This window comes from Novosphingobium terrae, from assembly GCF_017163935.1.
GTDB classification, from domain to species: domain Bacteria; phylum Pseudomonadota; class Alphaproteobacteria; order Sphingomonadales; family Sphingomonadaceae; genus Novosphingobium; species Novosphingobium terrae.
Map to the genome: position 1 here is coordinate 1,354,996 of NZ_JABVZR010000001.1, position 57,671 is coordinate 1,412,666.

Annotated in this window: 39 protein-coding genes (2 of these 39 only partly in view); 22 read left to right on the forward strand and 17 right to left on the reverse strand. The window is 65.7% G+C overall.

Annotation, left to right across the window (positions count from 1 at the left end; all coding sequences use genetic code 11):
• Window positions 1-282, forward strand: the 3' end of a protein-coding gene (locus HGK27_RS06335; RefSeq protein ID WP_206239669.1) for a MauE/DoxX family redox-associated membrane protein. Its footprint begins 459 nt before the window's first position; 282 of the gene's 741 nt are visible here — the last part of the coding sequence; its start codon lies off the left edge, out of view; it ends in the stop codon at window positions 280-282.
• A gap of 13 nt (window positions 283-295) precedes the next feature.
• A complete protein-coding gene (locus HGK27_RS06340) occupies window positions 296-676 on the forward strand; it encodes a glyoxalase superfamily protein (RefSeq protein WP_206239670.1) in 381 nt (126 codons plus the stop codon).
• Here HGK27_RS06340 and HGK27_RS06345 read toward each other — a convergent pair.
• The 5 genes from HGK27_RS06345 to HGK27_RS06365 form a co-directional block, all read right to left on the reverse strand.
• The gene (locus tag HGK27_RS06345; protein ID WP_206239672.1) at window positions 665-1,219 is read right to left on the reverse strand and encodes a DNA-3-methyladenine glycosylase; all 555 of its coding nucleotides are present in this window, start codon (window positions 1,217-1,219) and stop codon (window positions 665-667) included. The genes HGK27_RS06340 and HGK27_RS06345 overlap by 12 nt on opposite strands.
• A 34-nt stretch (window positions 1,220-1,253) precedes the next feature.
• Complete coding sequence (locus HGK27_RS06350) at window positions 1,254-1,685, reverse strand: MerR family transcriptional regulator (protein ID WP_206239674.1); 432 nt, start codon at window positions 1,683-1,685, stop codon at window positions 1,254-1,256.
• 73 nt (window positions 1,686-1,758) lie between these two features.
• Window positions 1,759-3,435 carry a long-chain-fatty-acid--CoA ligase gene (locus HGK27_RS06355; RefSeq protein ID WP_206239676.1) on the reverse strand — a complete coding sequence of 559 codons (1,677 nt, stop codon included), beginning with the start codon at window positions 3,433-3,435 and terminating at the stop codon, window positions 1,759-1,761.
• Between the two features lie 41 nt (window positions 3,436-3,476).
• Window positions 3,477-4,808, reverse strand: a complete 1,332-nt coding sequence (locus tag HGK27_RS06360; RefSeq protein ID WP_241126882.1) for an OmpP1/FadL family transporter — start codon at window positions 4,806-4,808, stop codon at window positions 3,477-3,479.
• 54 nt (window positions 4,809-4,862) lie between these two features.
• Window positions 4,863-5,297: a DUF2147 domain-containing protein gene (locus HGK27_RS06365; protein ID WP_241126884.1), complete on the reverse strand. Its 435-nt coding sequence runs from the start codon at window positions 5,295-5,297 to the stop codon at window positions 4,863-4,865.
• Between the two features lie 184 nt (window positions 5,298-5,481).
• Here HGK27_RS06365 and HGK27_RS06370 point away from each other — a divergent pair, with 184 nt between their 5' ends.
• The 5 genes from HGK27_RS06370 to HGK27_RS06390 are packed head-to-tail and all read left to right on the forward strand — an operon-like array spanning window position 5,482 to window position 12,199.
• Window positions 5,482-6,627, forward strand: coding sequence for a thiolase family protein (locus HGK27_RS06370; RefSeq protein WP_206239679.1), 1,146 nt, complete (start codon window positions 5,482-5,484; stop codon window positions 6,625-6,627).
• Complete coding sequence (locus tag HGK27_RS06375; RefSeq protein WP_206239681.1) at window positions 6,627-8,942, forward strand: 3-hydroxyacyl-CoA dehydrogenase/enoyl-CoA hydratase family protein; 2,316 nt, start codon at window positions 6,627-6,629, stop codon at window positions 8,940-8,942. Before HGK27_RS06370 ends, HGK27_RS06375 begins: the two co-directional genes overlap by 1 nt.
• Window positions 8,943-8,984: 42 nt before the next feature.
• Window positions 8,985-10,775 carry an acyl-CoA dehydrogenase C-terminal domain-containing protein gene (locus tag HGK27_RS06380; RefSeq protein ID WP_206239683.1) on the forward strand — a complete coding sequence of 597 codons (1,791 nt, stop codon included), beginning with the start codon at window positions 8,985-8,987 and terminating at the stop codon, window positions 10,773-10,775.
• Entirely contained in the window at window positions 10,775-11,206 is a 432-nt protein-coding gene (locus HGK27_RS06385; RefSeq protein WP_206239685.1) for a PaaI family thioesterase, read from the forward strand. The genes HGK27_RS06380 and HGK27_RS06385 overlap by 1 nt, the downstream gene beginning before the upstream one ends.
• Window positions 11,207-11,221: 15 nt before the next feature.
• Window positions 11,222-12,199, forward strand: coding sequence for an NAD(P)H-dependent flavin oxidoreductase (locus HGK27_RS06390; RefSeq protein ID WP_206239687.1), 978 nt, complete (start codon window positions 11,222-11,224; stop codon window positions 12,197-12,199).
• Between the two features lie 6 nt (window positions 12,200-12,205).
• On the opposite strand, the gene HGK27_RS06395 is transcribed toward HGK27_RS06390, so the two are convergent.
• The 8 genes from HGK27_RS06395 to HGK27_RS06430 form a co-directional block, all read right to left on the reverse strand.
• Window positions 12,206-15,688 carry a hybrid sensor histidine kinase/response regulator gene (locus HGK27_RS06395; RefSeq protein WP_206239689.1) on the reverse strand — a complete coding sequence of 1,161 codons (3,483 nt, stop codon included), beginning with the start codon at window positions 15,686-15,688 and terminating at the stop codon, window positions 12,206-12,208.
• 47 nt (window positions 15,689-15,735) lie between these two features.
• Window positions 15,736-16,758, reverse strand: coding sequence for a response regulator (locus tag HGK27_RS06400; RefSeq protein ID WP_206239690.1), 1,023 nt, complete (start codon window positions 16,756-16,758; stop codon window positions 15,736-15,738).
• Window positions 16,759-16,765: 7 nt separating this feature from the next.
• Window positions 16,766-18,094 carry an HlyD family type I secretion periplasmic adaptor subunit gene (locus HGK27_RS06405; RefSeq protein ID WP_206239692.1) on the reverse strand — a complete coding sequence of 443 codons (1,329 nt, stop codon included), beginning with the start codon at window positions 18,092-18,094 and terminating at the stop codon, window positions 16,766-16,768.
• Window positions 18,094-20,244, reverse strand: coding sequence for an ATP-binding cassette domain-containing protein (locus tag HGK27_RS06410; protein ID WP_206239694.1), 2,151 nt, complete (start codon window positions 20,242-20,244; stop codon window positions 18,094-18,096). The genes HGK27_RS06405 and HGK27_RS06410 overlap by 1 nt, the downstream gene beginning before the upstream one ends.
• The gene (locus HGK27_RS06415) at window positions 20,244-21,929 is read right to left on the reverse strand and encodes an ABC transporter transmembrane domain-containing protein (RefSeq protein ID WP_206239696.1); all 1,686 of its coding nucleotides are present in this window, start codon (window positions 21,927-21,929) and stop codon (window positions 20,244-20,246) included. Before HGK27_RS06415 ends, HGK27_RS06410 begins: the two co-directional genes overlap by 1 nt.
• 11 nt (window positions 21,930-21,940) lie before the next feature.
• Window positions 21,941-31,111 carry a hypothetical protein gene (locus tag HGK27_RS06420; RefSeq protein ID WP_206239697.1) on the reverse strand — a complete coding sequence of 3,057 codons (9,171 nt, stop codon included), beginning with the start codon at window positions 31,109-31,111 and terminating at the stop codon, window positions 21,941-21,943.
• Between the two features lie 120 nt (window positions 31,112-31,231).
• On the reverse strand, window positions 31,232-32,893 hold the full coding sequence (locus HGK27_RS06425) for a TolC family protein (protein ID WP_206239700.1): 1,662 nt from the start codon (window positions 32,891-32,893) through the stop codon (window positions 31,232-31,234).
• 147 nt (window positions 32,894-33,040) lie between these two features.
• Window positions 33,041-35,830, reverse strand: a complete 2,790-nt coding sequence (locus HGK27_RS06430) for a bifunctional diguanylate cyclase/phosphodiesterase (RefSeq protein WP_206239702.1) — start codon at window positions 35,828-35,830, stop codon at window positions 33,041-33,043.
• Window positions 35,831-36,333: 503 nt separating this feature from the next.
• Between HGK27_RS06430 and HGK27_RS06435 the strand changes: the two genes are divergently transcribed.
• A complete protein-coding gene (locus HGK27_RS06435) occupies window positions 36,334-37,305 on the forward strand; it encodes a LysR family transcriptional regulator (protein WP_206239703.1) in 972 nt (323 codons plus the stop codon).
• Between the two features lie 227 nt (window positions 37,306-37,532).
• Here HGK27_RS06435 and HGK27_RS06440 read toward each other — a convergent pair whose 3' ends face one another.
• Window positions 37,533-38,756, reverse strand: coding sequence for a nitrate/nitrite transporter (locus tag HGK27_RS06440; RefSeq protein WP_206239705.1), 1,224 nt, complete (start codon window positions 38,754-38,756; stop codon window positions 37,533-37,535).
• A gap of 107 nt (window positions 38,757-38,863) precedes the next feature.
• On the opposite strand from HGK27_RS06440, the gene HGK27_RS06445 reads away from it, so the two are divergent.
• The 7 genes from HGK27_RS06445 to cobA all read left to right on the forward strand — a co-directional run bounded on the left by HGK27_RS06445 (window position 38,864) and on the right by cobA (window position 48,148).
• Entirely contained in the window at window positions 38,864-40,552 is a 1,689-nt protein-coding gene (locus tag HGK27_RS06445) for a bifunctional protein-serine/threonine kinase/phosphatase (protein WP_206239706.1), read from the forward strand.
• A 246-nt stretch (window positions 40,553-40,798) separates the two neighbouring features.
• Window positions 40,799-41,380 (forward strand): ANTAR domain-containing response regulator, encoded by a 582-nt coding sequence (locus HGK27_RS06450; protein WP_206239708.1) that lies wholly within the window; start codon window positions 40,799-40,801, stop codon window positions 41,378-41,380.
• Window positions 41,377-42,585 carry an ABC transporter substrate-binding protein gene (locus HGK27_RS06455; RefSeq protein ID WP_206239710.1) on the forward strand — a complete coding sequence of 403 codons (1,209 nt, stop codon included), beginning with the start codon at window positions 41,377-41,379 and terminating at the stop codon, window positions 42,583-42,585. Before HGK27_RS06450 ends, HGK27_RS06455 begins: the two co-directional genes overlap by 4 nt.
• A 325-nt stretch (window positions 42,586-42,910) precedes the next feature.
• Window positions 42,911-44,224 carry an alginate export family protein gene (locus HGK27_RS06460; protein WP_206239711.1) on the forward strand — a complete coding sequence of 438 codons (1,314 nt, stop codon included), beginning with the start codon at window positions 42,911-42,913 and terminating at the stop codon, window positions 44,222-44,224.
• Window positions 44,225-44,458: 234 nt separating this feature from the next.
• Window positions 44,459-46,954: a nitrite reductase large subunit NirB gene (nirB, locus tag HGK27_RS06465; protein WP_206239713.1), complete on the forward strand. Its 2,496-nt coding sequence runs from the start codon at window positions 44,459-44,461 to the stop codon at window positions 46,952-46,954.
• Window positions 46,951-47,304, forward strand: coding sequence for a nitrite reductase small subunit NirD (gene nirD, locus HGK27_RS06470; protein WP_206239715.1), 354 nt, complete (start codon window positions 46,951-46,953; stop codon window positions 47,302-47,304). The genes nirB and nirD overlap by 4 nt, the downstream gene beginning before the upstream one ends.
• Before the next feature lie 61 nt (window positions 47,305-47,365).
• Complete coding sequence (gene cobA, locus HGK27_RS06475; protein ID WP_206239717.1) at window positions 47,366-48,148, forward strand: uroporphyrinogen-III C-methyltransferase; 783 nt, start codon at window positions 47,366-47,368, stop codon at window positions 48,146-48,148.
• On the opposite strand, the gene mobA is transcribed toward cobA, so the two are convergent.
• Together mobA and HGK27_RS06485 are read right to left on the reverse strand one after the other, a co-directional pair.
• Entirely contained in the window at window positions 48,114-48,668 is a 555-nt protein-coding gene (gene mobA / locus HGK27_RS06480) for a molybdenum cofactor guanylyltransferase (protein ID WP_206239719.1), read from the reverse strand. The genes cobA and mobA overlap by 35 nt on opposite strands.
• Window positions 48,669-48,670: 2 nt before the next feature.
• The gene (locus HGK27_RS06485) at window positions 48,671-50,932 is read right to left on the reverse strand and encodes a lytic transglycosylase domain-containing protein (RefSeq protein WP_206239720.1); all 2,262 of its coding nucleotides are present in this window, start codon (window positions 50,930-50,932) and stop codon (window positions 48,671-48,673) included.
• Between the two features lie 110 nt (window positions 50,933-51,042).
• Here HGK27_RS06485 and dapA point away from each other — a divergent pair, with 110 nt between their 5' ends.
• Together dapA and HGK27_RS06495 are read left to right on the forward strand one after the other, a co-directional pair.
• The gene (gene dapA / locus HGK27_RS06490; protein ID WP_206239722.1) at window positions 51,043-51,924 is read left to right on the forward strand and encodes a 4-hydroxy-tetrahydrodipicolinate synthase; all 882 of its coding nucleotides are present in this window, start codon (window positions 51,043-51,045) and stop codon (window positions 51,922-51,924) included.
• A 266-nt stretch (window positions 51,925-52,190) separates the two neighbouring features.
• Window positions 52,191-52,970: an outer membrane protein assembly factor BamD gene (locus tag HGK27_RS06495; protein WP_206242882.1), complete on the forward strand. Its 780-nt coding sequence runs from the start codon at window positions 52,191-52,193 to the stop codon at window positions 52,968-52,970.
• 78 nt (window positions 52,971-53,048) lie between these two features.
• On the opposite strand, the gene HGK27_RS06500 is transcribed toward HGK27_RS06495, so the two are convergent.
• Window positions 53,049-53,516: a hypothetical protein gene (locus HGK27_RS06500; protein WP_206239724.1), complete on the reverse strand. Its 468-nt coding sequence runs from the start codon at window positions 53,514-53,516 to the stop codon at window positions 53,049-53,051.
• A gap of 239 nt (window positions 53,517-53,755) precedes the next feature.
• Here HGK27_RS06500 and HGK27_RS06505 point away from each other — a divergent pair, with 239 nt between their 5' ends.
• From HGK27_RS06505 to ligA, 5 genes are all read left to right on the forward strand, one after another.
• Window positions 53,756-54,232, forward strand: a complete 477-nt coding sequence (locus HGK27_RS06505) for an RrF2 family transcriptional regulator (RefSeq protein WP_068081320.1) — start codon at window positions 53,756-53,758, stop codon at window positions 54,230-54,232.
• Window positions 54,233-54,367: 135 nt separating this feature from the next.
• Window positions 54,368-54,598, forward strand: a complete 231-nt coding sequence (locus HGK27_RS06510) for a hypothetical protein (RefSeq protein ID WP_206239726.1) — start codon at window positions 54,368-54,370, stop codon at window positions 54,596-54,598.
• 83 nt (window positions 54,599-54,681) lie between these two features.
• Complete coding sequence (gene recN / locus HGK27_RS06515; protein WP_206239727.1) at window positions 54,682-56,367, forward strand: DNA repair protein RecN; 1,686 nt, start codon at window positions 54,682-54,684, stop codon at window positions 56,365-56,367.
• A gap of 274 nt (window positions 56,368-56,641) precedes the next feature.
• Window positions 56,642-57,319, forward strand: a complete 678-nt coding sequence (locus HGK27_RS06520) for a GNAT family N-acetyltransferase (RefSeq protein ID WP_206239729.1) — start codon at window positions 56,642-56,644, stop codon at window positions 57,317-57,319.
• Window positions 57,320-57,328: 9 nt separating this feature from the next.
• A protein-coding gene (gene ligA / locus HGK27_RS06525) for an NAD-dependent DNA ligase LigA (RefSeq protein WP_206239731.1) crosses the window boundary here: on the forward strand, window positions 57,329-57,671 show its start. 1,829 nt of this gene lie beyond the right edge of the window; the window shows 343 of its 2,172 coding nt (coding positions 1-343); the start codon lies at window positions 57,329-57,331; its stop codon lies beyond the right edge, outside the window.

Genomic DNA, 57,671 nt, shown 5'->3' on the forward strand with positions numbered 1-57,671 from the left:
CTGCTGGCGCGGCAATGGGTGCCCTATGGCCGCATCTATCCCTTCGCCGAGGCGCTGGCAGGTGTGCTGATGGTGGGCGGGGTGTTGACGTGGCTGTCCGCGCCCATCGCTCTGTTTATCGGCGGGATCGGGGGGATTTCGGTGTTCAAGGCGGTCTATGTCGACAAGCGCGAGTTGAAATGCGCCTGCGTCGGCGGATCGAGCACCGTGCCCTTGGGCTTCCTTTCCCTCACCGAGAATGTGATGATGGTGGTGATGGCACTGTGGATGGTGCTGCGCTGAGGAAGAGATGCTTATGCCCGAAGCCGAGATCACCTTCGAACGGACCATCCCGATCCTGCGCATCTTCGATGTGGCCAAGACGCGGGAGTTCTATCTCGACTTTCTCGGCTTCAGCGTGACGATGGAGCATCGTTTCGAGCCCGATCTACCGCTCTATATGGGGGTGGAGCGGGCCGGGCTGGAGCTGCATCTCTCCGAGCATCACGGCGATGCCTGTCCGGGCTCGACGGTCTTTGTGTGGATGCGCGGCGTGCGGGCCTATCACGCGGAGCTGACGGCCAAACGCTATAACTATGGCCGCCCCGGCCTTCAGGCGTTGCCATGGGGCGATCAGATCGAGGTGCATGATCCCTTCGGCAACCGCATCCGCTTCTGCGAAACATCAGACCGGTAAGGGCTTGCTCAGCCATGGCGAGCCCTTCAGGCAAAAGCGCCACGGCGTCTCCACCCCCTTGCTGATGCCGATGCGCGGGCCGGCGATCACCTCCACCTTTTCGCCCGCGATAAGGCGGAACGGCGGCTGATCCAGCGGGTGGCCATAGAGGCTGTGATCCACCCCGAGCGCCTGCGTCAGTTTGCCCGGCCCGGAGCAGAGCTGGCGCTTTTCGGCAAAGCCGCGCCGCTCGATCATCGCCGCCACCCCGCAGACCGGTTCCAGCGCCCGGATCAGCACCCCGCGACCCTTGCCGCAGCCCATATTGAGGCACCAGTGAAGCCCATGGCTGCGGTAGATATAGGTGTGCCCCGGTGGCCCGAACAGGCTGACGGTGCGCGGCGTGGGGCCGCGAAAGGCATGGCTGGCCGGGTCGAGCGGATCATAGGCCTCGGTTTCGACAATGACCCCGCCCACGCCGTTCACCAGCAGGGTCACCCCGATCAGATCGTGGCCAACGGAGGGGGAATCGCGGTCGAAGAATGCGGCGGAAAGATCGGTCATCGCGAGGTGAAAGCGTAAGGCACCGGCCCGGTTCCTATTCCCCGCTGTAGGCGTCGCTTTCCGCCTCGATGGCGCGCAGTTCGATCAGCGTCTTGTCGATGGCCTCACGCTGATGCTCCAGCTGGGCGATGCGCTTGCGCACCTGGCCCAGCAGCATCTGGTTCTGCTCCACATGCTGCGGATCGGCATCGTAGAGATCGAGGAAGTCTTTGATCTCCTTGATCGAAAAGCCCAGCCTTTTGCCGCGCAGGATCAGCTGCATGCGCGCCACATCGCGCTTGGCATAGATGCGGGTGTTGCCCACGCGCTGCGGCTCGATCAGCCCCTTGTCCTCATAGAAGCGCAAGGTGCGGTGCGTGACGCCGAGATGCTCAGCCACCTCCTGAATGCCGCGCAATGACGAGGCAGGGCGGGGGCCGCGGGTGGATGGCAGCGGTGTGCCGGATGTGTGGGCAATCTCGTCCATGGCGTCCCTTCCATGCCTGATCGATGCCGTAATGATGGTTAACCTAAGCGTCAATGCGGAGTTTGGAGCGACTTCAGCCCGGTTTCTCGCGCTTCAGCCGCTCTTCTTCCACCAGCTCCTTCTTGGACAGCTTGCCGACCATGGTCTTGGGCAGGCTGTCACGAATTTCCACCTCGCGCGGCAGCTCGATGCGGTTGAGCCAATCCTCAAGGAAAGCGCGGATTTCCGGCGGGGTGACAGTGTACCCCTCATGCAGCTTCACGAAAAGCTTGGGGGCCTGCCCGCGATAGGGATCGGGCACGCCGATGGCGATGGCCTCCTCGATGGCGGGATGCTGATAGGCCGCTTCCTCGATCACGCGGGGATAGACGTTGTAGCCGCCGCACAGGATCATGTCCTTCATGCGGTCGATCAGGAAGAGATAGCCGTCCTCGTCGATATAGCCGATGTCACCGGTGCGCAGCGCGCCATCGACGAAGACCTTCTCGGTTTCCTCAGGCTTCTTCCAATAGCCGGCCATCACCTGAGGACCGCGCACGCAGATCTCGCCCTTTTCGCCCACGGGCAGCACGCGGCTGGGGTCTTCCATATCGCGGATCTCGATCAGCGTGCCGGGGAAGCGCCGCCCGCAGCTGTTTTCCTTAACGAGGCCATCCACCATATTGCAGGCGACGATGGGCGAGGCTTCGGTCAGCCCATAGCCCTCGCAGACATGCGCGCCCATCAACTCCTCAAAGGTCTGGCGAACATCCAGCGGCAGCGGGGCGCCGCCGGAGATACAGGCCCGCAGGCCCGAGAAATCAGGGCGCTGCTCCTCCGGCAAAGCGTTCAAAGCGATAAACAGCGTGGGCACACCAAAGAACAGCGAAGGCGGCTTGCGCTTGATGGTCTCAAGGAATTGCCCCATCTCGAAACGCGGCAGCAGCACCAGCTCGGCGGCAATCTCCACCGAGAAATTAAGCACCGCCGTTAACGCAAAGACGTGGAACATCGGCAGCACCGCCAAGGTGCGCTGAGGTCCCTTCAGCCCCTTGCCGATATGCGCCCGCTGCTGCAGGGCATTGGCGGTCAGGTTGGCATGGGTCAGCATCGCGCCCTTGGGAATGCCGGTGGTGCCGCCGGTGTATTGCAGCACCGCCAGATCGCCGGGCAGCACCTCGACGGGATCATGAGGCTCGCGCCGCTCGACCAGCCGGTTGTAGGCGATATGCAACCCGTCTTCGGTGAAATGGGCATGTTCGCGGATTTTCAGCACGCGCCAGCCCAGAGACTTCATCGCGGGCAGGATCGCGGCCATCGGGCACATCACGATCTTCTCGATGCCCGCACCCGGGCCAACCTTGCGCACCTTCTCATGGATGGCGGCGATATCGGGCACGGCCACCATGCGCGCGCCGGAATCGCGGAAGATATGCTCCATCTCCCGCTCGGTGTAGAGCGGGTTCATATTGACCACCACGGCCCCCAGTTTCAGCGCGGCAAAATACAGCACGATGAAATAGGGCGTGTTGGGCAGACACAGGACAAAGCGATCCCCCTTGGCCAGCCCCAGATCCTGCAGCCCGCGTGCCGTGCGCTCCACCAGAATGCCGATGTCCTTATAGGCCCATGTGCGGCCCAGAAAATCGACGGCGGGGCGCTCGGCATGCTCAAGCACGGCATGGTCGAGGAAATCGGTGACCAGCCGGGGCTCGAACTCCCAATTGTGCGGGATGGGTTCGACCTGAGGAAGAGGGGCTTTGGTGGCCATGGGAGGGGAATCGCCTTGCTTTGCTGTGTCGGGTGGGGTCGTCAGAAACTCAGACGCCCGCCCAGCGAGAAGATGAAGACATGCGGGGAATTGACCGTGCCGCTCACCAGAATGGGCGTCTGCACCACAGTGCCCGCATAGGCGGCGGTGGTGCGGTTGACCGGCGCATTGTCGAGCGTCAGATAGTTGAAGGCCGCGTCGATCTTGAAGGCCTTGCCGATGGCATGGGTGCCGCCAAAGGCGAAGTTCCAGCGGTTGCTGTCCGGCACGCGGGCGTCGCGCTGCTCGCCGCGCACGGGGGTCATGTCACGCTGCACACCGGCGCGCACGGTCCAGGTGGGCGAGAGATCGGCATCGAAGCCTGCCGCATAGCTCCAGGTGTTGCGATAATTCTCGGGCATGGCGGTGTTCAGAGGCGAACCCAGATAGATGTTCTGGAACTCGCTCCAGCCGAAGCGGGTGACGCTGCCGTTCAGGGTCAGGCCGGGCGTGATCTTGTAGCGCGCGCCCATGTTGAGCTGCCAGGGCGTGGTGAACTTCGCCGTGGTGTTGAGCGTGGTGTTCTGCCCCGCCAGCGGCCCCAGCAGGCCGCCGATGGTGACCGAACCATCCAGCGTATGGGTGATCGCCGACTTGTAGCTGATGCCAAGGCTCAAGGGCCCATGGCGATATTGCGCGCCCAGCGAATAGCCGACATCCCAGCCGCTGCCCTTCAGCGCCTGACTGCCATCGGGCAGCAGCGGCGAGAGATTGGGCAGGGCATTGCTGAGATAGGCGCTGGCCCGCTCGACATTGACCGCGGCACCCAGGCTGAGGCCGGGCGCCACTTCCGCCGCGATGGAGGGCTGGATATCGATGGTGCGCAGGCGGGTGGTCATCGCGGTGTAGCGCGCCCAGCTGGTCGTCGAATATTGCGTGGTGAAGTTGTAAGGCGCGGTGATCGACAGACCCAGCGAGAGATGCGAGCCGATGCCATGGGCGATCGCGCCCGAAGGCAGCACGCCATTGTTGATGGGATTATGCGTCGTCTGGTCGCCGCCCACAGCGGCGGGAGCCTGACCCGGGCGCACGATCAGCGTGCCGGTGTTGGTCACATCGGCGCGTGGCAGAATGGCCGTTACGCTGATCGCGGCGCTGCCGCCTTCCAGCCCGCCGATGGAGGCCGGGTTCCACCAGAGGCTTTCGGCCCCCTGATCGGCCACTTCGCCCGAAAAGGCGCGGCCCGAAGCTTTGGTCGATTGATCCTGAAGATAGAAGCCCCCGGCCAGCGCGGGGGTCGCTCCCAGCATGGTGCCCACAAGGCTGCCGGCCAGCAGCAGACGGCGATTGTCAGAGGTCGGCTTGCGCCGACGGGTGGCAAATGCCTTCATCATTCTTCTCCCAATATGGGGGTGGCCCGTTGACCGGGCTCACCCAAACTTTTGATTTTACTTGATGCGTTTCCAGGTCTGGCTCTTGCACAGCGGCCAGACGATGCAGCCTTTCACATTGAGCGTATCGGAATCCATAACGGTGATCGTGGCCTTGTACGTGCCTCCATCATCGGCGTTGTAGATGGTGCCCTTGTCCCAACCCCAGGGCATCTGGCGGAAATCGCGCAGGATCTCGATGCCTTTGAGGATGCGGCTGCGCTGGGCCTCATTCTTGTTGTAAATGTCGCGCAGGTCGGAATTGGCGCGGATGCCCTCGGAATCGACCAGCGTGCCGCAGATCGATCCGCCGCAATGGCGAATTTCCACCACGCCCTGTTTGGTCGGCGTGGCCCAGCGGCCGATCGCCGTGTTGGCGGTGCCGCCGGTGGGCGCGGCCGCTGGTGCCACGCTTTGGGCCATCAGGGCTGCTGCCATCAGCATCAGGCTCATGGGTATCTCCATCCTCTTAAGCGAGAGGGCTGTGATCGCCCCCTTTCGCTTTGTGCCAGAACTTTCCGAATTGGCGAATCACATCATGCATCAAAACTGTGTTGACGTATAGGTCAATTTGGGCACCATTAATGCAGATGGTCCGGAGCATGCGACTCACGGACGGCAGTTGGAGAGATGTGTGATGGCCGAGTTGAGCCAAGATGTGGTGATTGCTGGATACGCAAGGTCCCCGTTCCATCTGGCGGGCAAGGGCGCTCTGGCCCGCACCCGCCCTGACGATCTGGCCGCCGCCGTGGTGCGCGCGCTGGTCGAGCGGACCGGCATCGATGCCTCGGCGCTGGAGGATCTGGTGCTGGGCTGCGCCTTTCCCGAGGGCGAGCAGGGCTTCAACGTGGCCCGCCTTGTTGGCCTGCTGGCCGATCTGCCGCTCTCGGTGGGCGGCATGACGGTGAACCGCTTCTGCGGTTCCTCGATGAGCGCCATCCATTATGCGGCGGGGCAGATCGCTCTGGGCGCGGGGCAGGCGTTCCTGTGCGGCGGCGTCGAATCGATGAGCCGCGTGCCGATGATGGGCTTCAACCCGCTGCCCAATGCCGAGCTGGCCAAGCGCAGCGCCGCCTATATCGGCATGGGCGATACGGCTGAAAATGTGGCCAAAACCTATGGCATTTCGCGTGAACAGCAGGAAGCCTTCGCGGTGGAAAGTCAGCGCAAGGCCGCCGAGGCTCAGGCCGAAGGGCGCCTGAACGATGAGATCGTGCCCATCGCCACCAAGGCGGGCGTGGTCGACAAGGACGGCTGCCTGCGCCCCGGCACCACGGCGGAAGCGCTGGCCAGTCTGAAGCCGGCCTTCAGCGCGACGGGCAGCGTGACGGCGGGCACCGCCTCGCCGTTGACCGATGGCGCCAGTGCGGTGCTGGTGACCAGCAGCACCTTTGCGGGCGCTCACAATCTGCCGCTGCTGGCCCGCGTGAAGGCCGTGGCGATCAGCGGGTGCAGCCCGGAGATCATGGGCATCGGCCCTGTCGCGGCCAGCAAGAAGGCGCTGGAGCGTGCCGGAATCACCGCTGCCGATCTGGATGTGATCGAGCTGAATGAGGCTTTCGCCAGCCAGGCGCTGGCCTGCATCGCCGATCTGGGGCTCGATCCGGCCAAGGTGAACATCGATGGCGGCGCGATTGCCATCGGCCATCCGCTGGGCGCGACGGGCGCGCGCATTGTGGGCAAGGTGGCCTCGCTGCTGGCGCGGACGGGCGGGCGTTATGCGCTGGCCACGCAGTGCATCGGCGGCGGGCAGGGCATCGCCACGGTTCTGGAGGCTGTGTGATGAGCGGCGTTTCCAAAGTCTGTGTCATCGGCGCGGGCACCATGGGCGCTGGCATTGCGGCGCAAGTCGCCAATGCGGGCGTGCCGGTGCTGCTGCTCGATATGGTGACCGAAGGGCCGGATCGCAGCGTGGTGGCGCGCAAGGCGCTGGAACGCCTTGGCAAGTCCGAACCGGCCGCCTTTATGAGCAAAGCCGCAGCCAAGCTGGTCGAAGTCGGCAACATCGAGGACGATCTGGCCAAGGTCGCGGATTGCGACTGGGTGATCGAGGCGATCATCGAAAAGATCGAGGCCAAGCAGGCGCTGTATGAAAGACTGGAAGCGGTGCGCAAGCCCGGCAGCGCGGTGTCGTCAAACACCTCGACCATGCCGCTGGCCGTGTTGACGCAGGGCCGCAGCGAGGCGTTCCAGCGCGATTTCCTCATCACCCATTTCTTCAACCCGCCGCGCTATATGCGCCTGCTGGAGGTGGTCGCCGGGCCGCAGAGCGATCCCGCGCTGGTCGCCGGGATCAGTGCTTTTGCCGATCGCGCTCTGGGCAAGAGCGTGGTGACGGCGCGCGACACGCCGGGCTTTATCGCCAACCGCGTCGGCACCTTCTGGCTGCAGTCGGCGGTGAATGCCGCTTTCGATCTGGGCGTGTCGGTGGAGGACGCCGATGCCATCGCGGGCAAGCCGATGGGCGTGCCAAAGACCGGCATCTTCGGGCTTGTCGATCTGGTGGGCATCGATCTGATGCCCTATCTCAAGACCAGCCTGACGCGCAGCCTGCCGCAGGACGATCCCTATCAGGCCATCGCCAAGGATCATCCGCTGATCCTCAAGATGATCGCTGACGGCTACACGGGCCGCAAGGGCAAGGGCGGCTTCTACCGCATCAACCGCGAGGCGGGGAAGGTGAAGGAGGCCATCGATCTGGCCACCGGAGACTACCGCAAGGCCGCCAAGCCTGTGTCGATCCCGGGCGCGGCGCAGAAGGATCTGCGCGCGCTGGTCAGCCTGCCGGGCAAGCTGGGCGCTTACGCCTGGGCGGTGCTGGGGCCGACTTTGGCCTATTCCGCCTCTCTGGTGGGCGAGGCGGCGGATGATGTCCTCGCCATCGATACGGCGATGAAGCTGGGCTACAACTGGAGCTACGGCCCCTTCGAGCTGATCGACCGGCTGGGCAGCGATGCGCTGGCCAAACGTCTGGAAGCCGAGGGCATCGCCGTGCCCGAAATCCTGCGCATCGCGGCGGGGCGTCCGTTCTACCGCGTGGAGGGTGGCCAGCGTCAGTTCCTCGGTCTCGATGGCGATTATCACGCCATCACCCGCCCCGAAGGCGTGCTGCTGCTGGAGGACATCAAGGCCGCCTCCAAGCCTCTGCTGAAGAACGGTTCGGCGGCGCTATGGGATGTGGGCGACGGCGTTGTCGCGCTGGAGTTCACCGGCAAGATGAACGCGCTCGACGGTGATGTGATGAGCCTGATCGGCAAGGCCATCCCGCTGGTGGCCAGCCAGTACAAGGCGCTGGTGGTCTACAATGAGGGTCGTAACTTCTCCGCCGGGGCCAATCTGGGGCTGGCGCTGTTTGCGCTCAACATCGCGGCATGGGGTGAGGTCGACAAGCTCGTGGCCGGTGGCCAGCAGGCTTACAAGGCGCTGAAATATGCCCCATTCCCGGTGGTGGCCGCGCCCTATGGTCTCGCGCTGGGCGGCGGCTGCGAGGTCTGCCTCAATGCCGATGCCGTGCAGGCCCATGCCGAAACTTACATCGGCCTAGTCGAATGCGGCGTGGGGTTGATCCCCGGCTGGGGCGGCTGCGGCGAGATGATCCAGCGTTTCGCCGAGAACCCCAGGCTGCCCAAGGGGCCGATGCCCGCCGTGGCCAAGGCCTTCGAGACGATCTCCACCGCCACCGTCGCCAAATCGGCGGCCAATGCCAAGGAGGTGGGCTATCTGCGCCCCAGCGACGGCATCACCATGAACCGTGATCGCCTGCTGGCCGATGCCAAGGCCAAGGCTCTTGCGCTGGCCGAGGGCTATCAGCCGCCCGCGCCGCCGACCTTCCGCCTGCCGGGCGCCGGGGGCAAGGCCGCGCTCGATCTGGCGGTGCAGGGCTTCCGCGCGCGAGGTCTCGCCACGCCTTATGACGAGGTTGTCGCAGGCCGGCTGGCCCATGTGCTGAGCGGCGGCGAGTCCGATCTGGTCGACACCATCACCGAGGAGCAGATGCTGACGATGGAGCGCGAACAATTCGTGCAGCTGGTGCGCGATCCGCGAACGCTGGCGCGCATCGAGACGATGCTGGCCACCGGCAAGCCGCTCAGGAACTGACGACAAGCAGGCGGGGCGCAGACCCCGCCGGAGAGGATCAACATGCAAGTCTACACCGCTCCGCTGCGCGACATGCGTTTCGTGCTTCATGAACTGCATCAGGGCGATGGCTTCGGCGGTCTGCCGGGCCATGAGGAGTTCACCCCGGACCTGATCGACGCCGTGCTGGAAGAAGCCGCGCGCGTCACCCAGCAGGTGCTGCTGCCCATCAACGCCAGCGGCGATGCCGAGGGCTGCCATTTCGAGAATGGCGTGGTGCGTACCCCCAAGGGCTTTCAGGACGCCTATCGCCAGTTCGTGGAGGGCGGCTGGTCCTCGCTGGTGGCGCCGCCCGAATGGGGCGGGCAGGGCCTGCCCGAAGCCGTCGGCAAGATGGTGGAGGAGATGGTCTGCGCCACCAATGTCGCCTTCAGCCTCTATCCGGGGCTGACCAGCGGGGCGATTGCTGCGCTCACCACCTATGCCAGTGATGAGTTGAAGCAGATCTGGCTGCCCAAGATGGTCTCGGGCGAATGGTCGGGCTCGATGTGCCTCACCGAAGCGCATTGCGGCACCGATCTGGGCCTGTTGCGCACCAAGGCGGTGGATCAGGGCGACGGCACCTACAAGGTTTCGGGTTCCAAGATCTTCATCTCGGCGGGTGAGCATGATCTGTCGGGCAACATCGTCCATCTGGTGCTGGCGCGTCTGGCCGATGCGCCCAAGGGGGTGAAGGGGATCAGCCTGTTCCTCGTCCCCAAGCTGCTGCTGGACGACAATGGCCAGCCTGCCATCCGCAATGGCGTGGCCTGTACCGGCATCGAGCACAAGATGGGCATCAAGGCCTCGGCCACCTGTCAGATGCAGTTCGAGGAGTCGCTCGGCTGGCTGGTGGGTGAGCCCAACAAGGGGCTGGAAGCCATGTTCACCATGATGAATGCCGAGCGCGTGGGCGTGGGCATTCAGGGGCTGGGCATCGGCGAGGCGGCTTATCAGTCCGCCGTGTGGTACGCCAAGGATCGCCTGCAGGGCCGCAGCCTGTCGGGCCCGAAATATCCTGACAAGGCCGCCGATCCGATCATCGTCCACCCCGACGTGCGCCGCATGCTGATGACGATGCGCGCCTACAATGAAGGGTGTCGCGCGCTTGCGGGCTGGATCAGCCGGGCGCTCGATGCCGAAAAGCATGCCGCCGATCCCGAGACCAAACAGCGCGCCGAGGATTTCGTGGCGCTGATGACGCCGGTGGTCAAGGCCATGTTCACCGATCTGGGTCTGGAAAGCGCCAGCCATGCGGTGCAGGTCTATGGCGGCCATGGCTACATCGTGGAAAGCGGGGTGGAGCAGTATCTGCGCGATGCCCGCATCAGCATGATCTATGAGGGCACCAATGGCATTCAGGCGCTCGATCTGATCGGCCGCAAGCTGAGCGCGCATATGGGCCGCTATCTGCGCAGCTTCTTCCATCCGGTCTCGAATTTTATCGAGGAGAACGCCGGGGAAAGCCCGATCGAGCCCTTTATCACCGGGCTGAAGCGCGCGTTTGAAGCCTTGCAGGGCTCCACCGCGATCATCGCCCAGCGCGGGCTCAAAGACCCCGAGGAAGCGGGCGCCGCCGCCACCGATTATCTGCGCCAGCTTGGCCTCACCGCCATCGCCTTCTGCTTTGCGCAATCCGCCAAGCTGGCGGCGGAGGCCTTGGCGTCCGGCACGCAGGAGAAGGAGTTCTATCAGGCCAAGATCACCACGGCCCGCTTCTTCTACGACCGTATCCTGCCGCAGACCGCCGCCTGCTATCTGGCGATCAAATCGGGCAAGGGCTCGATGATGGCGCTGGACGAGGCCCAATTCTGATGAGCGGCGTGGATCAGGTGCTGGCGCTGAAAGAGGTGATGTCTCGCTCGCCGATGATGCGTTTGCTGGAGGTCGAGGTGATCTCCGCGCATCCCGGCGAGGTGGTGATGCGCGCCACGCCTGATCACCGCTTCGACAATCAGGTGGGCATCGCCCATGGCGGCTATATCGCCAGCCTGCTCGACAATGCCTGCGGGGCGGCGGCGCATTCGGTGCTGGACGGCAAGCATTACTGCCTGACGCTGGAAATCAAGGTGGCGTTCTTACGCGCCATCGATGCCAACAGCGGTCCGCTCGACATCATCGGGCGGGTGCAGAAGGGCGGGCGTCAGGTGGTGGTGACCGAAGGCGTGATCCGTGACGCGCGGGGAACCGATCTGGCCACGGCCACCTCCACGCTGATCGTCCAGCCCATTCCGACAGCTTCGTAAAAGGTTTGAAACAGGATGCCCATCTCCACCAAGATCACGCAGATGCTGGGCATCGACCACCCTGTGGTTCAGGGCGGTATGATGTGGATCGGCAAGCCCGAACTGGTCTCGGCGGTGTCCGATGCGGGCGCGCTGGGTCTGCTGACGGCGCTGATCTATCCCACGGCGGATGATCTGCGCCGTGCCATCGATGCCACGCGCGAACTGACCGACAAGCCTTTCGGCGTGAACCTCACGCTGATGCCGATCACCCGCGCGCCGCCCTATCCCGAATATCGCCGCGCCATCATCGAGAGCGGGATCAAGGTGGTGGAAACCGCCGGCCATTCCCCGCATGAGCATATCGAGGATTTCAAGGCGCATGGCGTCACGGTGATCCACAAATGCACCTCGGTGCGTCATGCTCTGGCGGCGCAGCGGATGGGGGCGGACATCGTCACCATCGACGGCTTCGAATGCGCGGGGCATCCGGGTGAAGACGATGTGGGCGGGCTGGTGCTGATCCCGGCGGCGGTCGATGCGCTGGAGATCCCGGTGCTGGCCTGCGGCGGATTTGCCGATGGGCGCGGGCTGGCGGCGGCGCTGGCTTTGGGGGCTCAGGGCATCACCATGGGCACGCGTTTCTGCGCCACGCAGGAGGCGCCGATCCATGCCAATGTCAAACAGGTGATCCTCAACAATGACGAGCGCGACACGCGGCTGATCCTGCGCGGCATCGGCAACACCGGGCGGGTGGCCTTCACCCCGGTGTCAGGCAAGGTGGTGGAACTGCAGCGCCAGCCTGACGTGAATTTCGAGATGCTGCGCCCCTATGTGGCGGGCGAAAAGGGCCGCCAGACGCTGGAAAGCGGCGATATCGAAGGCGGTCTGGTCTGGGCCGGGCAGTCGCAGGGGCTGATCCACGATATCCCGACCTGCGCCGAGCTGATCGCCCGCATCATGGCTCAGGCGGAAGCCGTGGCCGCCCGTCTGGGGGCGATGGCCACGGCGTAACCCCTGTTAGCCCGCTGCCGCGCGCGGTGGCGGCGGGCTGCCGCCCTGGCGGGCCAGCAGCATATCGATGCATTGCAGGGTCTGGCCATAGACGATCTTCATGCGATTATGCAGCTCGGTCATTTCGGCGAGGCTGTTGCCTTGCCCTGTGCGCAGGCGCTTTTCCATCACTTCTGACAGGGCCGCCATGCCGCTGGCGCCAACGATCTTGCTCGAACTCTTGATCGTATGGGCGGGCAGGACGGCCTCTTCCTTCTCGCCCAGCGCCAGCGCCTTCTCGATCTGGTTGAGGTAATCGACCGTATCGGTGCGATAGAGCGCGATCAGCTGGGGGAAGCTGCGCATGGTGGTGCGCAGGGTCTCGAAGGTGGCTTCGTCGAAGAGCGACACGCTGGACTGCTGGGGCGCGGCTTGCGCCGGAGCGGGAGCGGCAGGCCGCATCTGCGCCACCGGAGCCGGGGCAGGTGCAGGCGGCGGCACGACAGCCTGTAAGGCCGGACGGGGCTGCTGGACCGGCGCCGGAGAAGGCTGCTGCGCGATAGGCTGCTGGACCGGAGGCCTCTGTGCGATTGGTGGGGGCGGAGGCGCCAGCGGCGGCAGAGCCATATCGGGCGTCATCTCCAGCGGAGGCAGCGGGGCCTGCCCGGCCACGGACGGCGGCGGCGGCACAAAGGCCGGAGCTGCAGCCGTCAGCGGCTGGGGTGCCGCAAAGATCGGGGCCGGAGCGACCGGCGCCGGCTGGGCTACAAAGACCGGGGCAGGTGCTGCAGCCACAGGCTGCTGAGCGAACACCGGCGCCGAGGCAGGCGCCGGAACCGCCACAGGCGGAGGCGGTGCAAAAGGCGCCACGACAGGCTGCGGTGCAAAGGCCGGAGGCGTGGCCTGAGCCGCTGGGGTCAGCGCTTGCGGCGCGGCGAAGACCGAGGCCGGAGCCGGAGCAACAGGCGCGGCAACCACAGAAGCCGGTGCCGGGGCGGGAGCAGGGCTGGGCGCATCCAGCCACATCACATCGCCCGAAGCGGCATCATCCGTCAGCGGCAGCAGGCAGACCAGCACGTCGATCAGTTCGGGCACGCGCACCGGCTTGGAGAGGAAGGCGTCCATCCCGCAGGCCAGACACTTCTCGCTGTCGCCCTTCATGGCATTGGCAGTCAGGGCCACGATGGGCGTGTGCGGCACGGTGCCCGCCTTCATCATCTCGCGCAGATTGCGGGTGGCGTCATAGCCATCCATATTCGGCATGCGGCAATCCATCAGGATGATGTCGAACTTCTGTTCCTGAGCGGCGGTGAGCGCCTTGCGACCGTCGCTGGCGGTGGTGATCGCAAAGCCGAAGTCCTGCATCAGCTCGGAAATCACCAGCTGGTTGACGGTGTTGTCATCCACCACAAGGCAGGTCTTGCCGTCGAAACGCACGGTGCTGTTGGCATCGGGGCCAAGCACGGTGGGCCAGCTTTCCTGATTGGCCGAAGACTGCACGGCAGGCGTGGCAGGCGCCACCGCGCCGCCGCTGCGGTTGATCAGCGTGCTGAGCGCGCGTTCCAGATCTTCCGGCAGGAAGGGCTTGCACAGCGCCTTGTCGAAACCGCTGTAGCGCTGGTGCATCTGCTTGTCGGCCAGCAGGATCGCCCAGCCGCCGCCGTTCAGCACATTCTGCGCCGCGATCCGCGTCCAGCCGTCATAGGCGGCATGCACATCCTGCGCTTCGTCAAGGATCAGGCCGGAGAGGTCCAGACTGTTGCCCGGGGCCAAAGCACGCACTGCCTCATCCATCGAGGCAAAGGCTTGCAGGCGCAGCCCGGCCTTGGCCAGCACGCGCTCCACCACCTGCCGCACAAAGGGCGAGGGGGTGACAAGGCCCACGCCCAGCGTGGTCATCGGCTGGCTGGCGGTCTCGCCGTCGAGGCGTTCGAGCGGCAGGCGGGCGATAAAGGTCGAGCCTTTGCCATATTGGCTCTCGACCGAGATCTCGCCGCCCATCAGCGTGCAGAGCTGGCGCACGATGGAAAGACCCAGACCCGTGCCGCCGAACTTGCGTGCGGTGCCTGCCTCGGCCTGCGTGAAGCGTTCGAACAGGCTGGCCTGCTGTTCGGGGGTCATGCCGATGCCGGTGTCGCGCACCGAGATCGTCAGACATTCGCGGCCCTGCGACATGCCGGTGGCGATCTGCGCCATGATCTCGCCATTCTCGGTGAACTTCACGGCGTTGGAGACCAGATTGCCGAGAATCTGGCGCAGGCGCGTGGGGTCGATCATCGCCCATTTGGGCACCTGCGGATCGACATCGATCATCAGGCTGACATTCTTCTCATGCGCCTTGCCGGCATAAAGCCCCAGCACATCCTGAAGCAGCTGGTAGAGATTGGTGCGGATCGGATCGATCGCCAGCATGCCCTGATCGATCTTGGCCAGATCGAGCACATCGTTGAGGATCGCCAGCAGCGCCGAGCCCGAATTGCGGATCTGATCGACATAGCGCATGTCGGTTTCGGAGAGGTTCCGGCGGCCCAGCAGCTCGGCCATGCCCAGCACGCCATTGAGGGGCGTGCGGATCTCATGGCTCATATTGGCGAGGAATTCATCCTTGGAGGCGGCAGCCGCCTGAGCGGTATGGACAGCCTCCATCAGCTCGGCAGAGGCCTGATGCTGCCAGCGGCGCGACAGCACGGCGGCCACGGCGATGGCGGCCACGGCGATCAGGGCGAAGGCCAGCATGGTCACCACGCTGGCCTTCATCGGCAGCAGGCGCTCGGTATGGATTTCCAGCCCCACCGCGCGGGTGAGCGGCAGCGTGTGGATCATGTCTTCGGAAGGCATGAAGAAGCCGCTGGTGGCATTCTCGCGCGTGGTGGTGCAGCCGACATCGACCGCCTCGCTGCCCGGCGTGCTGATGGCCCGGATCGACCAGCTGTTGGCGAAATCGCTCCGACTGGCCTCATCACGGCACAGGCGCGCGAAATCGAAGACCACATAGGTCAGCCGGTCATTCGGGCCGGCCACGGGCTGGCTTTGCAGCAGGACCAGCGCATCGGGCTTTTCAAGGCCGAACAGGGCGGGGAACTGCTTGGCCGCCACCACATGGACGAAGGATGGCGTGGCCTGCGCCATGGCGCGCAGATGGTCGATTTCGCCAGCGGTCTGTTCGGAGGGCTGCACGCCATGGCCCATGCCCGAATGGCGCAGGTGATCCGCAACCGCCAGAAAGCCCTGATCGAGGACATAGGGCGTGCCCGTCAGATTGCCCGAGACCTTTTGAGCGGGGTAGGTGGCGACATCGGCATTGACGTAATTGGCGGCGTCTTTCAGCCGGAGCGCCAGATGATCGATCTGGGTGCCCAATTCGGTTTCATGCGCCTGCGCCTGCGCCAGGAACTGGGCGCGGCCCAGCCGGTTCATGCCTGTCAGCGCCGAGGCGGTGAAGATCACCGCCAGCAGGCCGACAAAGCCCAGCACGATGGCCATCAGATGGCGCTTGAAAAGGGTGCTCATGGGGCTGCCTGTGCTGGGAAGAGAAGAGGCGGGGCGCTTGAACAGCTTCACCATATGGTGGCCGCCCGCGCGGCCAGCGTGGCGGTGACGAGGTTGCCTGTGCCGTGGAATTCCACCTTGTTGAAGATCAGCGCGGCGCGCGCGATGCCGCGCCCCGTCAGGCCGATGCCCTGTGCAGGATCGGGGCGGATAAAGCGCTGCCAGGCAAAGCCGGGGCCCGGATCGCGGAAGGCGAATTTGATGCCATCGGGCAGGCGCTGGGCGGCGGCTTCGGCCACGCCCGCATAGGCCGGGTCGGCCTCGCGCCGGGCCAGTTCAGCGTCCAGCGTGCCATTGGCGAGATGCTGCGCCTTGGCCTGCCCGCCAAGGCGATAGACGCCATGCTCCACCGCATTGGTCAGCAGTTCGCGCAGGCCCACCAGCACCTTTTCCGGATTGTCGGCAAGGCTGGCCAGCAGGCTGGCGACAGGCGCGATATCGGCCATGGTGCGCAGATGAAAATCGATGCGCTGGATGTTGCTGAAACCGGCCTGATGCGATTGCAGCGTGCGCGCGGCGGCGCGGCGCTGCTCGACCTGACGGGTGGTGGCCTGCATCACCTGCTGCAGCAGATTGGGATCGACCGGCTTGGTGAGATATTGCTGAACCCCGGCTTCGATCCCTTCCGCGATAGAGGCGGAATCGCCGGTGCCGGTCAGCATGATGATCGGCATATGCTGGGTTGCGGGTTCACGGCGCAGACGGCGGGTCAGGCCCAGACCGTCGAGCGCGGGCATGAAGCGATCGGTCAGAACCATATCGGCACGCGTGGGGGCCTCGCGCAGCAACGCATAAGCTTCCGCGCCATTCTGGGCGGTTTCCACCTGATAACCAAGATCGCTAAGCATGGACGACACCATCATCGCCGCCATACGGTCATCCTCGACCAGCAGGACGCGCATCCCGTTGCTGCTGCCCGGCTGAGGCGCGGCAGCGGCGGGCTGGGGCGGCGCCTCGGGCAGGGGCTGCGGCACGTCCAGCCCATGGTTAACGGCGGCATCGAAGCTTTGAAAGTCGGGCAGAGCGCTCATGCTGGCCTCACTTCTCGGTCAGGGCGGCGTCAAGCCCATGGCGGACGGGGCTGACCAGGAAGGACAGCACGGATTTATGGCCGGTGATGATGTCGGCATGGGCCTCAAGCCCCGGAGCCAGCGAGGCCATGGTGCGGCGATCGAGATCCTTGTCGGTGATCGCCAGGCGCACCTTGTAGAAACGGTTGCCGCGCTCATCGCCGAAGGAAGAGGGCGAGATCGAATGGACCTGCCCCTCGATCCAGCCCTTGCCGGGCAGATCGAAGCCATTGATGCGGATATGGGCGTCGAGACCGGCGCGCACATCATGGATGTTGCTGGCCGGGATCTGCGAATCGATCATCAGCTTTTCATTGGAGGGCACCACCACGGCCAGCAGGCCTCCGGGGGCGACCACACTGCCCGGCGCGATGGTGAGCGCCTTGACCATGCCGGTGACGGGGCTGCGCACGATCAGCCGGCTGGTGCGATCCTGAGCGCGCTTGAGCAGCACACTGGCCTCGATCTGTTGCAGGGCCAGCGTGTTGCTCTCCTGATAGAGATCGACCGCCTGACGCGAGCGCACGCTGGCCGCCTCGCTGGTAGCCTGTTCGAAGCCGCCGCTGGCGACGGAAAGTTGCTGGCGCAGGGCATTCACCCGGCCATCAGCATCGTTGAGCTGCTGTTCGCGCTGGTTGAGCGAGGAACGGGTGACGGCTTCTGCGGCGAACAGGCGCTGGGCGCGGTCGCGGTCATCACGGGCGATCTTGGCGGCCTGCTCGGCGGTGGTCAGCTGGGCGCGGATCATCGCGATGCTGGCGGCCTGCTGCTGGGCGCGGGCGGCCGCGGCGCGGTTCTCGGCGCCGAGGAAGGCGGCGCGCTGGGCTTCGGCGGTGTCGCCCCTGACGGCGGCGCCCTTGTTTTCCAAGGCTTTGACCGTGCCAAGCTGCTGGGTGATCATCGCCACGCGCTCCTTGGCATAGGCGACATCGCCCGCTGCCTGAGCGCCATCCAGCTCCATCAGGGGCTGGCCTTCGACCACCTTGTCACCTTCATGCACCAGCAGGCGCGAAATCTGGCCGCCATCGACATGCTCGATCCGGCGCTCATGGGCATCGGGTTCAAGCGTGCCGACAGCCTGCGCCACATCGCTGACCTGCGCCACGGCGGCCCAGCCAATGGCCACGACCACGGCGGCGCTCAGGGCGATCAGCGTGCCATGCAGGATGCGACCGGAATGAGCGTCGCTGGCGCCCAGCGGCATCAGCAGTTCGGGCAGCTCCGAGGTGTCGCCCGAGGTTTCGGCGCCGGGAAAGGCCTCTCGCGAAGCCTGAACGAGGTGCAGGCGGGCGGGCATCAGGCGGCATCCGCCAGCGCGTCGGGCGAGGTCACCACCGGGGCACGGCCCTGGCGAAGCACCACCACCCTGTCAGCCAGGGCAAGAAGATCGGACCGACCGGAAACAAAGACCACGCTGACTCGTCCTTTCGCTGAGCGAAGAACATTATGGAATATCTTGTCAAAACCGGCATTAACCACGGCATTCGGGATTTCATCTATCAGGATAAGTCCGCTGCCTGACAGCAAGGCTTGGGCAAGGGCGAAACGCCAGATGAAACCTTCCGACAATTGTGTGTTTTCAGTGATATGGATGTCGTCGAGCGCGATGTTCTGCAGGCCGACTGCCGCCAGCACCCGTTCAATATCCGCCGGAGACGCCACGGGATTGGCCATATCCAGATTGTCGCGCAGCGTGCCGGGCAGCAGGCTGGGGTTCTGCGGGATGTAGCCGATGGCGCTGCGCAGGGTCCGCACGGGCAGCTGCTCCATATCCACGCCCTCGATCTGCACCACGCCGAAGGAGGGCTGGGTCAGCCCTTGCAGCAGATGCAGGATGGTGGATTTACCGGTGCCCGCCGAGCCGTGGATGCCGATCAGATCGCCCGCATTGATGTCCAGATCGAGGCCGAAGAGCATGGGGCGCCCGTTGCCGATGCGCATGGTGATGTTGCGCATGGTGGCATTGCCCTGGATCTGGGGCAGGCGGCGGCGCTGCACATCGGTGACGGCCTCGGTCTCCAGATCCATGAAGGCGTTGATCTGCTCGACCGATTTGCCGCATTGCTCGAAACGGGGCAGGGCAAGGCACAGCGCATGCATCGGCGCCAGCACGCTGGAGGTCAGCAGCACCACGCCGAGCAGCTCAGCCGGGCCCAGCTCATACTTCACTGACCATAGCGCCACCGCGCCGATCACCAGAATGAAGGCCACGGCGAAGAAGAAGCTGGCCATGCCCTCCACGATCGCCATCAGGCGCGACATGGCATATTGCACGATCTGCGCACGTTCGATGCGGCGCTGCTGCAGATCGGCCCAGCGGTGCTGGAGGCCGCATTCGCGGATGAGGTCGCGCTTCTCGAAGGTTTCGACCATCACATGCTGCAATTCGGTGGCCTGATCGGCCAGCATGCTGGTCAGCACACCCATGCGGCGGTCGCAGAAGAAGAACAGCCCGCCATAGCACAGGCCCGCACCCACCAGCACGATGCCGGCCGGCGGCATCATCCACAGCACGGCAATCAGCCCCAGCACCGAAACCGGCAGATCGAGCAGGATCGCCGCCAAGGGACTGGTCAGAAAGTCGCTGACGTTCTCGAAGGAACGCACGCGGGAGGACTGGTCTTTCGCGTCCAGCCTTTGCGTCAGAAAGGCGGGCAGATGCATCATCTTGTCGAAGGTGGCGCAGCCCACGACATAGTTGAGCCGCGCTGCAAACCACGCCAGCGCATGGGATCGCAGGGCCAGCATGCCCCACATCGTTACCACCAGCACCATCAGCAGCGTCAGCAGCCATGGCATGGCCAGCTCATCGCCCCGTGTGAAGACCGAGCGGTAGAAGGCCGAGATTACAAAGGGCTGGGCGATCGTCACGATCACCACCGCCAGCGTGGTCGCCATCACGATCCAGCGCATCGAACCGAAGGAGCTGACCAGCGCGCGCAGCCAGCTGTAACCGGTATGCTTGCGGCTTTCCGGAGACAGCGGATTGGCGGCGGGCTCAAGCTGCAGCTTGCGGATCTTGCCCTTGGGCAGGGTCTCCAGATCGCGCTCCTTGCCCTCGCCATCCAGCGCCGAGATGGTGCTTTCGGTGGAGAGCAGCAGGAAGGCTTCCTGCCCGTCCTGCGTGATCAGCAGCGCCGGGCAATCCCAGGGGCGCAGCTGATCGAGGCTGAACTTGTGTTCGCGCACGGTGAAGCCCAGATTCATCGCGGCGGCCAGCAGGCGCTGCCCGGTGCCGCGATGATGGTTGCGCGGCACGGTGCCCAGCACATCCTTGATCTGCACATTGGGCATGAAGCGCGTGCAGAGCAGAGCCAGCAGGTTGAAGAAGGCCGGATCGTGATCGGCCCCATGCGCCGAACGGCTCAGCATGGTGGCCAGCGACGAAGCCGGTGTTGGACCGCCCGAGGAGGTCAGCGCCGTATTGGAAACCGTTGTCGTCTGCATCACAGCACCAGCGAGCGATAGGGAAGGGAAAAGGGCACAATCGTGTCACAGGGCGAGAGCGCCCCGTCTTCCAGCCGGAAGGCACGGTCGGCCAGCGAGGCGAGGTTGGCGTCCTCGCTGGCGATAACCACCGTGGCCATGCCGCGCACCTGGCTGAAGAAGTTGATCAGGCGGGCATAGCCATCGCGGTCCAGCCCCTGATCGGCATGATCGAAGAGGATGATGCGGGGGCGATGCGTCAGCCCGCGCAGAATGGCGATCTGCCGCTCCAGACCCGGGGCCACGGTGCCACCGGCAGAGTCGCCAACCGGCGTCTGCATGCCGCCCGGCAGCTCATCGAGCCTTTTGTCGATCCCCAGCAGGCGCGCCACCTCATAGGCCGCCTCCACCGAGACTTCGCCAAAGCGCGTGATGTTGTCCTGAATGGTGCCGTCGAACAGGCGGTGGTCGGAAGAGAGATAGGTCAGAATATGGTTGCGGTCATTGGGGCCATAGGCCTCGAAGGCCAGATCATTGACCTTCACCGCGCCGCCCGCCAGCTCGTCGAGGCCCGCCATGGCGCGCAGCAGGGCACGCGCTTCCTTGCGGCTGGGCGAGGAGATGGCGATGCATTCGCCCGGCTCGATTACCAGATTGATCGGTGCGGGCAGGGGCACCGGCCCCGTGCTGGTGTGCGAGACGGGGGCCAGAATGGCGCCATCCAGCCGGTACTGCTGAAGCTTTTCGAAATGAGCGCTGCCCTGCGCCGGGGCGTCCATCCGCGTGTCTTCATCCAGCTTGCGGATCTTCACGAAAGCGGAATCGCGGTCGCGGGCCTGAATGTGCATGAAGACGGCGCGCTGGATGGGCTCCATCAGGCGGCTGGCCAGCAGGATGGTGGAGATCACCATGGCCAGGTTCATCGCCCCGCGTTCCGCCGCCAGAGCGCAGCTGAAGAGCAGGATGATGTTGAGAAGCATGCCGGCAATGGCATTGGAATGGGTCAGGCGAGAGGCCGAATTGGCCAGCGCCAGATTGTTGCGCATGGCCTCGCCATGGGCCTGCTCATAAACGCGCACCATCTGCGGCTCGACGGCCATGGCCTTCACCAGATGCATGCGCTCCAGAATGGTGAAGAGCATGTCGAAACGGTGTTCGATGGCATCGCGGCTGTTTTCCGCGATCAGCGAATAGCGATGGGCCGAATGCCAGGTGAAGGCGGCCAGACAGCCCAGAAACACGGTGACCACGATGCCGCTGCGCCATGAAATCACATAGATCAGCAGCAGGATGACCGGGGCGAAGGCAATCTCCGCCTTGGCCAGCAGCACCTCGCCATTGGCGATGCCCTTGAGCTGGTGAATGGCCCCAGAGTAATCGAGACTGGCCGCGGCGGCGGATTTGAACTCCAGCCGCCGCGCCCGCACCACCCGGTCGATCAACCAGTGCAACCGCTGGGTGAGGAACAGGCGATCGGTATGCGCGATCACCAGATTCCGGTTCAGTTTCAGCACGCCTTCGGTGGCGGCTGCGGCAATGACAAGTGCTACCAGCACGAACACCGTAGACCCATTGGGGTTTTGCTGCCCGCGAGAGATGATCTGGCGGGCCACCATGGGCAGGGTTAGTGCGGTCAGGTTGATGACCAGAGTGGCAGTGAACAGAACCGCGCGCGATGGCCGGCTGGCTAGCACTAATCTTTGCATTCAGGACCCCGCTAGACTCCGATGAGCGATTTGGTGGTCGCCAAGGTTTTGGTGATGGCCGTCAGCGCACTGGTCGAGCTGCTGGCCACCGAACTGGTGCCCAGCGCGCTGCCGGTGGTGCCGCTCAGCAGGCTGGTGCCCAGCGAGCTGGTCGTGCTGCCCAGACCGCTGGTCAGCCCGCTCGTGGTCGAACCCAGGAGCGAGGTGGTGGCATGCGACAGGCTGCTGGTGTCATTGGCCGGGCTGACCACACCGGAGGTTCCGCTGAGCAGCGAGCTGGTCAGCGAAGACGTCGTGCCGCTGGTGGTGCCGGTGGCGCCGCTGGCCAGCGAACCGGTGCCACTCGACAGCAGGCTCGACAGGCTCGACCCCGTACCCGCCGCCGTGGAGGTCCCGGTGCTGGCGGCCGTGCCGGTCAGCGCCGAGGTCGCACCCGAGAGCAGACCGCTCAGCGAGGTGGTGGCATGCGAGGTGTCCGTGGTGCCAGACAGCGCCGAAGTGCTGCCCGACAGCAGGCTCGACAGGGAGGAACCCGTGTCGGTGGCGGTCGTCCCCGTGGTCGTGCCCGTCAGCGCGCTGGTGGTGCCCGAGAGGACACTGCCCAGCGTCGACCCCAGCGTCGAGGTCGCCGCATGGGCGGCATCGGTGCCGGTGGTGCTGGTGGTGGTGCCGGTCAGCGCCGAGGTCGTGCCGCCCAGCAGATTGCCCAGCGTGGAGCCCAGATCGCTCACGGTGGTGCCCACGGCGCCAGTCGTGCCCGAAACCACGGTGCCCAGCGTCGAACCCACATCGGACAGGGTGCTGCCCAAAGTGGAGGTCGCGGCATGAGCGGCATCGGTCGCGCTGCTGGTGGTGGTGCCGGTCGTCCCGGACAGCGCCGAGGTTGTGCCCGAAAGGACACTGCCCAGCGTGGAGCCAAGATCGCTCACGGTGGTGCCAACGGCGCCAGTCGTGCCCGAAACCACGGTGCCCAGGGTCGAACCCACATCGGACAGAGTGCTGCCCAAAGTGGAGGTCGCGGCGTGAGCGGCATCGGTCGCGCTGCTGGTGGTGGTGCCGGTCGTCCCGGTCAGCGCCGAGGTGGTGCCCGAGAGGACACTGCCCAGCGTGGAGCCCAGATCGCTCACGGTGGTGCCAACGGCGCCAGTCGTGCCCGAAACCACGGTGCCCAAGGTCGAGCCCACATCGGACAGCGTGCTGCCCAGCGTGGAGGTCGCAGCATGAGCGGCATCGGTGCCGGTGCTAGTCGTCCCGCCCAGAGCCGAGGTGGCGCCCGAAAGGGTGCTGCCCAGCGCCGAGCCGAGATCGGTCGTGGCGGTGCCCACGGCCCCGGTCACACCTGTGACGACATTGCCCAGGGTCGAGCCCACATCGGACAGCGTGCTGCCCAAAGTGGAGGTCGCGGCATGGGCGGCATCGGTGCCGGTGCTGGTGGTTCCGCCCAGAGCCGAGGTGGCGCCCGAAAGGGTGCTGCCCAGCGCCGAACCCAGATCGCTCGTGGTGGTGCCGACAGCGCCGGTCACACCCGAAACCACAGTACCCAGCGTCGAGCCGACATCACCCAGCGTCCCGGTCACGGCGTGACCCAGATCGGAGCCGACCGTTCCGGTGGTGCCGGTCAGCGTGGAGCCCACACCCGAGAGGGCCGAACCCACGTCGCCCACAGTGGTGCCGACAGTGCTGCCCACCGCTCCGGTCACACCCGAAACCACGGTACCCACCGTCGAACCGACATCGCCCAGCGTCCCGGTGACGGTATGACCCAGATCAGAGCCCAGCGTTCCGGTGGTGCCCGTCAGCGTGGAGCCCACACCCGAGAGGGCCGAACCCACATCGCCCACGGTGGTGCCGACAGTGCTGCCCACAGCCCCGGTCACACCCGAAACCACGGTACCCACCGTCGAACCGACATCGCCCAGCGTCCCGGTGACGGCATGCCCCAGATCGGAGCCGACCGTTCCGGTGGTGCCCGTCAGTGTGGAACCCACACCCGACAGAGCCGAACCCACATCGCCCACAGTGGTGCCCACAGCCCCGGTCACACCCGAAACCACGGTACCCACCGTCGAACCGACATCGCCCAGCGTCCCGGTGACGGTATGACCCAGATCGGAGCCGACCGTTCCAGTGGTGCCCGTCAGCGTGGAGCCCACACCCGAGAGGGCCAAGCCCACATCGCCCACGGTGGTGCCCACCGCCCCGGTCACGCCGGAGGTCACGGTGCCCAGCGTCGAGCCGACATCACCCAGTGTTCCGGTCGCAGTCTGGCCAAGATCAGAGCCAAGCGTTCCGGTGGTGCCGGTCAGCGTGGAACCCACACCCGAGAGGGCCGAGCCCACATCGCCCACAGTGGTGCCCACCGCCCCGGTCACGCCGGAAGCCACGGTGCCTAGCGTCGAGCCGACATCACCCAGCGCCCCGGACACGGTATGGCCCAGATCGGTGCCGATCGTTCCGGTGGTGCCCGTCAGCGTGGAGCCCACACCCGAGAGGGCCGAGCCCACATCGCTCACGGTGGTGCCCACTGCCCCGGTCACACCGGAAGCCACAGTGCCCAGCGTCGAGCCGACATCGCCCAGTGCCCCGGTCGCAGTCTGGCCCAGATCGGAGCCAAGGGTTCCGGTGGTGCCCGTCAGCGTGGAACCCACACCCGACAGAGCCGAACCGACGTCGCCCAGCGTGGTGCCCAGATCGCTCGTGGTGGTGCCCACGGCGCCGGTCACGCCCGAGGTCACAGTGCCCAGCGTCGAACCGACATCGCCCAGCACCCCGGATACGGTATGACCCAGATCGGTGCCGATCGTGCCGGTGGTGCCGGTCAGGGTGGAGCCCACGCCCGACAGGACCGAACCCGCATCGCTCAGCGTGGAGCCCAGATCGCTCGTGGTGGTGCCCACGGCGCCGGTCACATCCGACGTCACGGTACCAACCGTCGAACCGACATCACCCAGCGCCCCAGACACGGTATGGCCCAGATCGGTGCCGATCGTTCCGGTGGTGCCCGTCAGAGTGGAGCCCACATCGCTCAGCGTGGTGCCCACGGTGGAGCCCAGGGCGCTGCCCGCATCCGCTGCCGTGCCGGTCAGCGTGTGGCTCAGATCGGTGGTGATGCTGCCCAGCCCGGAGGATGCTTCCTGGAAGATGTCACCCACGCTCGACCCGGCGTTCGTCAGCCCCTGCGACAGCGCGCCCGTCACCGCCCCGGTCACAGCCGAGGGCGAAGCGATATCGCCCACCGAGGAGTCGACCGAGGTGATATGGCCAATCTGCGTGAAGATGTCGTTGAAGCCCGTGCCGGTGCCGGTGCTCGAACCGTTGAGCAGGCTGCTGGCTGCGGTGGTGGCGCCGCTCAGCCCGCCCAGCAGGCCGTCGACGGTGCTGCCCACGGTGCCGGTCACCACATTGGTCGGATCGACCACGACGCCGCCAGCGGCACTGCCGATGTTGCCGGTCAGCGAGGCCAGCGGATCGGTGCTGGTGGCGCCCTGCGTCAGGCTGCCGCCCAGCACGCCGCCGGTGGCGGAGCCCAGTCCGGCCAGCGCGCTGTCAACCGTATGGCTGGCGGCGCTCGTCACCGGCGAGAGCGGGGTGGTGACAGGCGAGAGGGCGCTGGTCACACCATGCAGGGCCGTCGCGAGATCAGGGTTTGCGCCGACATTGATGTTGACCGGCTGACCCAGCAGGCTGGCCACCGGATCGAGGTTGACATTGGCGTTCAGGCCAAGCTCACCCAGCACCGGCAGGCCGGCTCCGGCATTGACGGTCAGTTCGGAATTGCTGCCCGAACCAGTCCCGGTGCCCGTGCCCATCAGATGGCCCAGCGCATCGGTCAGCGAGGAGAGCGGCGTGGTGCCGCCCGTGCCCCCGGTGCTGCCACCCGTGCCGACGCCGTTCAGTGCGCCGACCGCACCGTTCAGTGCGCCAGCCGCCGAACCCAGCGCGCCATTGGCCGCGTCGGTCAGGGTGGTGCCGCCCGCTGCGCCGTTCAGCGCGCTTGTGGCCGTGCCCAGAGCGCCGTTGGCCGCACCGGTCAGACCGCTCAGCGCGCCGTTCAGGGCTGCCGTGGGATCGGTGGTTCCAGCGCCACCCGTCAGGCCGCTGAGCGCGCTGCCCAGTGCCGCGGTCGGATCGGTGGTGCCGGTGCCCGTGCCGGTTCCCGCATGGCCCAGCGCCCCGAGCGCGCCGTTCAGCGTATCGGTGGCCGAACCCAGAGCGCCGTTGAGGCCGCCCGTCAGGCCGCCCAGCGCGCCATTGGCAGCGCCGGTCAGCGTGGCGACGGGGTCGGTGGTGCCGGTGCCGTGGAGCAGGGTGCCGAGCGTGTCATTGAGGGTGGAGCCGCCGGTCGAGCCGGTCAGCGAACCCAGAGCGCCATTGGCGGCATTGGTCAGCCCGCTGCTGCCCAGCGCGCCGTTGAGAGCGCCCAGAGCATTGTTCAGCGTGGCACCTACAGCCCCCAGCGTACCGGTGGCGGTGCCGGCCAGCGTGCTGGCCAGAGCGGTGCCGTCCGTGGCGCCATGAAGCGCGTCGAGACCGCTGTTGAGAGCGCCGGTGGTCGCGCCGAGCGCGCCATTGGCCGCATTGGTGGCTCCGCCCAGAGCGCCGTTGAGCGCGGAGGTCAGATCCGAAGAGCCGGCCCCGCCCGTCAGCCCGCCAAGCGCACCGCTGAGCGTATCGCCCGCATGGCCGCCGGTGAGGCTGCCCAGCGCGCCATTGAGGGCGCCGGTCGCCGAACCGAGGGCGCCGTTCAGCGTAGCGGTGGGATCGGTGGAGCCTGCGCCGCCGGTGAGGCCGTTCACGGCATTTCCGAGCTGGCCCGTGACACCATTCAGAGCGCCAGTCACGCCGCCGAGAGCGCCGTTCAGTGCGGCGGTGGGATCGGTGGAGCCCGCGCCGCCGGTGAGACCATTCACGGCATTGCCAAGCTGACCGGTGACACCGTTCAGAGCGCCGGACACGCCGCCGAGAGCACCGTTCAGCGCGGCGGTGGGATCGGTGGTGCCTGCGCCACCGGTGAGACCATTCACGGCGTTGCCAAGCTGGCCGGTGACGCCATTCAGGGCACCAGTCACGCCGCCGAGAGCGCCGTTCAGCGCAGCGGTGGGATCGGTGGAGCCCGCGCCGCCGGTGAGACCATTCACGGCGTTGCCAAGCTGGCCGGTGACACCGTTCAGAGCACCAGTCACGCCGCCGAGAGCGCCGTTCAGCGCAGCGGTGGGATCGGTGGAGCCAGCCCCGCCGGTGAGGCCGTTGACGGCATTGCCGAGCTGGCCGGTGACGCCGTTCAGGGCACCAGTCACGCCGCCGAGAGCACCGTTCAGCGCAGCGGTGGGATCGGTGGAACCTGCGCCGCCGGTGAGGCCATTCACGGCATTGCCGAGCTGGCCGGTGACGCCATTCAGAGCGCCAGTCACGCCGCCAAGGGCGCCATTCAGCGCGGAGGTGGGATCGGTGGAGCCTGCGCCGCCGGTGAGGCCGTTGACGGCATTGCCGAGCTGACCGGTGACACCGTTCAGAGCGCCGGTCACGCCGCCGAGAGCGCCGTTCAGCGCCGAGGTCGGATCAGTGGTGCCGAGACCGCCGGTGAGGCCATTCACAGCATTGCCCAGCTGGCCGGTGACGCCATTCAGGGCACCAGTCACGCCGCCAAGGGCGCCATTCAACGCAGCGCTGGGATCGGTGGTGCCGAGGCCGCCGGTGAGGCCGTTCACGGCATTGCCGAGCTGACCGGTGACACCGTTCAGAGCGCCAGTCACGCCGCCAAGGGCGCCGTTGAGTGCCGAGGTCGGATCGGTGGTGCCAACGCCGCCGGTGAGACCGTTCACGACGTTACCAAGGGTGCCCTGCAGGCCGTTGACAGCCGAGCCTACGGTATTGCCAAGCTGGCCGGTGACGCCGTTCAGGGCGCCGGTCACGCCGCCCAGAGCGCCGTTCAGCGCGGCGGTCGGATCAGTGGTGCCGAGACCGCCGGTGAGGCCATTCACGGTATTGCCAAGCTGGCTAGTGACGCCGTTCAAAGCTCCGGTCAGGCCGCCGAGGGCGCCGTTCAGTGCGGCGGTGGGATCGGTGGTGCCGAGGCCGCCGGTGAGGCCATTCACGGCATTGCCGAGCTGGCCAGTGACGCCGTTCAGGGCTCCAGTCACGCCGCCGAGAGCGCCGTTCAGTGCTGCGGTGGGGTCGGTGGTGCCGAGACCGCCAGTGAGGCCATTCACGGCATTGCCGAGTTGGCCGGTGACACCGTTCAGAGCGCCAGTCACGCCGCCAAGGGCGCCGTTCAGTGCGGTGGTGGGATCGGTGGAGCCAACGCCGCCGGTGAGGCCATTCACGACATTACCAAGCGTGCCCTGCAGGCCATTGGCCACGGAGCCGACCGTGCCGTTCAGGGCGCCGGTCACACCGCTCAGAGCGCCATTCAGGGCGGCGGTGGGGTCGGTGGCGAGCGAACCCAGTTCGCCGTTCAGCGTGTTGCCGACCGCGCCGGTCGCGCCATTCACAGCGCCGGTCAGGCCGCCAAGGGCGCCGTTCAGCGCTGCCGTCGGATCGGTGGTGCCGCCGAGGCCGCCGCCCAGCGCGCCCGTCAGGCCGTTCACGGCGTTGCCGACCGTGCCGTTCAGGGCATTCGTCACCGCGCCCGCGGTGTTATCGACCAGGCCGCTGAGCGTCGAGGTCGGGTTGGTGCCGCCAGCCAGACCGCCCAGGCCGCCGGTCAGGCCGCCCAGAGCGTTGTTCAGCGTGCCCGCCAGATCGCCGCTGCCGGCGCCGCCGGTCAGCGCGCCCAGCGCGTCATTGAGCGTGCCGGTCACGGGGCTCAGGGCGCCGTTGACGGCGTTGGTGGCTTCGCCCAGCGCGCTGTTCAGCGCCGAGGTGGGATCGGTGGTGCCTGCGCCGCCAAGGGCGCCGGTCAGGCCGCCAAGCGCGCCTTCAAGCGCATTGCCGGCATTGGTGCCGCCAGCATTGCCCAGAGCGCCGTTCAGGGCGCCGGTGACCTGACCCAGAGCGCCATTGATCGCGCCGGTCAGATCCGTGCCGCCCGCAGCGCCCGTCAGGCCGCCCAGAGCGTTCTCGACCGAGCCGACCGTGCCGTTGACCACATTGCCTACGCCGCCCAGAGCGCCGTTGATCGCGGCGACCGGATCGGTGGCGTTGCCGCCGCCGGTCAGCGCGCCCAGCGTGTCGCCCAGCGCGGTGAGGGGGGCCGAGGCGCCGGTGCCGCCGGCAGCGCCGGTCAGCTCGCCCAGCGTGCCGCCCAGAGCCTGACCGACCACGCCGGTCACAGGCGCCAGCGCATCGTTGACGGCGCTGGTGGTGCTGCCAAGCACGCTGCCCAGCGTGTTGCCGATAGCGGCTGTCGGGCTGCCCGCGCCGTTGGGGATGCCGGACAGCACATTGCCGACCAGCTCGTTCGCCACGCCGTTCAGGCCTTCCACGGCCTCACGGACGGGGCCGCTCGAATTGATGAGGCTGGTGACGGGCGAAAGAGCCTCGGTCACGGGCGAGAGCGGGGTGGCAAGACCGTTGAGGATGCCGGCCACGCCGCCGGTGGCGGCGGTCGCGCTGTCGAGCGTGCCCAGCGTGTCGCTCAGCACCTGGCTCACAGGGGCGGTGACGGGCGAGAGGGCCTGGGTCAGATTGCCGACCGCCTGACCCAGCGCGCTGTTGCCGGTGCTGCCGGGCAGGTCGAGCGAGCCGGTGATGGCGCCGCCGGTCAGGCCGCCGACCGTGCCCAGCAGGCTGTTCGCCACATCGCCGACAGGGCCGGTGACAGGGGCCAGCGCTTCACCCAGAGGGGCGGTGATGTTGGTGATCGCCGGGGTGAGGTTGCCGGTGAGCTGCGAGGCATCAAGGGCGGAGGTGAGGTTGATGTCGATGTCCTGACCCAGCAGGTTCTCGACCGGATCGAGGTTAACGCTGGTGTGCAGGCCCGTGGTGCCCAGACCCGGGATCGCCGCGCCCGCATTGACCACCAGATCGGTGTCGGAGGGGCTGTGGTCCACGGTGGGGCCGGTGGTGACGTTCAGGCTGGTGCCGCCGCCGGTGCCAAGGCCCGTGCCCAGACCGCCCAGCACATCGTTCAGCGCGCCGGTGACGGGCGAGGCATTGACGATGCTGCCCAGATTGAGGTCGATGTCCTGACCCAGCAGGTGCTCGATCGGATCGAGGTTGATGTTGGCGCCGACGTTCACATCACCCACGCCGGGCAGGTGGTTAACATCGACATTGGCGATCAGATCGGTGTCGGGCGTGGTGCCGGGGTTGCCCGGGTCGGTGCCGCCGGGGTTGCCGGGATTACCGGGGTCGCCAGGCAGGCCGGGGAGGCCGGGCAAGCCGGGAAGACCAGGCAGGCCCGGATCGCCGGGGGCGCCGGGATTGCCGTCATGGCCATTGGTGCCGGGCGTACCATCCGTGCCGGGGGTTCCGGGCGTGCCGGGGCTGCCGTTCAGACCGGGCGCGCCGGGCGTGCCGTCCGTACCGTTGCTGCCGCCGCCATTGGCGCCGGGATTGCCGTTCAGGCCGGGGGTGCCGTCCGTGCCGGTGCCATTGCCGCCGTTGTTGCCATTGCTGCCGTTCGAGCCATCGCTGCCATTCGTGCCGCCGGAGCCGGGGAGTTCGATGACCGTCGTGGTGCCCGGGGCGCCGGGGGCACCTGTGCCGCCGGTGCCGCCATTGGTGCCGTTCGCGCCGTTGGCTCCCGTGCCGCCAGCGCCGCCGCCGATGTTGTTGGTGACATTGGTCACCGAAGGACCGGCGTTCTGGGCCGCTGCCGTCGCCTGATTGACCGCGTTCTGCACATTCTGCGTCGCGGCGTTGAGCTGACCGGCGCCAACCTCAGGCGTCAGATTGCCGGACTGGCCCAGCGAGGCGGTCTGCTGCACGGGCTGAACGGCGGCGGTCAGGCCACCGACAGAGCCGCCCTGCTCGGTCTGGCCAAGATTCAGGCCGGGCAGGTTGCTGAAGGTGTTGCCGCTGCTCAGTGGAGTTGCTGCCAGATTGTTAACCGGACCAAGACCGCCGCCCAGCGTGGAATCCAGGTGATTCGCAATGCCGCTTGCAACCGTTTGCGGGGTTGAAGCGAGACTGCCTGCAGCCTGATCGAGACTGCTCAGGGGCGAGAGGTTTCCGCTAAGGCCAAGCGTATCAACCGCTTCGTAGACCTTGGCATCAAGATTGGTGTCAGGATCGGGCATCGTCTTCAAGCTCCTAAGCGGCACACGTGAGGTTCCGCACTCTTTCAACTTACCCGGTCAGACCTATTGGGCCGTGAAACGGGGCCTAGCTGATCGCGCAGGGAGCGCGCATGCAAAGGATTAACGATAAAAGTCCCTAGTGTTGGTGGAGGCGAGATTGCCGCTGGATGTGGCGAAAGACGGGGCGTTTGGCGTTGGCGGCGCGCCAGCCGCATCAGGCGTGGAGGCCGCGCTGATGGCGGGCGTTGAGGCAGGCGGTTGCGTGCTTGCCGTGGGCGGTGGCGCCTTGCGATGCAGAGGCGATGCGGGAGCAGAAGGAGCCGGATCAGCCTGATTGCCTGGCGTGGCCGGAAGAATGGCGGGGATGGGGGCGATGGCCTCCGCCGGGGCAGGGGGGCCGCCCATGGCGCGATAGATGTCGATGGTGGCGTTCATGCGGTCACGCCGGGCCTCGATCAGGGCGCGGCGGCTGGCGATTTCATTGGCGCGGGCGTCGGTCACCACATTGATCGGCACCTCGCCTTCCAGATAGGCGGCCTGCGCCACGCGGGCCGAGCGGCCCACCGCATCGATCGAGAGCAGCCACAGTTTTTCGCGCGCCTGCGCCGAGGATTGCGCGGCAAGACCGCTGACAGCCTCACGCAGACCGTTAAGCTGGGTTTTACGATAGGCGGCCAGCGCATCGTCGGTGATGGCGGCGGCCTCCTGATTGCGGGCGGTGATCGCGCCGCCCTGGAACAGCGCGGCAAACAGCGTGCCGCCCGCGCTCGCCAGCGCCGCAAAGCCGCCGCCCGTGGCGATGCCGATCACGCCGCTGGCGCTCAGCTTGACGCTGGGCAGGCGTGAGGCGCGCACCGATTTCTGGTCATAGCGGGCGCCTTCCAGCCGGTCGGCGGCGGCAAGGACATCCGGGCGTCGGGCGAGCAGGTCGCTGGGCTGGACCTCACCCAGCGAAGGCAGGGCCATGCTGTTGAAAGCCTGAGGCGAAAGCTGCATCTGCCCCGGCTCCTGATTGACCAGCACGGCAAGGCTGGCCAGCACCTCCTGCCGGTTCTCCCGCAGCACTTCGAGCTGGGCGAGCAGGCTGGCCTGTTGTTGCACCACCAGGCCGGATTCGAAGGCGCCGGATTCATGCTCGGCGGTGCGGATGGCGATCAGGCGGGCGAGATTGTCGACCATGCCCTTTTGCGTGCTGAGCGTCGCCAGTTCGGCATCGATGGCGGAAATGGCGATATAGGCCCGCGCGATCTCCGAGGAGAGCGAGAGGCGCAGCGCGGCCAGATCCTGCTGGCTGGCCTTGAAGCGCGATCTTTCGCCGCGACGGGCAGCGCGGTTGGCACCGAACAGGTCGAGGTCGTAACCGATGTCGATCTCGGCGCTGGGCAGCAGGCCCGATTGCAGGATGTCGCCCACGACCGTGGTGTTCTTGGTGCCGTTGGCCGAGGCCGAGACATAGGGGAAGAATTTGGAGCTGGCCGCCTTCAGCCGCGCGCGGGCGACGGCGAGGCGGGCCTTGGCACTGGCCATGTCTTGATTGGCGGCGAGGCCTTGCGCGATCAGCGATGACAGTTCGGGCGAGGCGAAACCGGCCCAGAATTCGGCATCGGCGGAGGGCAGGGCAATGAAGCCGGGCTGAGGAGGGCAGTCCTGGGTACAGGGGGGCGGGGTCTTGGCATGTCTGGCCAAGACCGGCTGCGGTGCGGCGCATGCCAGAGCGGTGGCGCCCAGAGCGTAAGCCCAGTGCCCGTTGCGGTGTCTCAAGGTTTGGAAAAAAGAAACCATAAGCGGCTTTTAACCACGAAGCCGATACGATCCGGCAAATGGGCTCTGCGGGGAAATGCTGAGGGGAAATTTCTTAATTAACCGGTCGTTTTCTATTCTTATCCCTGTTTTTTCACGACTTGGCGCATTGGGAGTATTTTCAAGCCTTTACAGACAGGCTTGATCCAGATCGTCATGCAAGGGCAGCTGCATCGGCATGCCGTAATAATAACCCTGCGCCTCATCGCAGCCTTCCTGAGCCAGCAGGGCGACATGCTCGGCGGTTTCCACGCCCTCGGCCAGCACGGGGATGCCCAGATTGCGGCCCAGGCTCGCCACGGCGCGGATGATCATCACCGCCTGATGGCTGGTCGAGGATTGCAGCAGGAACGACTTGTCGATCTTGATCTTGTCGAAGGGGAAGGCATGCAGCGTGTCGAGCGAGGAATAGCCCGTGCCGAAATCATCCATCGCGATGGAGATGCCCAAAGCCTTGATCTGGCGCAGCACATGGAGCGCCCGGGCCTTGTCGGCGATGATCGCGCTTTCGGTGATTTCCAGCACCAGACGCCTTGCGGGCAAGCCGCTGTCGATCAGCACCTGCGCGACATGGCGTACCAGATCGGGCTGCATCAGCTGGATCGCCGAAAGGTTAACCGCGACGGTAAGATCATCGGGCCATGCTGCGGCATCGCTGCAGGCGCGGCGCAGCACCCATTGACCGATGGCGAGGATCTCGCCGGTTTCCTCGGCCACCGGGATGAAGACATCGGGCGAGACCACGCCGAGCTTGCTGTGGTTCCAGCGGATCAGCGCTTCATAGCCGGTGAGGTCGCCGCTCGCGACGCGATGCTGGGGCTGGTAGAGCAAATGGAACTCGTCACGCACGATGGCCATGCGCAGATCGGCGGCGATCTGGCGGCGGGTGCGGGCGGCGCGGTCCATGCCGCTTTCGTAATAGGCGATGTTGCCCGCCACGCTGGCCTTGGCGCGCTGGGCGGCCAGATCGGCGTTGTTGAGCAGCGCCTCGGGCGTTTCGGCATCCATTGGCGCCACCGCAATGCCGAAGCGGGCGGAGAGCACGATGGGGGTTTCCTCACTGTCGAAGGGGCGTTCGAAGCAGGCGGCGAGGCGGGCGACGAAACCGTCGAGATCGCTGTCGCTGGCCAGCGGCTTGCCGGCGGCGAATTCGTCTCCGGCGAGGCGCGCCACCATTTCGCCTTCATGCAGCGCCGCATTGAGGCGGGCGGACAGCTCCATCATCACCCGGTCACCCACCGCCTGCCCGTGCAGGTCGTTGATCTCCTTGAAGCTGTTGAGATCGAAAGCGATCAGCGCGACATGCCGGTCCTGCGCATGGGCGCGGGCCAGTTCGGCCTCCATCCAGTCGCCGAAGCGGGCGCGGTTGGGCAGGTCGGTGAGGGCGTCATGGCTGGCGAGATAGGCGATGTGCGCTTCGGAGCGGCGGCGGTCGGTGATGTCCTCGAAGGTGGCGACAAGGCCGCCATCGGGCAGGGTGCGGCTGACGATGGAGAGCACCAGATTGTCGTCAAATTCGCCGATGGTGGGTTCGGCATCGGCGCTGCGGACGGCTTCGCACATCATGGTGGCCAAGGCGTGCTGATGCTCGCCGCCGTCCATGGCCGAGGGCAGGCGGGCGGCCAGCGCCCGGGTGGCCAGCCGGTCCAGATCGAGGCCCGGCGCCAGATCCTCCTCGCTCATATCCCACATCTGCGCGAAGCGCCGGTTGTGAAGCACCAGACGGTGGCGCGCATCGAGCAGGCACAGGCCAAGATGCATATTGTCCAGCGCGGTGTCGAGCTGGGCGGTCAGCTTGGCGAGCCGGTCCTGATCTTCCTTCAGGCGGGTCATGTCGCGGGTGATCTTGGCAAAGCCGATGGGGCGGCCATCGGCGTCGGCCACCAGCTCCAGCGAGAAATGCGCCCAGAAGGAGGAGCCGTCCTGCCGCTTTCGCCAGCCTTCGCCGGTGTATTTGCCGCTTTCCAGCGCCATGGTCAGGATCTTGGCGGGGTTGCCGCGGGCGCGGTCGGTCGGCGTGTGGAAAATCGAGACATGGCGGCCCACCACCTCGGCCTCACCATAGCCCAGCAGGCGCTCGGCGCCCGCGTTCCAATTGGCGATATGCCCGTCGAGGCTGAGCATATAGATCGCGTAATCGGAAATGCCGCGCGCCAGCAGGGTAAAGTCACGCTCGCTGGCGTGGATGGCCTCGCGGTTGTGGCGGCTGGTGATCAGCACGATCAGGCAATTGGCCACCACGATCAGCGCCGCTCCGGCAATCGCTGCGGCCATGGCCTGACTGGAAAGGATCAGGTCGCTGCTGACGCTCAGGCGTTCCGGTGTCAGGCGGATGGCGGCGACCCCGGTGAAATGCAGCAGCACCACCGCCAGACAGGCCAGCGAGGCCGATTTCAGGCTGCTGCGATAGCCGTGGCCATCGAGGCAGAGGGTCATCGCGGGATAGAGCGGCACGACGGAAAAGATCAGCGATAGAACGACATAATGCCAATCGAGCGTGATACGCATCGGCAGGGCCAGCGCCATCATGCCGACATAATGCATCCCCGAAATGCCCATGCCGACCGCCAGAGCGCCCAGCGCCTGCATGCTGCGCTGCCGATGGCGCAGCGCCAGCAAAAAGCCGAGCCAGGTGGCCGCCGCCGCAAGGCAGAGCGAGGCCAGGGTCGGCCATGGGCGGAAGCCGATGGCGGTGCCCGGCAGATAGCCCAGCATGGCGATGAAATGGGTGGCCCAGATGGTGAAGCCTGCTGTCAGCCCGGCCACCGCAAGCCAGCGGATGGAACGATCGGGATAGGAGTCGCGCGCCTGCCGCATCAGCAGCACGGCGCAGAGCGTTCCGGTCATGCAGACCAGCCCGGCGAGCAGGACCAGGCGATGGTCATGTTGGTCGCGCAGGCACATCCAGAAATAGGTCATAGGCGCCCTGTTGGGGGAGATGCTGCCCGGGGTTCACGGCCCGGGGGCGCGCGAAAAGCCCCGGAAAGTCGAGCTTGCCGTTCTAGCTCGGGGCGGTGAACAGCCTGCTAAGCCTGATATCCGGGGAATGAGGGATGGCCCTTAAAAGGCGCCAGATGGCACGGGCCTTCATGCGTCTGGCGCATAATGGATATGGCGCGCGGACGATGTCAGGTTTTGCTTGCGTTCTGATATTGCGAATCTATATCAATATCTCGCAAGCAGGAGCCGCCCGATGATCTCTTCTTCCCTCCCCGGCATCAGCGCCGGAAAGATTGTCCGGATTGCGGCTCTGTTTCAACCCCTGGACCGGCTTCCCTCGCCGGTCCGTTCCCTTGCTGCGGCTGAGTGGGCCATCGCTCAGCCTCGGTGGGCACCCCAGCTGCTTCCCGCTCCCTCGCCCGGCGCGTCTGGAGCAGCTGCGGGTGCCGCACCCTTCATTCTGATGGCAGGCTGAGGTTTCCATGGCGACGCATCCTCTTTCGAGCCAGGCGCTCTGCGGCACCTCGGGCGGGTTCCATCCCGCCACGGTGGACCTCAATCTGCTGCGCATTCTGGCGGTGGTGCTCAACCGCCGCAACGTGACCGGCGCGGCCGAGCATCTGGGTATGAGCCAGCCCGCCGTCAGCCGCTCGCTGGCACGGCTGCGCAATCTTTTCGGCGATCCGCTGCTGATCCGCGCCAATGGCCGCATGCAGCTGACGCATTACGCCCAATGCATTGCCGAGCCGCTGACATCGTGGTTGGAGGGCGTGTCCTCGCTGGTCAGCGTGGCGCCTTTCGTGCCCGAAACGCTGACGCGGCGCTTCCGCATCGCCACCAGCGACTATGGCGCGCTCACGGTTGTGGGTTCGGCGCTCGGCGCGGTGATGAAGCAGGCCCCGCATGCCGCCATCGATATCCTGCCGCTGTCCCGCGACAGCTATCGTGCTTTGGCGGCAGGCGATGTCGACCTGATCCTGACGGGCGGCGAGGCAGACCCCACGCAGCATCATCAGCGCCAACTCTTCGAGGACGATCTGGTCTGCGTGATGGCGCCCGATCATCCTTGGGCGGCCAGTGCAAAGGCTGCTTCGGGCCGGATGGCGCTGACCGACTATCTCGAATGCCCCCATATCGCTCTGGCCCCGGCGCATGACGGCAAGGATGCGGTGGAAGGGCAGGGCGGCGCCATCGGCAAGGCAAAACGCGTGGTGATGACGCTGCCCTATGCCCATCTGGCGCCTGCCATGCTGACCGGATCGCTGGTGGCCACGGTGCCCCGGCGCCTCGCCATGGAACAGAATTGTGGCCTGTGGCGCATCGTCGAAGCGCCGAAGGAGCTGGGCCACTTCACCTATCGCGCCTTGTGGAGCGAGCGCAGCAGGGGGGATCAGGCGCTGTCATGGCTGATCGATCTGCTGGCACAAACATCGCAAAAGCCTGCCTTGAGTTAAACCTACAAAGCCTGCCTTGAGTTAAAACTATAACGAAAACGAAGCCCGGTGCAGCTGGTGGGTCAGCGCCAAGGGCTTCGTTCCGAGGCATCGGTCCGAATCTGGCTCGGACCGATGCCTCAACCGCCCGGATGCCGTGTCTCCACCATGGCGTCCGGGCCCCTTGGCCGACCTTGGGCTAAGCAACTGGGGGTGTGTGGAGTGGGTCCGCACACCCCTTCTTCTTATCAGATCCGAACGCCCTGAACGGCCGCGCCCCATGTCGTGCGCCAGCGGCGCTTCACGCTGGTCAGCCCCGCCAGAGCCACCAGAGCCAGCGCGGCAAAGATCAGGAAGCCCATCGACTGGGTGCCGGTCAACTGCTTGGCCAGCCCCAGCGAGGAGGCCAGATAGAACCCGCCGACACCGCCGCCGAAGCCAACCAGCCCGGTCATCACGCCGATCTCCTGCCGGAAGCGCTGAGGCACCAGCTGGAACACCGCGCCATTGCCCACGCCCAGCGTGGCCATGGTGGCGAAGAACAGCGGGAACATCACCGGGAAGGCGACGGGCGCAAAAGAGATCACTGCCAGCAGCATCGCCGCCACGGCATAGACCATGCTCAAGGTGCGGATGCCGCCGATACGGTCGGCCAGAGCGCCGCCCAGCGGGCGCACCATCGATCCGGCAAAGACGCAGCTGGCGGTGGCGTAACCGGCGTAGATCGGCGTCAGTCCCAGCTCGGTGGTGTAGAAGATCGGCAGCGAGGAGGAGAGGCCCACAAAGCCGCCGAAGGTCACGCCGTAGAACAGGATGAACCACCAGGCATCGGCCTGAGCCAGCATCCTGAAATAGCCCGCAACGTATTCGCCCAAAGGCTTGGGGGCGGGCTGGTTGGGGCTGTCCTTGGCGAAGATCACGAAGGCGATCAGCACCAGTGTCGCGGGGATGGTGGCCAGCGCCAGCACATCGCTCCAGCCGAAGAGTTTCGCCAGCAGCGGCGCGAAAATGGCGGCGAAGACCGTGCCCGAATTGCCCATGCCGGCAATGCCCATCGCCTTGCCCTGATGCTGGGGCGGATACCAGCGCCCGGCCAGCGGCAGCGCCACCGAGAAGGAGGCCCCGGCAAAGCCCAACACCACGCCCAGCGCGATCAGCCCCTCCATGGTGGTGACGCCCATCCGCCACGCGCCCAGCAGCCCGGTGATGACGATGATCTGGCTGATGATGCCGGTGCGCTTCTGCCCGATGAGGTCGGCCAGAAAGCCGTTGACGAGGCGCAGCACCGCGCCCGCCAGCGTCGGCACGGCAACGACGAAGCCCTTTTGCGCCGGGCTCAGGCCCATCACCTTGGAGAAGATCGGCGCCAGCGGGCCCAGCAGGTTCCACACCATGAAGGCCACATCGAAATAGAGGAAGGCCATGATCAGCGTGGGCCGATGGCCGGATTTCCAGAAAGTGTCGTCAGTCATCGGATGATGCTCCCCCCGGGGCGTGTGAAAGGATGGATGAAACCGGCTTGACGGGCCGGGTGAAGGGCGGTCCCAATCGCGTGCATACGTACACGGGAGGGGTTTGCGTGGTTCAGGACGGCAGATTGTGGGTCGCGGTGGGCTGGGCCAGCGGCCAGGGCCCGCGTGCCGACAATCAGGATTTCGCAGGCGCATGGCTGGGCAGCGAGACCGAGCGGGCGCGCCATGGCATGGTCGCCGCGCTGGCTGATGGCGTCAGTGGCGGGCGGGACGGGCGCGTGGCGGCCGAACTGGCGGTGCGCACGCTGATCGAGGGCTATTACGCCCAGCCGGACACCATCGGCGTGGCCGCGGCGGTGGAGCGGGTGATGACCCCCTACAACCGCTGGCTGGCCGCGATGGGGCGCGGCGACACCATGGCGCATACGGCCACGACTTTTACCGGATTGGTGATGCGTGGCCGCAAGGCGCATGTGCTGCATGTGGGCGACAGCCGGGCGTGGCATCTGCGCGGCGACAATCTGCGCCAGATCACCAGCGACCACACCCATTCGCATCCGGATCGCCGCCATATCCTGCTGCGCGCTCTGGGTCTGGAAGACCAGTTGCGACTGGATCATCATGAGCTTGCGGTGGCCGAGCATGATCGCCTGCTGCTGACCAGCGACGGTGTGCATGGCCTGCTGAACCCGCGTCGCCTGAGTGTTTTGCTGGGTGTGCGCCACTCGGCACAGGCCGATGCCGAGGCGATTGTCGAGGCGGCACTGGCGGCGGGCGGGCAGGACAATGCAACCGCTTTGGTGATCGATGTGGTCAGCCTGCCAGCCGTCAGCCACGATGCCATTGCGGGCGATCTGGCCGCTCTGCCAATCCTGCCGCCTCCGCTTGAGGGCGAGAGCGTCGATGGCTTCGCGCTGGAAAAGCTGCTTTCCGATGGGCGCTACACCCGCTTGTTCCGCGCCCGCGATACGGCGGGTGGGCAGGCGGTGGTTGTGAAGTTCCCCAAGCCTTCTTTGCTCTCTGAAAGCGGGGCGCGAGCGGCTTTTGCGCGCGAGATGCTGGTGGGCAGCCGCGTTGCGAGCCCCTTTGTCGGCGCGGCCTATCCCGTCGCTGCCGAGCGCCAGACCCGGCTCTACGGCGTCCAGCCCTATTACGAGGGGCAGACGCTGGAGCAGCGGCTGGCCCATCCCGTCTCGCTGCGCGAAGGGCTGCGCATCGCCATCGCCCTGACGCGCGGCGTGGCGGCGCTGCATCGCCTCGGCATCATCCACCGTGATATCAAGCCCGAGAATGTGATCCTTGGCGAAGATGGCAGCGTGCGGCTGATCGATCTGGGCGTTGCCCGCCTGCCGCGCGTCGAGGATTTCGCCCATTACGAGATCCCCGGAACGCCCTCCTTCATGGCGCCCGAAATGTTCGGTGGGAACGCTGGCGATGAGGCCACCGACCAGTTCGCTTTGGGCGTCTGCCTGTGGCGTATTTTCGCCGAAAGCTGGCCCTTTGGCGAGGTGGAGGCCTTCAGCCGCCCGCGTTTCCGCCGCCCCGATGCGCCGGGCAAGACCCGCCCCGATCTGCCCGCTTGGGCCGAGGCGGTGCTGATGCGCTGCGTCGCCATCGAGCCGGGCGAGCGTTTCGGCGACGTCGTCGATTTGCTGCGCGCGCTGGAAGGCGGCGCTGCGGTCGAACGCCGCCCGATGCGGCCCCTGCCGCTGATCGAGCGCTATCCGGTGCGCTTCTGGCAGGCGGTCAGCCTTGTGCTGCTGATCGCGCTGGTTGCGTCTCTGGTGCTGAAATAAGATGAACGGCGTACACGACGACATGGGCCAAACTCCCGAAGGAAGGACCGATCCGATGGACCGGCGGCGCCATTGCCGAAGCGATGATGGGAAAGGGGTGAGCCATCAAGGGGGCACCATGGCCGGGCACGTCCTTGCGCCTGACCTTGATCACAAGGATGCCGATTCGCGGCTTTTGATGCAAGTGCGAAATCACGACATGATGACCCATTGCCAAGCGGCGCACCGCGCGCCACCCTCGCACGCATGCGTGTAGCCATCGTCGATGAAAGCGCCGTGCGGGCCTCGGTGATCCGGGAAGGCCTTGCCGCGCTTGAGGATTGCGAGATCTTTGTCGTCACCGAAAGGCGGGGCCTTGTCGCGCGCATGGGCCAGATCGATCCCGACATCGTGCTGATGGATCTGGGCAACCCCAGCCGCGACGTGCTGGAGGAATATTTTGCCGTCAGCCGCGTGCTGGACCGGCCCATTGCCATGTTCGTGGACGAATCGGACGAGGAATCGATCGGCGCCAGCATCGATGCGGGAGTCTCGGCCTATGTGGTCGATGGCTTTGCGCCGCATCGCATCCGCACCATTCTCGATCTGGCGATCCGGCGGTTCCGCGCCTATTCCCGCCTGCAATCCGATCTGGCCGAGGCGCGCGGACGCCTTGCCGAACGCGAGGCTGTCGATGCCGCCAAGCGCATCCTGATGACCAGCCGCCGCATCAGCGAGCCGGAGGCCTATGCCGAATTGCGCAAGACGGCGATGAACCAGGGGCGCCGCATCGCCGAGATCGCCGATGCCGTGGTAACGGCCCACAAGCTGATGGGAGGACAGGCGTGAGCGAAGAATTTTCCATCGGTTTCCTGCCTTTGGTCGATGCGGCCTTGCCGATCCTGGCGCATGAGGAAGGCTTCGCGCAGGCCGAAGGCCTGTCGCTGCGGCTGGTGAAGGATGTCAGCTGGGCGACGGTTCAGGACCGGTTGCTCTATGGGCAGACGGATGCGGCGCATATGGTCGCGCCGCTGGCCATTGCCACCACTTTGGGGCGTGGGCGGCCTGCGCAGCCTTTGTCGGTGCCCTTTGTGCTGGGCTTGAATGGCAATGCCATCACCCTGCGCAGTGATTTGGCGGCGAAGGTCAGCCCGCAGGGGCAGTTGGGCGATCCGGCGCTGGTGGGCGAGGCTCTGCGCGCCGTGGTGCAGGAGCGGGCCGCTGCCGGACAGAAGCTGCGTTTTGGCGTGGTGCATCGCTATTCCAGCCATAATTACATGCTACGCTACTGGCTTGCGGCTTGCGGTATTCGTCCTGACAAGGATGTGGAGATCGCCACAGTGCCGCCGCCTTTCTGCGCCGATGCGCTGGAGGCGGGCGAGGTCGATGGCATTTGCGTGGGCGAGCCATGGAACAGCGTCACGGTCGAGCGTGGGGCAGGGACTATCGTGCTGGCCACGGCACAGATCTGGCGGCGCGGTGTGGAAAAGGTGCTGGCCATGCGCGAACCGGTGCTGGAGGAACGCCGTGCCGAGGTCGAGGCTTTGGTACGGGCGCTGCGCCGTGCTGCGCAGCATTTCGTCGATCCGGCGGCGCTGGGTGAGCATGCGCGCATTCTGGCCCGCCCCGAATATCTCGATGGCAATGCCGAGCTGATCGAACGCGCTCTGGCCGACCGCCTGCTGTTGCATCGTGGCGACGATCTCGTGCATTTCCCTGATTTCATGTTCCAATATCGCGAGGCGGCGAACTTCCCATGGGTCAGTCAGGCGCAGTGGCTCTACAGCCAGATGGCGCGTTGGGAGGGGATGACCGTCACGCAGGAGGATGCTGCCTTGGCGGGCCGGGTGTTCCGTCCGGATGTCTATCGCGCTGCGCTGCTGGGCACTGATGAGCCGCTGCCGGGGGCCAGCTCCAAGGTGGAGGGCAGCCTGACGCAGATCACCGCCGTCTCCACCCAGCAGGGCAATATGATCCTGGAAGATAACCGTTTCTTTGATGGTCGTATCTTCGATCCGCTGGATGTGACGGGCTATGTCGCCGATTTGCCGTAACGGCGTGTTCTAAAAATTAGTCTTCGCGCTCGCAAAAATAGGGTTTGCAAGAAACGCGGCTGATCTCTTAACCTTCTTCGCAGATGCAAGGTGCGGCTCAAGGATGAGCCGCGACGAACCTTCATTCGACAGCAACAATGCGTGGCAAGGACGCCGCCCGATTAACCCCATAAGGGGCTGATCGAGGCGGCTTTTTTGTTTGCGGCGATGATCCGGAAGGCCGGCGGTGAGGGCCGCTTGCCTGAAGGGATTGCTGCGTCCTGCCGCCGCCTGCTGTCGCCACGGAATTGCGCGCCGCTGCGGCGCAAGGGAACAGGGGGCTATCATGGGGACGTTCAAAACCACCCGCACTTTGGCACTGGCCGCAATGGCCGCGCCGCTGGTCTGGGCCGCGCCTGCACTGGCCGATGGCGCGGCGGCCACGCCCAAATTTGGTGATCCGATCGCCATCGGCGATGACGTCACCTTCGATCCCATGCTGGATATGCGGCTGCGCTGGGAGGATGTCGACGCCACCAGCAAGAGTGCTGATGCCGTCACCCTGCGCACCCGCGCCGGTTTTGAGATCAAGGACGCCTCCACCCATCTGGGTTTTCTGGCCGAGGCGGTGGGCACGCTGGCCTTCGATAAGGGCTACAATGCCTTCCCCTATGCGGTGCTGAACAACAACCAGTATCGCCCCTCGCTGGCTACCATCGCTGATCCGCAGACTTTGGGCCTCAACCGCGTGCAAATCCAGTATGCCACCAAGGCTTTGACCCTGACCGTGGGCCGACAGCGCATCAACCTCGATGATCAGCGCTTTGTCGGCTCGGTGGGCTGGCGGCAGAATGAGCAGGTCTTCGATGCCGCCCGCGCGCAGGTCCATCAGGGCGTGTTCGATCTGGACGCGACCTATGCCATCCAGCAGCACTCGATCTATGGCGCCTATGGCAATCCGCGCGACTATTATTCGGGCAAATTCATCTTCGTGAATGGCGGGGTGAAGGATGGGCCGATCTCGCTGAAGGGCTTTGCCTATCTGCTCGATTACGACAAGACCGGCTTTATCAACCTGCCCACCACGCGCGGTCAGCTCGACAGCTCGCAGACCTATGGCATGCGTTTTGCCACGCTGCTGCCGCTGGCCAAGACGGTCTCGCTGGGGCTGACGGGAAGCTATGCCCGCCAGTCGAATTATGGCAACAACACGCGCGGTTACGGGGTGAACTACTTCCTCGGCGATGCCGCACTGACGGTCCATAACCAGACCGCCAATGTGGGGTACGAGCTGATGGGCGCCGATGCCAATGCGGTGGGCGGCACATGGTCGATGCAGACGCCGATGGCCACGCTTCACAAATTCGATGGCTGGGCCGATATCTTCCTGACCACACCCAACAATGGCCTTGGCGACACCTATGTGGGCCTCTCGGGCAAGTTCCCCAAGGTGAAGGTTCTGCCGGGGCTCAACTATGCCGTCAGCTACCACTGGTTTGGCAGCGACTTGGGCAATGTGAAATTCGGCAATGAGGTTGATGCCTCGGTTGGCCTGAAGACGGGCAGGGTGGCCTGGCTGGTCAAATATGCCAGCTATGTCGCCAGGGGCTTCGGCACCGACACGAAGAAGTTCTGGCTGGAGGCCGATTTCGGCTTCTGAAACGAAGGCTTCATCCCGTTTGCGCTGCGCTGCAAAAAAGTGGCTTGGCGAAAGCGGGGTGAAGCGGTAATTTGCTTCAACACCATCTGATCTCGCCGCCCAAAGAGGGGCGATTCGCCGGGATCGGGTGTTTATTCACTTCATTTGCGTGGCAACGTCGCCGCCTCGGTCCAGCCTTATGGCTTGGGTTCGTGGCGGCTTTTTGCGTTGGCGCGTTGTTCGGGGAGCTAAGCCATGACCGCCCTTCATCCCATCCCGACCGGCCGGCCCGAAAAGCTTGTGGTCATCGGCAACGGCATGGCCGGCTGCCGCGCCGTCGAGGAGATTCTCGCGCGCGATTCCAAGCGCTACAAGGTAACGATCTTCGGCGCCGAGCCCCGGGTCAATTACAACCGCATCATGCTTTCCCCGGTGCTTGCGGGCGAGAAAGCCTTTGACGACATCGTCATCAACAGCGCCGACTGGTACACGGACAACGCCATCACCCTGATCTCGGGCGATCCGGTGGTTTCGATCGATCGCGCCAAACAGACCGTCACCGCCCAATCGGGCCGCACCGAGCCTTATGACCGCCTGCTGATCGCCACCGGCTCCGATCCCTTTATCATCCCCGTGCCGGGCAAGGATCTGCCGGGCGTCGTCACCTTCCGCGACCTTGATGACGTGGACAAGATGCTGGCCGCTGCCGAAAAGGGCGGCCATGCGGTGGTGATCGGTGGCGGTCTGCTCGGGCTGGAGGCGGCCCATGGCCTCGCCCTGCGCGGCATGGATGTGACGGTGCTGCATCTGATGCCCACGCTGATGGAGCGCCAACTCGATGAGGCTGCGGGCTGGCTGCTCAAAAGCGAGCTGGAGCGCCGTGGCCAGACGATCCTGACCGGTGCCGACACCGCCGCGATCCTCGAAAAGGATGGCCATGTTGCGGGCGTCCGCCTGAAGGACGGCAAGGACATCCCCGCCGACATCGTGGTGATGGCCGTCGGCATCCGCCCTTCGACCGGTTTGGCCAGACTGGCCGGGCTGGAGGTGGAGCGCGGCATTCTGGTCGATGACCATATGCTCACCAGCGATCCGGCGATCATGGCTGTGGGCGAATGCGTGCAGCATCGCGGCCAATGCTACGGCCTTGTCGCGCCGCTTTGGGAGATGTGCCGTAGTCTTGCCGATGCTGCCACCGGTGCGCCCAGCGGTTACGAAGGTTCGGTCACCTCCACCAAGCTCAAGGTTTCCGGGATCGATCTGTTCTCGGCGGGTGATTTCAGCGGCGGCGAGGACTGCGAGGATATCGTGATGCGCGATGCCTCACGCGGGCTCTACAAGCGGGTGATCGTCAAGGAGAACAGGCTGGTCGGCGCGGTGCTGTATGGCGATACCGCCGACGGCAACTGGTACTTCGACCTGCTCAAGCGCGGCGAGGATGTGTCCGACATCCGCGAGGCGCTGATCTTCGGCCAGGCCTTCGCGATGGGCGGCGGCGCATCCAACGATCCGCATGCAGCTGTGGCGGCGCTCTCCGACGATGCCGAGATCTGCGGCTGCAACGGTGTCACCAAGGGCATGGTGGTCTCCACCATCAACGGCGGGGCCTGCTCGCTCGATGCGGTGCGCAGCCAGTGCAAGGCCTCGGCCTCCTGTGGCAGCTGCACCGGGCTGGTGGAAGGCCTGCTGGCCATCGCGCTGGGCGATGAGGTGAAGGCGGGCCCCAAGACGCTCTGCAAATGCACCAAGTTCAGCCATGACGATGTGCGCCGCCTGATCCTCGAAAAGGAGCTGAAGGCCATCCCGCAGGTCATGCAGGAACTGCACTGGACCACGCCTGATGGCTGCGCCTCCTGCCGCCCCGCGCTCAACTATTATCTGCTGTGCGCCTGGCCGGGCGTCTATGTCGACGATCAGCGCAGCCGCTTCGTCAATGAGCGCATGCATGCCAACATCCAGAAGGACGGCACCTATTCGGTCGTCCCGCGCATGTGGGGCGGGGTGACCACCCCCAACGAATTGCGCGCCATCGCCGACGCCGCCGACAAATATGGCGCCCGCATGGTGAAGGTGACGGGCGGCCAGCGCCTCGATCTCTTCGGCATCAGCAAGGAGGATCTGCCCGACATCTGGGCCGATCTGAACGCTGCCGGGATGGTTTCGGGCCATGCCTATGGCAAATCGCTGCGCACGGTGAAGACCTGCGTTGGCTCGGAATGGTGCCGCTTCGGCACGCAGGATTCCACCGGTCTGGGCATCAAGACCGAGCAGATGACATGGGGCAGCTGGATGCCTCACAAGTTCAAGATCGCCGTCAGCGGCTGCCCGCGCAACTGCGCCGAGGCGACGATCAAGGACTTCGGCGTAATCTGCGTGGACAGCGGCTATGAGCTGCATGTCGGCGGCAATGGCGGCATCCATCTGCGCGGCACCGATCTGCTGTGCAAGGTGGCCACCGAGCAGGAGGCGCTGGATGTCTGCGCCGCCTTCATCCAGCTCTACCGCGAGCAGGCCTGGTATCTGGAGCGCACTGCGCCCTGGATCGAGCGCGTCGGCCTCGATCATGTGAAGGCCGGGCTTTTCGATGATCCCGAGGCGGTGCAGCACCTCGCCGCCCGCTTCCGCTACTCGCAGAGCTTTATGCAGGACGACCCATGGGCCCGCCGCGCCAAGGGCGAGGATGCCGAATTGCACCAGCATCTGGCGGAGTTCCGTCCCTTTCCCACAATGATCAAGGAGGCAGCGGAATGATCGGTGATTGGCTCGATATCGGTCCGGTGACGCAAATCAGCCCCGGCAATGCCCGCACCTTGCCAGTGCAGGGCGGCGAGGAGATCGCCATCTTCCACACGATGGGTGGCGAGTTCTTCGCGCTGGTCAACAAATGCCCGCACAAGCATGGGCCGCTTTCGCAAGGCATCGTCCATGGCACGGTGGTGACCTGCCCGCTGCACAGCTGGAACATCAGCCTCAAGACCGGCCATGCGCTGGGTGACGACAAGGGCTGCGTGCCGACGGTGCCGCTGAAGGTCGATGCCGGGCGCCTCTATCTGCTGCGCGAGGCGGTGATCGGCGCCATGGCGCCCGAGCGCGCCGCCTGATCGAAAAACCTGCATACGCAAGGCGCCTTTGCCGCTATCATGACAGCCATGGAGACCAGCCATGAATGATGACTTTCCCGCCGGCATGGTCTGGCTGGTCGGCGCGGGGCCGGGCGATGCCGAACTGCTCACCCGCAAGGCCGAAAGGCTGATCCGCGCCGCCGATGTGATCTTTTATGACGCTCTGGTCGGCGCGGGCGTGCTGGCGCTGGCCCGCGCGGAAACGCGGCTGGTCGGCGTCGGCAAGCGCTCGGGCCGCCACAGCAAGGCGCAGGAGAGCATCAACGATCTGCTGCTGGAAGCGGCGCAGCAGGGCCTGAAGGTGGTGCGGCTGAAAGGCGGCGACCCCTCGATCTTTGGCCGCAGTGCCGAGGAGATGGACCACCTTGCTGCCCATGGCGTGCCCTTGCGGGTTTGCCCCGGCGTCACCACGGCCAGCGCGGCCTCGGCGAGTGGGCAGGCTTCGCTCACCCTGCGCGGCGCGGCGCGGGGAATCACCTTTGTGACCGCCCATCTGAAGGCTGGCGAACCACTCAAGCTGGATTGGGAAGCTCTGGCCCGCCCGCATGCCACGCTGGGCATCTATATGGGCCGCGCGGCGGCGGGTGAGATTGCTCGCCAACTGATCGCCGCCGGGCGTGATCCCGAAACGCCAGTGATGGTGGCGGTCAATGTCTCGCGCCCGGATGAAAGGCTGATCCGGGGCAAGCTGTCGGCGCTGTCCTTCCTTGTCGCCACGATCAGCGATGATGATCCCACTCTGCTGCTGATCGGCGAGGCTGTGGCTCCGCGCGGGCAGGGTCGTTTCGTCAGCGTGGAAGAGGTCTTGAAGGCCGAGCGTTAACCAGCGCATCCAGATCGCCGGGCCGGTTGATGTTGGGCAGCACCAGATCGGGCATGGTGACGATCCGGGGCTTCACCCGCTCGATCCAGCCATAGATCGAATGTTTGCTGGTTTCGGCCAGATGCTTGTCCAGCGCTTCGGCCAGATGCGCAGGCCACCATGCGGCCAATGGCTGGCCCTCCAGCACCGCCGCGCCTTCACCGATCAGCGCATGGGCCAGAGCGGGCGGAAAGCTGGGCATATCGCAGCCGGTGACCAGCACGCCCTCGAAACCGCCAGCTTTGGCCTCATGCAGCGCGGCGTTCAGCCCGCCCAGAGGGCCCATGTCGGGCGCGGGGCGGTCTGGCAGCACGCGGGCGCTGGGATGGGGATGGCCGCAGACCACAACCTCTTCGCAAAAGGGCGCCAGAGCGGCCCGCGCATGGTCGAGCAGGCTTACGCCCTCCAGCAGCGCCTGTGCCTTGTCGCTGCCGAAACGGGATGAGCGCCCGCCCGCCAGCACCGCCCCTAGCGCGCGCATGCTCAGTTGGCGCCCGGCGGAATCTGCTGCACCACCGGCTGCGAGACAAAGCCATCGGCGGGCGCGCTGTCCACCGGGGCCGGAGGCAGGGCGGTGACGGGCATGGGCGCGGGCACCTTGATAAAGTGGCTGAGCGGCGTGCTGCCCCGGCTGATCTTGGCGCGGGACGGGTTCATCGCCTCATAGACCACGGCGTTTTCCAGCACATGCTGGACGTAACCGCGCGTCTCGCTGAAGGGGATTTTCTCGATCCAGTCGACCCAATTGTCGGTCGAGCCGCCGCGCGGATCGCCGCGCGCCGCGATCCATTTGCGCACATTGCCGCCGCCCGCATTGTAGGCGGCGATCGCCAGCGGATAGGAGCCGTTGAAGCCCGCCAGCACGCGGGCGAAATAGGCATCGCCCAGCTGCAGATTGGCCTGCGGATCGCTGCTGAGCGTCGAGGGGCTGTAGGCGATGCCCAGCTTGCGTGCCTGATCGGCGGCAGTGGCGGGCATCAGCTGCATCAGGCCCCGCGCGCCGGTGCGGCTGATGGCATATTGGCTGAACTGGCTTTCCTGCCGCGTGATGGCATGGTCGATGGTCCAGTTGGCCCCGGCGGGCACCGGCATCAGCGGGAAGGCCATGGCGCGGAAGCCCGGAATATCGAGGTTCTCCGCTGCTTGGCCGCCGATCACGCCCAGATCGCGGCGGCCGATGCTGTGGGCGAAATCCTCCAGCAGCACGAAATCCTGTTCGGTCCTGGCCTGGTCGGCCAGTTCGCGGAAGAATTTGATGGCCGTCGTCCAGTCGGTGTCGCGGGCCAGTTCGCGCGCGGCCTGAGCGATGGGGCGCGCGGCAAAGGCGGCGCGGGCGCGGGCGTCGGGCGTCGGGTGGCGCGGATCGCTCAGCGGCGGCAGGGGCAGGCCGAGGCGTTCGAGCGAGAGCATGCCGTGATACTCATCGGCAAAGGCCGAGGCGGACTGGAAATAGTTGCGCGCCTGAGCCGATTGCCCGGCCTTTTCCAGCGCGCGACCGGCCCAATAATAGCCTTTGGCGCGCGTCTGGGGCGTGCGTGCGGCTCCAGCATAGCGGGCGAAGAGTGTCGAGGCCGACATGTAATCATTTTGAGTCCACATCGCCTGAGAGGCACCCAGCCACATCAGCGAGGTGTAATCGTCACGCACGCCAAAGGCCTGACGCGAGATATCGGTGCCCGGAGCAAAGCCGTTCTGGGCATTCAGCGCGACATTGATCGCCGTGCGCGGATCGGCGGCGCGGGCGGCCATCAGGTTGGACTGCACCCAGCGGCGGGCGTCCAGCGCGGGCCGTATCGGCGTGGGGCGCTGCGCATACATGCTGGCGGCTTCATAGCTGCGGCTCTGGCGGAAGAGCATGCGGGCGCGGTCGACCAGATAGCCGGGGTCAGACAGCATCTCGGCGCTGGGCGGCGGCACGACAGGGGCGGGCGGCGGAGGCGGCGGGGCGTAGGAGGATGTCGGCACCGGCGTGGTGAACAGTCCGGGGTTGGCAGCGCGGGTCGCGGCCTCCATCGCGGCGGCATCGTCGGAGGGCTGAACGCTGCCATTGGGTGCGTCGCTGCCGCCATTGGCGCTCTGGATGGCAAGGCGCGCCTGAGCCACGGATTGCAGCGCCGCGCTGGCATAGGGCAGCACGCGCTGGGCTTGAGAGCGGTTGCCGTCCCACAGCACGGCGTCGAGGCGGGCGTTCTGATCGTCCTGCGTGAAGCTGCTGCCCCAGCGCTGCTGGATTGCGCTTTCCGCCGTGTCGGCCATGGTGCCGCCGCGCCACGCCGCGCGGGCGACCTGCGCGGCCTCGGGGCGGCCGACCTGCGCCAATGCCAGAGCATATTGCGCGCGGGCCGGGTTGGTCAGTGGCGGGAAGCGGTCGAAGAAGGCGACAAGGCGCCCGGCATCCACCGGATAGAGCGCGAGCGACTTTTCCGCATTCATCCGCATGCGGGTTTCATCGGGCAGACCGGGCCATGCCAGCAGGAAGCTGGCATAGGCATCAAAGCCCGCCGAGTCGGTGCCGACCAGCTGGCGCCAGCGGCTGATCGCCGGGCCGATGCTGCCCGGCGCGGTGCTGAGCAACTGGGCGCGGGCACGGTCCCATTCGGACCCGTCCTGACACTGCGCGGGGGCGGCCATGCAGACCAGCACGGTCAGCGAAAGCGCGGCAATCTGGCGGCGCAGGCGTGCTGCCTTCGCGCGCGGAGAGGGGGAAGCCATGACAGGAGCGGGGGCGAAGGAAGGGGTGGACATATGGGGCAATGGCTCCCTATCAGGCTGGCAAATGATCGTAACGGCGCTGGCCGGGTGGATGCTGGAACGGCAGGCGCCTTCAGGCTGGGGCATAATCAGGGATAATGTCCATGTTCTCCGGTTCCATTCCCGCTCTGGTGACGCCTTTCAGCGACGGAGCGTTTGACGAGGCCGCCTTTCGCCGCCTTGTGGACTGGCAGATCGAGAACGGTTCGTCGGCCCTCGTTCCATGCGGCACCACGGGGGAAAATTCCACCCTTTCCAACGCTGAGCACCATCGGGTCATCGAACTCTGCGTGGAGCAGGCGGCGGGCCGGGTTCCGGTGATCGCGGGCTGCGGTTCCAACGACACGCAGAATGCGCTTCTCCACATGAATTTTTCCAAGAAGAGCGGGGCCAGTGCCGCCCTTCTGGTCGCGCCTTATTACAATCGTCCGAGCCAGGCGGGTCTGATCGCGCATTTTTCCTATCTGGCCGAGCATAACGACCTGCCGATCGTGCTTTACAATGTGCCCGCGCGCACGGTGACGGACATCAAGCCGGAGACGGTGATCGAGCTGGCGCGCCGCTATCCCGAGAAGATCGTGGCGATCAAGGATGCCAGCGGCGATCTTAGCCGCGTGACGGACCACCGCATGGGCATCGGCAAGGACTTCTGCCAGCTTTCGGGCGATGATGAGCTGGCGCTGCCTTTCTTCGCGGCGGGCGGCGTGGGCTGCATCTCGGTGACGGCCAATGTGGCGCCCGCTTTGTGCGCTCAGTTCCAGGCGGCTTGCGCCGCTGGCGATCTGGCCGAGGCGCGCCGGTTGAACGACATTCTCTATCCGCTGCATTATGCGATGTTCGAGGATGCCTCGCCGGGTCCGGTGAAGTATGCGCTGTCGCGCGTGCATCCCTGGTTCAAGGAAGAGCTGCGCCTGCCGCTGGTGGAAGCCAGCGCCGAGGCGAAGAAGGCCGTGGATGAGGCACTGGAACACGCCGGCCTGATCTGACCCGAACAGGTGGAGAGGTGGCGCGCAACGACCGTGCGCCACCGCCTTTTCGCCGGAAGACATTATGGGAGCGCGAGGGGGTAACCCCCTCGCATGTTGCCTTTTTCTCCCTTCCCCATCCTTGCCCTCAAGAAAAAGACAAAAAGTGGCGCAACCGGGGCAGGGCACTCACGCCTTTCACTTGGCGTTCAGCCAAGGGCTGGTTATAGGCGCTGGTCATGGATCATGCATCGCCTCGCGTTTCGCCCTTTGCTTCCCTGTCGCCGATGCGGGCGCTTGCTCTGGCCGGTTGTGCCATGGCGGTTGCTCTGACGGCGGGTTGTGCCGGGAAGGGCGGCAAGGCGAAGGACACCGCCTATGTCGCGCGCGATGTCGATTCGCTCTATCTGGCGGCCAAGAAGAAGCTGGATGATGGCGACGCCAAGGTGGCGGGCGCGCTGTTCGACGAGGTCGAGCGTCAGCACCCCTATTCGCCCTGGGCCCGCCGCGCGCAGCTGATGAGCGCCTTCTCCTATTACAGCGGCAAGGACTACACCAAGGCGATCCAGGCCGCTCAGCGCTTTCTCTCGATCCATCCGGGCAACAAGGATGCGGGCTACGCCTATTATCTGATCGCCCTGTGCTATTACGAGCAGATCCAGGACGTGACGCGCGACCAGAAGATCACGCTTCAGGCGCTGAGCGCCATGAACGATGTGGTGCGCCGCTATCCTGACACGCGCTATGCTGTGGACGCCCGCCTGAAGATCGACCTGATCAACGACCACCTTGCGGGCAAGGAAATGGACATCGGCCGTTTCTATGAGCGTGCCGGTCGCTGGCTGGCCGCCGATATCCGCTTCCGCAATGTGGTGGATCACTATGGCAACACCAGCCATGCTTCCGAGGCGCTGTTCCGTCTGGTGGAGAGCAATCTCTCGATCGGCCTGCCCGATGAGGCGCAGAAGTATGCCGCCGTGCTGGGCGCCAACTATCCGGGCAGCGAGTGGTATGAAAAGGCCTATGCGCTGATGAACAAGTATGATCCGGGCCTGAAGGTCAGCTAAGGACCTTCGAGGTGTGATGGCATGAAAAAGGCCCCGCGAGCATTGCTTGCGGGGCCTTTTTGCTGGGCTGCCGATGGCTTATTTCTCGGCGGGTTTTTCGCCGCCCTTATCCTTGCCGTCCCTGCCGCAGAGCATATCGCGCTTGTGGCCGAAATCGATCCGCTCGAAGATCGCCTTGTCGCTGGGCGTGCCGGTGAAGATCGATCCGAAGAAATGGTTCATCGCATCGCCGCGCTGGGCGACATAGCCGCGAAACAGGCCGTTCACCAAAGCGCTGCGCACGGTGACGCCATCACGTTCCAGCAGCACGGGGCCATTGCCGGTCACCTGCGGGTGATTGCCGTTGTAGATGCTCCACCAGTCATCCTCCGGGCCGAGCGGGCCGGAAAAGCGCAGCACTTCGAAATCGGGGCCGGGATCGACAGTGGCGCTTTCTCCGGGTGACAGCGTGACCCAGGACAAACCTGCGCAGACCCCGCCGTCGTGCGTGGGGGCTTTGGTGGGGCCATCGGCCATCAGGGCGAGAGCCATCAGAAGGGGGAGCATGACGGTTATCCTTGATTGCCATCCTTGTGCCATGTCTGGCTGGCGGCGTCCATCAGCTTAACCCGGGCCTGCGGTGAGGTGTTTTTTCGCGCCATAATGCCCCGCATTGATCGATTGCTTCGATCATTCGCCCGCCAATGTCAAAAATCTAGCGCCGAGGTTGACATTTCCCGCCAAGAGGCGCTTCAAGTGATGAAGAGGCTCGCGCGTGTCGACCTCCCCCCGGCTGACCAGATTCCATGCTCTCGCAAAAAACCCGCTATACGATCCGTGCGCTCCAGCATCTGGCTGATCGCTATCGTCAAGGGCCGATCCGGCTCGACGATATCGCGCAGACCCAGAACATTCCGCGCAAATTCCTCACCGTCATTCTTTCGGAGATGGTGCGTGAGGGGGTGGTGATCTCGCATCGCGGGCGTGAGGGTGGTTATGAGCTGGCTCTGCCGCCCTGCGATGTGCGCTATGGCGACATCATCCGCCTGACGCGCGGCTCGCTGGCGCTGGTGCCCTGCGCCAGCCGCTATGCCCATGAACATTGCACCAACTGCCTGCCCGAAGCTGAATGCCGGCTGCGCGGGGTGATGCTGGCGCTGCGCGACGAAATGGCCGCCATGCTCGACCGGCTGACGCTGGCCGACCCCATCGAGGTGGAGGCGCCCTTCGAGCAATCGCCTGATCTGCCGCGCCCCTCGCGCGTCAATAAGGGGTTGCGCTGAGCTGTAGGTGATTGTTTTTTAACGATGCTCAACTGTTCCTTTTTAAGGACGCCCATATGAACATCTGTTAATGCGGTCGGGGTAAATGCATCTCCAGTGGGCCGGTTGTCGCGCCCCGAATCGGGGTTGTGATCCATGGCTACTTCGCCGCATTTTGCCGCTGCCGCGCCGCTGCCTGACGAAGGCCACACCGCGCGCCTTTCGCCCGCCAATGACGTTCAGGGTGAAACCTGGCTGTCGCCTGAAGACATCAGCGACTCGCTGTCCTCGCAGCGTGGCGATCGCGCCATCCATATCGAATATGTGCTGATCGCCGCCATCTGGCTGGGCAGCATGGGCGCGGGCCTCTATCGCCTGCTGATGTGATGGTTAATATCACCGCAGCTTTTGCGAAAACCGTAAAAGCGGGGTGACGGGTCCATTCGCCTGCGCTAGAACAGCGCGCGAACATGCTGACGACCCTATCCATCCGCAACATCGTGCTGATCGAGGCGCTTGACCTCGATTTCCACGCTGGCCTGGGCGTGCTGACCGGTGAGACCGGGGCGGGCAAATCGATCCTGCTCGATGCGCTGGGGCTGGTGCTGGGCGCGCGCGCCGATCTGGGCCTGATCCGCGCGGGCGAAAGCTTGGCCAGCGTGGTCGCCAGCTTCGATGGCGCGCATCTGGCGCAGGGCCTGACCTCCACGCTGAGCGAGGCCGGGGTGGAGATCGAGCCCGGCGAGCCGCTGATCTTGCGCCGCCAGTTGAAACAGGATGGCGGATCGCGCGCCTATATCAACGATTCCCCGGTGAGCGTGGCGCTGCTGCGTGAGATCGCGCCTTTCCTCGTGGAAATCCACGGCCAGCACGATGATCGCGGTCTGGTCAATCCGCGTGGGCACCGCGCCCTGCTGGACCGCTATGTCGGCCATGGCGCCGGGGTGGATGCCGGAGCGGTGGAAACCGCGTGGCGCCGCTGGCGCAAGGCAGAGGATGCGCTGGCCACCGCCCGCGCCAGGCTTGCCAAGGCTTCGGAAGATCGCGATCTGCTGCTGGCCCATGTCGCTGAACTGGCGACGCTGGCTCCCGTCGAGGGCGAGGAGGATGAACTCGCCGCTGCCCGCGCCGATATGCAGAAGGGCGAGCGCCTGTCGGGCGATCTGGCCGAATTGTCGCACCTCTTCACCGGCTCGGACAGCGCTTTGGCGCAGCTGCGTGCTGCCTCCCGCCGCCTCGACCGCATCGCTGGCGAACATGAGTTGCTGGGCGAGGCCCTGGAAGCGCTCGACCGCGCCATGATCGAGGCGGGCGAGGCCGAGGAACGCATCGAACGCGCGGTGGAAGCGCTGGCCCATGATCCCATGGCCCTCGACCGCATCGAAACCCGCCTCTTCGACCTGCGCGCCGCCGCCCGCAAGCACGCCTGCGCGGTGGATGACCTGCCCGGCAAGATGCGCGACATGCGTGAGGAACTCGAAGCCATCGAGGCGGGCGAGGAAGGCCTCGCCGCGCTGGAAAAGGCCGCTCACGAAGGCGGTCTGGAATATCGCGCGCTGGCTGAAGCGCTGAGTGTCGCCCGCGTGGAAGCTGCCGCGAAACTGGATGTGGCGGTAAAGGGCGAACTGGCTCCGCTGAAGCTGGATGCTGCCCGTTTCCGCACCGCCGTCCTACGCCTGCCCGAGGAACGCTGGGGTTCTGGCGGCGTCGATGCGGTGGAGTTCATGATCGCCACCAATCCCGGCGCTGATTTCGCGCCGCTGGCCAAGATCGCCTCGGGCGGTGAGCTGTCGCGCTTTATCCTCGCTCTGAAGGTTGCGCTGGCCGAGGAAGGCGGCGCGGCCACGGTCATTTTCGACGAAATCGACCGCGGTGTCGGCGGCGCAGTGGCTCAGGCCATTGGCGAGCGTCTGGCGCGTCTGGCCGGCGGGCAGGGCGGGGGGCAGTTGCTCGCCGTTACGCATAGTCCGCAGGTGGCTGCGCGGGGGGGGCAGCACTATTTTATCGCCAAATCCAGCGATGGAACTGTCACGCGCACCGGCGTCCAGCAGCTGGATGAGGATGGGCGGCGGCATGAGATCGCACGTATGCTATCCGGCGCGGAGATTACGCCGGAGGCAAGGGCTCAGGCGGAGAGGTTGCTGGAAGGGGTTTAAGAAGGACAATGCGAGGGTGTTACACCCTCGCGCTCCCGGAACGTCTCCCGACGAAAGGGCAATGGTGCCCCTATCGTGGTGCCCGGCCTCTCCACCTGCGCAATCTTTAGCGCCGCAGGCAATTATCCCTCAGAACCAAAGGCTGACCTGCGAATTTTAAAGCCTGCGGCGCTCTGAACCCGTGCCTGCCCGATAGTCAGGGCGCAACGAAGACAGTAATGGGAGCGCGAGGGGGTAACCCCCTCGCATTGTCCTTTTCTCTTAAAGGTCCTTCATGTCCCCTTTGGATCGCCCCATCTGGTCCGCCTTCAACGGCCCGCAAGCTGCACTGGCGCAATGGAACTCCGCGAAGACGGCGCTGCGCATCGACCCCGGCTATGGCCCTTTCGTCGCCGCTGCGCCGGGTGAAGAGCATGCCCTGATCGATCTTCTGACGAGTGATGAGGATCAGATCCTGGTTGTGGAGCCGGAGGGTTTTACCCCGCCGCCCGGGCTGCAGGTGGTCAAGCAGGGCATGCTGATGCAGATGGTGGCGCAGGGCGCTCCGCCTGCTTTCGATCCGGAGGGGATCGCGCTTCTGGGCGAGGACGACGTGGCGGATATGGGGGCTCTGGCGCTGGCCAATCAGCCGGGGCCGTGGGCCGGCAGGACGCATCTTTACGGCGATTATTTCGGTATTCGTCATGACAGCCGCGTCGTCGCCATGGCGGGGGAACGGATGCGCCCGGCGGCAGGATTCGCGGAGGTCAGCGGAGTGTGTACCGATCCGGCGTTTCGCGGGCGCGGTTATGCGGCCAAGCTGATCGGGCGCGTGATGGCGGGGTTCGCGGCGCGTGGCGATGCGGCTTTTCTGCACAGTTGGGCGAATAATGCCGGAGCGATTGCGCTTTATGAACAGTTGGGTTTCACTCAGCGTATAAGGCTGGTGGCGATGGCGCTGCGGCGCGGCTAAGGGGCAGCTATGAGTGACCCGCAAGACCTTTCCAGCCTGAACGATGCCGACGCCGCCAATGAGCTGATGCGACTGGCCCGCCAGATCAACCGCGCCCGCCAGAAATACCATCTGGATGACGCTCCCGAGATCGAGGATGCGGCCTATGACGCGCTGATCCGCCGCAATGAGGCGCTGGAGGCAGCGTTTCCGCATCTGAAACGCGCCGATTCGCCCACGGATAAGGTCGGCTTCGAGGTGGCGGCTTCTCCGCTCTCCAAGGTCACGCATGATGTGCGGATGATGAGCCTGGACAACGCCTTTTCCGATGAGGAATTGGCCGAGTTCGTGGCGCGCGTCCGCCGTTTTCTGG

Bases quoted from the DNA above. Each gene is read 5' to 3' on its own strand.
- HGK27_RS06340 (WP_206239670.1), top strand. From the start codon at position 296: ATGCCCGAAGCCGAGATCACCTTCGAACGGACCATCCCGATCCTGCGC.
- HGK27_RS06345 (WP_206239672.1), bottom strand. From the start codon at position 1,219: ATGACCGATCTTTCCGCCGCATTCTTCGACCGCGATTCCCCCTCCGTT.
- HGK27_RS06350 (WP_206239674.1), bottom strand. From the start codon at position 1,685: ATGGACGAGATTGCCCACACATCCGGCACACCGCTGCCATCCACCCGC.
- HGK27_RS06355 (WP_206239676.1), bottom strand. From the start codon at position 3,435: ATGGCCACCAAAGCCCCTCTTCCTCAGGTCGAACCCATCCCGCACAAT.
- HGK27_RS06360 (WP_241126882.1), bottom strand. From the start codon at position 4,808: ATGATGAAGGCATTTGCCACCCGTCGGCGCAAGCCGACCTCTGACAAT.
- HGK27_RS06365 (WP_241126884.1), bottom strand. From the start codon at position 5,297: ATGAGCCTGATGCTGATGGCAGCAGCCCTGATGGCCCAAAGCGTGGCA.
- HGK27_RS06370 (WP_206239679.1), top strand. From the start codon at position 5,482: ATGGCCGAGTTGAGCCAAGATGTGGTGATTGCTGGATACGCAAGGTCC.
- HGK27_RS06375 (WP_206239681.1), top strand. From the start codon at position 6,627: ATGAGCGGCGTTTCCAAAGTCTGTGTCATCGGCGCGGGCACCATGGGC.
- HGK27_RS06380 (WP_206239683.1), top strand. From the start codon at position 8,985: ATGCAAGTCTACACCGCTCCGCTGCGCGACATGCGTTTCGTGCTTCAT.
- HGK27_RS06385 (WP_206239685.1), top strand. From the start codon at position 10,775: ATGAGCGGCGTGGATCAGGTGCTGGCGCTGAAAGAGGTGATGTCTCGC.
- HGK27_RS06390 (WP_206239687.1), top strand. From the start codon at position 11,222: ATGCCCATCTCCACCAAGATCACGCAGATGCTGGGCATCGACCACCCT.
- HGK27_RS06395 (WP_206239689.1), bottom strand. From the start codon at position 15,688: ATGAGCACCCTTTTCAAGCGCCATCTGATGGCCATCGTGCTGGGCTTT.
- HGK27_RS06400 (WP_206239690.1), bottom strand. From the start codon at position 16,758: ATGAGCGCTCTGCCCGACTTTCAAAGCTTCGATGCCGCCGTTAACCAT.
- HGK27_RS06405 (WP_206239692.1), bottom strand. From the start codon at position 18,094: ATGCCCGCCCGCCTGCACCTCGTTCAGGCTTCGCGAGAGGCCTTTCCC.
- HGK27_RS06410 (WP_206239694.1), bottom strand. From the start codon at position 20,244: ATGCAGACGACAACGGTTTCCAATACGGCGCTGACCTCCTCGGGCGGT.
- HGK27_RS06415 (WP_206239696.1), bottom strand. From the start codon at position 21,929: ATGCAAAGATTAGTGCTAGCCAGCCGGCCATCGCGCGCGGTTCTGTTC.
- HGK27_RS06420 (WP_206239697.1), bottom strand. From the start codon at position 31,111: ATGCCCGATCCTGACACCAATCTTGATGCCAAGGTCTACGAAGCGGTT.
- HGK27_RS06425 (WP_206239700.1), bottom strand. From the start codon at position 32,893: ATGGTTTCTTTTTTCCAAACCTTGAGACACCGCAACGGGCACTGGGCT.
- HGK27_RS06430 (WP_206239702.1), bottom strand. From the start codon at position 35,830: ATGACCTATTTCTGGATGTGCCTGCGCGACCAACATGACCATCGCCTG.
- HGK27_RS06435 (WP_206239703.1), top strand. From the start codon at position 36,334: ATGGCGACGCATCCTCTTTCGAGCCAGGCGCTCTGCGGCACCTCGGGC.
- HGK27_RS06440 (WP_206239705.1), bottom strand. From the start codon at position 38,756: ATGACTGACGACACTTTCTGGAAATCCGGCCATCGGCCCACGCTGATC.
- HGK27_RS06450 (WP_206239708.1), top strand. From the start codon at position 40,799: ATGCGTGTAGCCATCGTCGATGAAAGCGCCGTGCGGGCCTCGGTGATC.
- HGK27_RS06460 (WP_206239711.1), top strand. From the start codon at position 42,911: ATGGGGACGTTCAAAACCACCCGCACTTTGGCACTGGCCGCAATGGCC.
- nirB (WP_206239713.1), top strand. From the start codon at position 44,459: ATGACCGCCCTTCATCCCATCCCGACCGGCCGGCCCGAAAAGCTTGTG.
- nirD (WP_206239715.1), top strand. From the start codon at position 46,951: ATGATCGGTGATTGGCTCGATATCGGTCCGGTGACGCAAATCAGCCCC.
- cobA (WP_206239717.1), top strand. From the start codon at position 47,366: ATGAATGATGACTTTCCCGCCGGCATGGTCTGGCTGGTCGGCGCGGGG.
- mobA (WP_206239719.1), bottom strand. From the start codon at position 48,668: ATGCGCGCGCTAGGGGCGGTGCTGGCGGGCGGGCGCTCATCCCGTTTC.
- HGK27_RS06485 (WP_206239720.1), bottom strand. From the start codon at position 50,932: ATGTCCACCCCTTCCTTCGCCCCCGCTCCTGTCATGGCTTCCCCCTCT.
- dapA (WP_206239722.1), top strand. From the start codon at position 51,043: ATGTTCTCCGGTTCCATTCCCGCTCTGGTGACGCCTTTCAGCGACGGA.
- HGK27_RS06495 (WP_206242882.1), top strand. From the start codon at position 52,191: ATGCGGGCGCTTGCTCTGGCCGGTTGTGCCATGGCGGTTGCTCTGACG.
- HGK27_RS06500 (WP_206239724.1), bottom strand. From the start codon at position 53,516: ATGCTCCCCCTTCTGATGGCTCTCGCCCTGATGGCCGATGGCCCCACC.
- HGK27_RS06505 (WP_068081320.1), top strand. From the start codon at position 53,756: ATGCTCTCGCAAAAAACCCGCTATACGATCCGTGCGCTCCAGCATCTG.
- HGK27_RS06510 (WP_206239726.1), top strand. From the start codon at position 54,368: ATGGCTACTTCGCCGCATTTTGCCGCTGCCGCGCCGCTGCCTGACGAA.
- recN (WP_206239727.1), top strand. From the start codon at position 54,682: ATGCTGACGACCCTATCCATCCGCAACATCGTGCTGATCGAGGCGCTT.
- HGK27_RS06520 (WP_206239729.1), top strand. From the start codon at position 56,642: ATGTCCCCTTTGGATCGCCCCATCTGGTCCGCCTTCAACGGCCCGCAA.